The following is a 53,786-nucleotide window of genomic DNA, read 5'->3' as shown; positions in this document are numbered from 1 at the left end:
TTGAGGTAGACCACGGGACGACCGGGCCCACCGGTGTCGGTAACGGCCAGCGCGGTGTCGTCGACCGGCACCATGCCGGTCCAGGTGGAGTTCACGTTGGTCACCCGTTCAGCGTGCGCCCTGACCTAAGGTCAAGGTCAACCCTCGGGGTGACACCCACGTTCGGTGATGCCGCGTTCATGGGGCTACGGCGCCGGCCACTGGTGTCGTACGGGGTGACTCGTTCGCCTACCTGGCGATACGCCCGGCCCTGAAGGGTGCCAGAGCCGAGTTCGGGGCACGTGCCTACGGAGCCGTATGGCAAGGAGGCCGCGCCCCCGATGCAAGCCGCCACACGGCTTGCCGCACAGCCCCAGGGGAAGATACGTGATCAGCATTGGTGTCGAGGAGGCCATAAGCCGCCGGTTGCGCACGCTGACGGAGCAAGGGCGGAGGCTCCGTTCAGCCAGGCGGCGAGTTGCTCGCGGTCGATCAGAAGCAGGTTCGTTCCCGCCGCGCACTGTTTGGCCGGGGCGGTGAAGCGCGTCGTGGTGACGAGAACACCCCGGTGCTCGGGATAGGCGTGCAGGGCACCGAGGAGGTTTCGGACCTCGGGCGAGCCGACGGATTTGGCCCAGCGCTTGCACTGGATGACGAAGAGGTCTCCGGCGGGCGCGGTTCCGATGACGTCGACACCGCCGTCACCACTGCCACCGATTCTGCGGACCTTGTGAAACCCGTCCCGCCTGAGCAGTGCCTCGACGAGTGACTCGAACTCAACGCCGGTCATCCGGTCGACGCGTTCGAGGCGGGCGTTGTCTCTCAGCCACTCCCGCTGCCGGGCGTCGATCGTTCGACGTCGGAGCACGAGCAGGCCGACCAACCCCGCCACCAGCAGGACCGTGAGACCGATGATCAGTGGCCGATTGGCGACGACCACATCGATGAGCCACCTGGCGACCACCAGGAAGACTGCGATGGCCACCGGCCAGAGCAACCAGTCCACGTTGCCCTGACCACGGCGTGATCTTCGTCGTGCCATCGGCGGCCTCCGGGGGTGAGGTTGGGGAGTTTCCGCCGATGATGACGGCGAGGACCGACAGTTTTCGAGGATGTCCCGAGGTCAGGCCCTTTTGGAGGAATTCGTGCCGGCCGCTGATGCCCGCGTCCAGGCGGGCGATCTGCAGCAGGTCGATGATCAGGTTCTGCGGGCGTTTCACACCGTCCAGGAGCACCTTGCCCGTCGCCGGCCAGTCGGTCTCCTCCGGGTACAGGAGCGCTTCGCGGGACTCGCTGTCGTCGGCGGTTCCTTCACCCAACGGGAGACCACCCAGGTAGGGGATCAGAGCCTGGGGGGTCTTCCCCTGACCAGTGGGGACGCAGGTCCATGGCCGGTTCGGAGCCGACCGGCACTTTACCGGCCTCGCTGAGGGTCAGACGGCGTAGGGGCGGGCGGTCCTGCCCGCGTCCAGTGTCCGGGCCCACCAAACGAGCCGGTCGAGCAGGATGTCGGCCGCTCTCGTGCAGCCCTCCGGGTTGGTGGGGTCACCCTTGTCGTCGAACTGGCCGGCGCCGTGAAAGCTGACGGTGTCCCGGATTCCCACCGCGTGCAGTTCGGCGAAGACCAGACGCAGGTGCTCCACCGCCCGCAGTCCACCGGACAGGCCACCGTAGGAGACGAAGCCCACCGGTTTGGCCCGCCACTGCTTGTAGTGGCGATCAATGACGTTCTTCAGCGACGCGGGGAAGCTGTGGTTGTACTCCGGCGTCACGATGACGAACGCGTCGGCGGTGTCCAACCGCGATGTCAGGCTCGCAAGAGCCTGTGCCGTCTCAGGGGACGGCGCCGGCCCGGGTTCCGGCAGCGTCAGGGGGAGCGGGACCTCAGCCAGGTCGACGACATCGACGTCGAACTCTCCATGCCGGCGGGCCTGACGAGCGAACCAGTTCGCGACGGTCGGGCCGAACCGGCCCGACCTGACGCTGCCGACGATGACGACGAGCCTGATCGGCTTCTCGGACATGAGTAGGACTCCTGGAAGGTCAATGGGGATCGCGGCGCTGTGATGGTCCCGGCGTCACGGGTGACGGCCGATCCGCCCAGCCGCCATGTGGAGAGCACCGCTACAGGACCGACGGCCCCGGCGAACGTGCGGGTGATGCCCCTCCGCGCCTTAGGTTGCGCGACAGCCAGAACTGAGGCTGGGTGTACCCGTGCTTGGCCTGCTCCGCCCTGGTGAACGCGATGAGGGCCTCGTAGGCCACTCCCGTCCAGTACGCGGCCGGCTGTGCGGCCAACTGGGCGTCGGAAATGTGCTGCGTCGTCATCGCTGCTCCTGCGAGTGATCACCGGTGAAGGACAGTGCGGACCCGGTCGCTGTGATGACCGGAGGCGTCACGGTGTTCTTCCGGGTGGCCCCATCCGTCGTGACCGTCCACGCTGATCAGCCGAGTTGAAGCTTGGGCGGCGGTCGACGGGCCGGTGGCGTCAGATGGTTCAGAGGTTCTCGAAGACCTGGGTGTTCTGGGCGGCCGCGATCTTCCAGAGGCCTTCTTCCTTGGCGAGGATGTAGAAGGGGCGTCCTTCGGGGCCGTCGGCGGGGGTGCCGTCAGGGGTGAGGGGGACCTGATGGACGTTGACGGCGGCCACGTCCGGGCGGATGAAGAGGATCCGAACCGGGGTGTAGGCGGCGGTTCCGTACTGGGTCGAGCCCGGAAGGACCTGGGCGGTGAAGTCGTGGATGGTCTCCCAGCCGGAAAGGCGTTTGCCGTGCCCGGTCGTCCAGACCGGGTCCGCTTTACGGAACAGACTGAGAAAAGCCTCGACCTGCTCGTTCTGCTGGGCTTCCTGAACCGCGGCCACCAGGCCGACGATCGCGTCCACATCGCTCTGCGGGTCGTCCGCAACGCCGAAGATCTCAAGATTCATCATCGCTCCTCCGAATATCGGTCGGGCAAGCCCGTTGCGATGAATGTAGAACCTCGACTTAACTTGAGGGCAAGCCCGAGATCGAACCGCGCTACCGTCCAGGACCCCGGCAAGGTGGATCCGCGAGCCCCTGGCCGATCGAGGCGGCGTCAGGCGATGTGCGCGCCGTCGGGGACGCGAACAGGTGACAGGACCGGTCAGGAATCAAGAAGCGCTGGTCACCGAGCCGCGACTAGCGTCATGGCCATGACATCCATCGAATCCGTCACCCTCGACGTGGCCGACCCCGCAGCCGCCGGCCACTTCTACACCGCCGCCTTCGGTCTGGACACACAGATACGCCTGCGCGCTTCGAAGGCCCCCACCACCGGCTTCCGCGGGTTCACACTGGCCCTCACCGTGTCCCAGCCGTCCACCGTCGACAGCCTCATCGGCACCGCCCTCGACGCCGGCGCCACGACACTGAAGCCCGCCACCAAGTCGCTCTGGGGCTACGGCGGCGTCGTACAGGCCCCGGACGGGACGATCTGGAAGATCGCCACCTCGGCCAAGAAGGACACCGGCCCCGCCACCCGGCAGATCGACGAGATCGTGCTCCTGCTGGGAGTCACGGACGTGGCCGCGAGCAAGAGGTTCTACCTCGACCAGGGCCTTACCGTGGCGAAGAGCTTCGGCCGCATGTACGTCGAGTTCGCCACCGGGTCGAGCCCCGTCAAACTGGCGCTGTACCGGCGCCGCGCCCTCGCCAAGGACGTCGGCGTCGCCCCCGACGGCACCGGATCGCACCGGCTCATGATCGGCGGCGACGCCGGATCCTTCACCGACCCGGACGGGTTCGCCTGGGAGACCACCTCGCCGGCACTCACGCCCTGATGTGCCACCGCCGTCCGCCCTGCCCGGTCGCCGATCACGGAAGGGCGGTGTCCGACGGAGCGAGCCCCCACGAAGTGACTGGAGGAAACATGACAGGCGCGCCGCCGCGTGGACTCAAGGAGAGGCTGCGGGACACTCGCACGAGACTGGAGAGCGACGTCGATCTCTGGGTCGCGACGTCGGGCTCCCCGGGTGGCGCCCACCTCATCCCGCTCTCGTACCTCTGGGACGGGACCGCGTTCCTCATCTCGACGCCGCGCGCCTCGGTCACCGGCCGCAACCTGCTGGCGGACGACCGGGTACGACTCAGCCTCGGGCCGACCCGCGACGTCGTCCTCGTCGACGGCACCGCCGAGCCGGTCGACCTCGCCGACCTCGCCCCGGAGACGGGCGACGCGTTCGCGACCAGGACCGGTTTCGACCCGCGCGAACTCGACGAGCCCTACCAGTACTTCCTGATCCGGCCGCGGCGCGTCCAGGCCTGGCGCGAGGCGAACGAACTGCGCGGGCGCGACCTCATGCGCGACGGCCACTGGCTCGGCTGACCACCCACCCGGCGAACGGCGCGGCCAAGGACGCGGACTTCCAGCGGGGACCCCTCACCCTGCTCCGCACAGATCCCCCGCACCGGTCGCGGAGTCGCCGGGGATCGCACCGGACCGGCTGGGCGGTCAGAGCGACGGCGAGTGCGAGCCCCCTGCCGCACGGTCGCCGAGGCCGGGTCGCTGACCTGCGACCCGGCAGCAAGATAGGCGACCAGGGCACCTGATCGCGGTCCGTTCCTTCCGGGGCGCTGCGCTGAGTCGACGACGGTCGCCGGTGAGATCCCGGTGCCGGCCCAGTTTCTCGACTTTCCGGACACCCCTACGCGCGGGCGCGAGCTCCCCGATCGATCTTTGGGGAGGATCGGAAAGGATTTCGGCGGTAGGGCCGAAGCGGTGATGATCTACTGGGTCAGCGGGTCGGCCACAACTTCACGCTGTTGTCGCTGCTGCTGGTGGCGAGGGTTGTGCCGTCCGGGCTGAAGGCCACCGAGGTGACCCAGTCGGTGTGGTCGGTGAGGGTGGCGATGGCGTGGCGGCCGGCCACGTCCCACAACTGCACCGTGCTGTAGAAGCTGCCGTTGGCGAGGGTTGTGCCGTCCGGACTGAACGCCACCGAGAAGAGCCCGGCGATGTAGCCGGTGAGGGTGGCAATGGTTTCGCGGCCGGCCACGTCCCACAACCGCACCGTGCCGTCGGCGCCGCTGGTGGCGAGGGTTTCGCCGTCCGGGCTGAAGGCCACCGACCAGACATCGCCGGTGTGGCCGGTGAGGGTGGCAATGGTTTCGCGGCCGGCTACGTCCCACAACTTCGCGCTCTTGTCGTGGCTGCTGGTGGCGAGGGTTGTGCCGTCCGGGCTGAAGGCCACCGACTCGATGACGCCGGTGTGGCCGGTGAGGGTGGCAATGATTTCGCGATCGGCCACGTCCCACAACTTCACGCTCCTGTCGCGGCTGCCGGTGGCGAGGGTTGTGCCGTCCGGGCTGAAGGCCACCGAGGTGACAGCGCTGGTGTGGCCGATGAGGGTGGCAACGCTCTGGCGGCCGGCCACGTCCCACAACCGCACCGCGTCGTCGCGACTGCCGGTGGCGAGGGTTTCGCCGTCCGGACTGAAGGCCACCGAGAAGACAAATTCGGTGTGGCCGGTGAGGGTGGCGACGCTCTGGCGGCCGGCCACGTCCCACAACCGCACCGTGTTGTCGTGGCTGCCGGTGGCGAGGGTTGTGCCGTCCGGGCTGAAGGCCACCGAGTAGACCGGCTCGGTGTGGCCGGTGAGGGTGGCGCTCGGTGATCGGCGCTGCTGCGGAGGGATGGTATTCACAGCTGTAGGTGTAGAAGATCACGCTTGAGACTGACTTGAAGGCGTCTGCATCACCTGCCGCCCGCCCGGGCCGAGCAGCTCGCCGGCGGCGAACGGCTCCGGGGTGCGGCCGCATCCGGCGGGCCCGGCATTACCGGGGTGCGCGGAACATCGGAACCGGATCGTGCGCTTGTACGCTCCGTGACGAGCTGTCGCAGATAACTGCCGAGTATTGTCAATCGACAAGCGTCTGCGACCTCCGGCCTCGCACGCCCCGTGGAGCATGGTCTGACAACGCACCACTCCACCTGCCGTACCGAACAAAACCGGAACGAACGTAGCGGCAGTGATCATCAGCCCGCCACAGCAGGTCAGACGCTATTTCGTGGAAAATTTCTGCATTGCTACCGGGACCCCTCATAGTGCCGGGCCGCCACGAACAATGACCGGCATCAGGCGATCACCAAGGAATGCGGATGATTTCCCGGCAATGCCGCTCCCCCATAACGGGCGCGGACCGGATATGGCGTCACGAACAAACAATCTTGTATATCTGATGTCCATGGTGGCGCCGCTGTTACCCAGTGATCCCCGGCAACTCGGTTCCTACTGGCTGGCCCGACGGCTCGGCGCGGGCGGCCAGGGCGTGGTCTACGAGGCCTACGACAGCCTGGGCGACCGGGTGGCGGTCAAGGCGCTGCGCGAGGACTTCATCACCGACGCCTACCGCGACCAGCTGCGCAAGGAGGTCGCGGCGCTCAGCCGGGTGGCCCCCTTCTGCACCGCGCGGATCATCGAGGCCGACCTCGACCACGTTCCCCCGTACCTGGTCAGCGAGTACGTCCCCGGGCCCGATCTGCAGAACCGGGTGGACAAGGACGGGCCCTACCGCCCGGACGACCTGCACCGGCTCGCGGTCGGCATCGCCACCGCGCTGGCGTCCATCTACCAGGCTGGCGTGACGCACCGGGATGTCAGCTTCTCGGCCGTAAACGACCGAGCGTGCAGCTCCTCGCCGTCGATGGGTTCGACGGTTCAGGCCGCGTCGTCGGCAGCGTGACTCACTGCCCAGCCCGTGACACCGCGCAAGGCGATGTTGCGGGCCGCGTTGACGTCGGCGTGCTCAGCGAAGCCGCACGACGTGCAGGAGAAGGTCGCCTGGCCGGGCCGGTTCCTCTTGGCCACGTGCCCGCAGGACGAGCAGGCCTGCGAGGTGTAGGCCGGATCGACGTACACCACGGCGACGCCCTGGCGGGCGGCCTTGTAGGCGATGAAGGAGCCGAGCTGGTGGAAGCTCCACGAATGCAACGTGACCCGCTGGGGCTTGCGGAGCCGTACCCGGTCACGGATGCCCTGGAGGTCTTCCAGGGCGATGCCTTGCCCGGTGCGTGCAGCCTCGGTCACGATGCGTTTGGCGATGATGTGGTTGGTGTTCGCGGCGAACCGGGCCTCGGCCCGGCGACGCCGCTTCAGCAGCCGTTTGGCGGATGTGGTCTGCTTGGCCTGCAGACGGCGGCGCAGCTCGCGGTGACGGTGGCGGACCGCGTTCAGGGTTTTGCCGCTGTGGCGAACCCCGCCACTGGTGGTCGCGATGTTCGCGATCCCCAGATCCACCCCCAGGAATCCATCCGGGGCAGCGACCGGCCGGTCGGGAATATCGCAGGTGGCGATGAGAAACCACCTACCGTCGCGATACAACAGGTCCGATTCGCCCCTGCGGTGGGCGGCCAACGTCGTGAGCTGATCGGCAGAGGCGGTGAACGCCACGCTCTTCATCCGCCCGGCGATCGTCCAGATGCTCACTGTGCGCGCCTCCAACTGCCAGGACAGGCAGCGGTCGTCGAACGGGTGGGCCGCGCCGGGGCGAAAGACGATCGGCGTGGCCAGGGCCCGCTCGCGCCGCGCGGAACCGGGCCTGCCCACGTTGCCGTTGCGGATATTGGCGTGCAGCGTGGCGTAGGCGTCGGCGACCTTCTTGACGACATGCTGCGCGGCTTGGGCCGCCAGCCGGTAGTCGTCCTTGATCTGCCCGTAGGCGTGCCGGCGCAGGTCGTAGTTGCGAAACACCCGCCGCTGGTGGGCGAGCGCTGAGACCCAGGTGGCCGCGGCGTTGACCGCGCGCAAGGTCGCCTCCAGCGCCGCCGCCTGCTCGGGCGTCGGCAGGAGTCTCACCTGCACCACCAGCTTCACAACGCCCAAACTATCCTTTGGCCCATGTCACCGTGATAGGAATCCGACCTGCGCCGGGGCCGGGGCCGAACCGTTGTCCGCACGCTGCGCGTATTCGGTCTTCACACCCGGGTATCGGTGCGGGGTCTTCACCGGCGCACCGCCGCGCCGCTGCGAAGAAATCATGATCGAGGTGTGCGGCTTGTTGAGTTCAACGGCGAGCGCGACCATGTCCGCCTGCTCGTCGGCTGCCCGCCCAAGGTCGTCCTTGCGGCCCTGGTCGATTCCCTCAAGGGCGTCTCGGCCCGCCTGCTGCGCAAGGAGTATCCCACTGTCCGCAGGTATCTGCGGGGCGGCCGCTTGCGGTCTCCGTCCTACGTCGCCGCCTCCCGCGGCGGCGCCCTTTTGCGCCTTGTCAAGAAATACATCGAAAACCAGGAGCGCCCGGACCAACGACCGGACGTTCACAACCCCAGGACCGGGAAGCGATTCCTCCCGGGCGTGAACACCCGGGGTTCCTCGCTAGATAACGCTGAAGCCGGCGAACATCCTGATCGGCCCGGACGGTCCCCGGGTCATCGACTTCGGCATCGCGCGTACCGAGGAGATGTCCCAGAGCGCGACCGGGCAGCTGAAAAGCACCCCGCGCTGGATGACTCCCGAGCTGTTCCGTGGCCACCGTGCCTCACCGGCCGTCGACGTCTGGGCGTGGGGTGCCGTCGTCCTGTTCGCCGCCACGGGCACGCCGCCCTTCGACGGTGACAGCATGTCCGCGCTGATCCACCGGGTCCTTCATCACCGGCCCGAGCTCGATGTGCTGCGGACGACAACATCGGGATCGCCTTCAGCGCCGACGGCAGGTTCGTCGCGGTCGGCGGCACCGTCTGGGGCACCGAGGGTGTCCACGACCAGTCATGGGACATCGTGGGCGAACGCGACGAGCCCGTCTTCAGGTACACCGGCGGCTGCGCCAACCCGGACTTCGGCCCGGGAGACCGCACCCTGCGCTGCGCGGATCACGGCACGGGGACCGTCACCGTCCTGTCTCTCAGCCCCGTCACGGACTCGGTCAAGCTCACCGACGCCTTCGTCGGCTCCACCGCGGTCCTCAGCGAGGACGGCTCGACTCTCGCCGTCGAGTCCCGCCGCGACCTGGAGATCTGGGATCCGGTCAGGCGGGTCAGACGGGGAGCGCTGCCGCTCAACGGTGTCGCGGGCACCAGCGAATCGCTGTTCGCGTTGTCGAGCGACGGAAAGCTCCTGGCGAGCAGCTTCCGCAGCAGCGGGAAGGTCGAGATCTGGGACGTCGCCTCGGCGACCAGGAAGATCACCCTGCGGACCGGGCACGCGATCAGCGACCGGGTGCCCCTCAGGTTCTCGCCTGACGGCAGGACGCTCGCGGTGCTCACCAGCCCCAGCATCAGCTCGACCTTGTTCGAACTGTGGGACGTGGCCTCGGGAGCCCTCCGGGTCAAGTCCGCCGGAATCCCGCTGGAGTTCGGCCAGGGCATCGACAGCGAACTGCGTGTCCTCTTCAGTCCCGACGGGCGGACCGTGCTCTCCGGACCGGACCAGGGTGTCCTCGACGTCGCCACCGGCAGGCGAGTCCTCGCCCCCAACCTCGAAATGAGCCCCGCCAAGGCCCGCAGCCGGGACGGGCTCGTCGTCGTGGTCGACAAGGACAAGATCGGGTTCTGGGACGCGCGGACCCTCCGACACAGGTACGACGTGCTCCCCGGCGCGGAGCCGGGCAACGCCGTCGCCTTCGCTCCCGACGGGAAAGTGCTCGCGCTGGCCGACACCACGGGCCGGATCCGCCTGTGGGATGTTCCGAACAGACGCGCCCTGGGCCTTCCGCTCGCCGGTTTCCTGACACCGAAGGACAAGGCCGGCCCAGACAAGATCACCACCATGGCCTTCTCGGCCGACGGCGCGGTTCTGGCGGCCGTTGACGACGCCGGCCGTTTCCGCACCCACCTCATCGCCCCCGACAAGGTCAAGAGCGCCCTCTGCGCCCTCTTCGGCCCGCTCTCCGAGGCGGACTGGAGGACCCACATTCCGGAGATTCCCTACCGCCGCACCTGCTGACCGACGTCGGGCGCTCCGAGAAACCCGCCGATACCGTCTCCGTCCGATCCAGGAGACAGCCCTTGGACCGCGGGTCAACGCGTTCACCGGGTGATGGCGGCCAGCATGAGACGCCGTGCGCGCGCCGCTGCGGTGGCGTCGGCGAGTAGCTGAATCTCCTGGTCGGCCGACATCGCGATCCCGGTCAGGGTCGTCACGAGGTCGTCCGCGTCCAGCGTCGCGGTGATGTCGCCCGCGGTCCGCGCGATCACGATCTGCTCGCGCAGGAAGGTCCGCCATCGGGTCACGGTGCTGAGCAGGAGGTTCCGCAACTCGCCCGGTCGGCCGTCCAGCTCACAGGACGCGGCGGTGATGAAGCACCCGTTGGGAAACGGGCTGCCGTCCAGGTAGCCGCACCACAGATCGATCAGCACGCGCAGGCGCGGCAGACCCGGCTCCGCCTTCATGCTCGGCGCGACGACGGCGGCGACGAACATGTCGGCCGCCTTGGTCAGCACGGCGGACTGCAGTCCGGCGCGGGAGCCGAAGGGGCCGACGACGCCCGCCTTGCTCATGCCGAGGGTTTCGGCCAGGGAGCCGATGGTCAGCGCGTGGAGGCCGTCACTGGAGGCCTTCGTCACGCCGGTGGCGACGATTCGGTCGCGGGTCAGCTGGGCCGCCTCGGCGGATCTTCTCATGGTTGACCAGTTTAGCAAACGATCGTACGCTATCCAGCTAACGAACGATCGTACGCTAAAGGGGGCCGGAAGATGCGTGTTCGGTGGCTGGGCTGGGCCGGGGTGGAACTGGAAGCGCAGGGTCACAGCGTGGTGATCGACCTGCTCGGCCGCCCGGAGGGGGTGCTGGAGGACACCCCGTTGTCTGCGCCCATGCCGAAGGTCGTCCGGCCGCGCACCGAGGGGGACGTGATCGCCGGGCTGTGCACGCACCTGCACCGAGACCACACCGATGCCGCCGCACTGGCCGAGGCGCTCCGCCCCGATGGCCGGGTGTTGCATCCCGTCTCCTTCGGTGGCGACGACCACGAGAACCTGTGGACGCTCAAGGCCGACCGCGAGCTCGACGAACGGAACCTGTCCCGGCGTCCGATGGGTCTGTGGGAGACCGTCACGATCGGCCCCTTCACGATCGCGGCCGTTCCAGCCGTCGACACCCTGGGTGATCCGCAGGTGTCCTGGGCCGTCGAAGCGGGCGGAAAGCGCGTGCTACACCTGGGCGACAGCATGTTCCACGGCTACTGGTGGCGCGCCGCCCACCGGTTCGGGCCGTTCGACGCGGTGCTCACTCCCATCAACGGGCCGACCGTGTGCTTCCCGCACTGTCAGCCCCCGAGCCCCTATCCGGCCTCGCTCGACGCCGGCCAGGCAGCCGTGGCCGCGCGCCTGCTGGGAGCGAGGGTCGCGGTGCCGATCCACTACGACGGATTCCACATCGACGGCTTCTACGACACGCGGCCCGATGAGCTTTCCCGATTCCTGGACGCGACCTCGGCCGAGACCTATGCGGTCGCCGCCCTCAAGCAGGGCGAGGACCTCGCCCTCTGAGAACTGTTTCCCGGATCGGGAGCCGTGGGGCCATATGATCAAGGTCGCGAGCGTGACGGCGTCCCCGCGCGCGCAAGATCCGTTCACAGAAGTCTGGTTCTGTGATCCCCCGGTGGATCAGCTGGTCCCCAGTCGGCCTCCGGGAAGGATCGGACCGGATTTCGGTGGTAGGGCTGAAGCGGTGATGATCTACTGGGTCAGCGGGTCGGCCACAACTTCACGCTGTTGTTGCTGCTGCCGCTGGCGAGGGTTTCACCGTCCGGGCTGAACGCCACCGAGGAGACCCAGCCGGTGTGGCCGGTGAGGGTGGCGACGGTGTTGCGCCCGGCCACGTCCCACAACCGCACCGTGTAGTCACTGCTGCCGGTGGCGAGGGTTTCGCCGTCCGGGCTGAAGGCCACCGAGAAGACAAAGCCGGTGTGGCCGGTGAGGGTGGCAACGATGTTGCGACCGGCCACGTCCCACAACCGCACCCTGTTGTCGTTGTTGCCGGTGGCGAGGGTTTTGCCGTCCGGGCTGAAGGCCACCGAGTTGACATCGCTGGTGTGGTCGGTGAGGGTGGCGACGGTTTTACGACCGGCCACGTCCCACAACCGCACCGTGTAGTCGCTGCCGCCGGTGGCGAGGGTTTCACCGTCCGAGCTGAAGGCCACCGAGTGGATAGCGGCGTCGTGGTCGGTGAGGGTGGCGACGGTTTTGCGACCGGCCACGTCCCACAACCGCACCGTGCCGTCGTTGCCGCCGGTGGCGAGGGTTTCGCCGTCCTGGCTGAACGCCACCGAGCGGACCCAGTTGGTATGGCCGGTGAGGTTGGCGACGGTTTTACGACCGGCCACGTCCCACAACCGCACCGTGCCGTCGACGTGGCCGGTGGTGAAGGTTTCACCATCCGGGCTGAACGCCACCGAGTTGACAGCGCCGGTGCGGTCGGTGAGGGTGGCGACGGTTTTACGACCGGCCACGTCCCACAACCGCACCGTGCCGTCGAGGCTGGCGGTGGCGAGGGTTTCGCCGTCCTGGCTGAACGCCACCGAGCGGACCCAGTTGGTATGGCCGGTGAGGTTGGCGCTCGGTGCGAGGTTGGTGGCGCTCGGTGTGGGGTCGGAGGCGCTCGGTGTGGGGTCGGGGATGACCGGTATCGGTATGACGGTGGTGCAGGCGGCCATGGTCGGCACACCGACCGCTGCCAGGGCGCCGAGCCCGCCCAGGAGCAGGGTGCGGCGAGATAGTGATCGGCGCTGCCGCGGAGAAGTCGTAGTCACACCCCTAGCTGTAGAAGATCGCGCTTGAGACCGACTTGGAGATGCCTGCATCACCTGCTGCCCGCCCGGGCCGAGCAGCTCGCCGGCGGCGAGCGGCACTACGCCGCCTACCTGGAGGATGCCGACGGATTCGAGGTCGAACTCGTCGCCCCCGGAACATCACGTCAGGACTGACGCCGCCCCACGGCTCCGTTGGTACTCATGCCACGTCCCAGGTGACCGGGAGGCTCTTCACCCCGTAGATGTCCGCGCTCTCCGGGCGCAGGGCGACCTCCTCGGCCGGTACGGCCAGGCGCAGCGTGGGGAAGCGGTTGAGCAGCGCGGGGAGCGCGACCCGCATCTCGACGCGGGCCAGTTGCTGGCCCAGGCACTGGTGGATGCCGTGGCCGAAGGCCAGATGTCCGCCGTCCTGCCTGTGCAGGTCGAGCACGTGGGGGTCGGCGAAGCGCTCGGGGTCGCGGTTGGCGGTGTTGTACGACAGGATGACCATCGAGCCGGCCCTGATGGTCTGGCCGCCCAGCTCGACGTCCTCCAGCGCGACCCGGTGGAACTGCTTGGCGACGCTCAGATACCGCAGCAGTTCCTCCACCGCGCGGTCGGTGAGCGTGGGGTCGGCGCGCAGCGCGGCCAGTTGCTCCGGGTTCCGCAGCAGCGCGAAGGTGCCCAGCGCGAGCATGTTGGCGGTGGTGTCGAACCCGGCTGAGAGCAGGATCAGGGCCATGCCCTTCAGCTCCTCGTCGGTCAGGTCGCTGTCGAGCAGGTCGCTGAGCACGTCGTCGGTGGGGTTGGCGCGCTTGGCGGCCACCAGTTCGGCGAGGTAGTCCTGGGTCGCGGTGTAGGCCGCGAACATTTCCTCGTCGCCGGCTTCTCCACCGAGGAACGTGTCGATGTTCTCCTGGAAGCGGCCCCGGTCCTCGTAGGGCACGCCCAGCAGCTCACAGATGATGACGGAGGGGATGGGCTTGGCGAACGCGGTCACCAGGTCGGCCGTCGGGCCGGCCTGCTCCATGGCGTCCAGGTGCTCGGCGGTGACCTGCTCGACGCGCTCGGTGAGCTGCCGCATCCGCCGTACGGTGAACCTGCCCACCAGGGGTTTGCGGTAGCGGCTGTGCTGTGGCTCGTCCATCAGCAGGAACTCGCCGGGCGGTGCCGGGGGCACCTCGATGTCGCCGTAGTCGACCAGCGGGTGGTGGCGCATGAGCTCCCTGCGCGAGCTGAATCGAGGGTCGGCCAGGATCGACCGCACCAGGTCGTAGCCGGTGACCAGCCGGCCCTGGTGACCGTCGGGGAAGGTGTAGCGGCTGATCGGGCCGTGCTCGCGGGCGTCGAGCAGTTCCTTGGGCGGGTCGAAGGGACAGCCGGGCGGGCGCGCGTTCGGCAGCGTGGTGACGATGTGTTCCATGGTCGTTCCTCTTCTCGGCTTGGGGGTCACTCGAAATTCCCGTCAACCGCGGGAAGTGCATGAGCTGAACCGGGTGTCCACGAGTTGAGGCGCGGCTTGGCGGGTGGACTCGCGGACACCCGGCTCAGCGGGTGGACTCGCGGTTGAACAGCTTCTTCGACCACAGGTAGCCGCCGAGCGCGATGGCGACGCACCAGCCGACCGCGATGGCGGCGTTGTCGCCGATCGGCGTGCCCATCAGCAGGCCGCGCAGGGTCTCGATGAGCGGCGTGAACGGCTGGTACTCGGCGAACCAGCGCAACACGGTGGGCATCGAGTCGGTCGGGACGAACCCGCTGCCCAGGAACGGGAGCAGCAGCAGCGGCAGACCGACGTTGCTGGAGGACTCGACGGTCTTGCTGGCCAGGCCGAACGCGACCGCCAGCCAGATGAAGGCGAAGGCCATCATCACCAGGACAGCGACGAGGGCGAGCCAGTCGCCGGGCCCCGCCGACGGCCGGAAGCCGATCAGCAGCGCGACGCCGATGACCGCCGCGATGCTGAGCATCGTCTGGATGAGGCTGCCGATGACGTGCCCGGTCAGGACGGACACCCGGGCGATGGCCATGGTGCGGAACCGGTCGACGATGCCCTCGGTCATGTCCATCGCGATCGAGATGGTGGTGCCCTGGATCGCGGCGGTGATCGTCATCAGGATGATCGCGGGGGTGACGTAGTTGACGTACTCCGCGCGTCCGCCGGAGACGCCACCGAGCCCGGCGCCGAGCGTGCCGCCGAAGACGTAGACGAACAGCAGCAGGAAGACGATCGGCATGCCGATGAGCTGCAGTGTCATGGACGGGTAGCGCACCATGCGCTTGAGGTTGCGGCGAAGCATCGTCGCCGAGTCGGTCAGGGCGTATGACACGGTGCTCATCGTGCGGTCACCTTCTCCTTGTTGCCGGTGAGAGCGAGGAAGACGTCGTCGAGGTCGGGGGTGTGCACGCTGAGCGAGTCGACCTCGACCGCGTTCTGGTCGAGCCGGTCGAGCAGCGCCTTCAGCGACCTGAGACTGCCGTCGTGCGGTACGCGCAGGGCGAGCGTGTCGCTGTCGCGGGACACCTGGCCCACGGCGCGCGCGGCGGATTCGAGGTCGCGCTCGTCGGCGAACCGCAGCAGGACGTGGCCGCCGGGAATGCGCCGCTTGAGCTCGTCCGCGGTGCCCTCGGCGACGATCCTCCCGTGGTCGAGCACCGCGATCCGGTCGGCGAGCTCGTCGGCCTCCTCCAGGTACTGGGTGGTGAGGAAGATGGTGACGCCACCCGCCACGAGCTCCCGCACGATCTGCCACATGGCGCGGCGGCTGCGCGGGTCCAGCCCGGTGGTCGGCTCGTCGAGGAAGATCACCTGCGGTGAGCCGACCAGCGTCATCGCGAGGTCGAGCCGCCGCCGCATCCCGCCGGAGTAGGTCGCCGCCGTCTTCTCGGCCGCATCGGCGAGGTCGAACTGTTCGAGCAGCCGGGCGGTCCTGCGCCTGCCCGCCTTCCGGCCGAGGCGGTGCAGATCCGCCATCAGGGTCAGGTTCTCCTGGCCGGTCAGCAGGTTGTCGACCGCCGAGAACTGGCCGGTGACGCCGATCGCGGCGCGCACCGCGTCCGGCTCGGCGGACAGGTCGTGACCCGCGATCCGCGCGCTGCCCCCGTCGGCGCGGATCAGGGTGGACAAGATCTTGACCGTGGTGGTCTTGCCGGCGCCGTTGGCGCCGAGCAGCGAGAAGACGGTGCCGCGCGGGACGTTCAGGTCGACGCCGTCGAGCACGACGTGGTCGCCGTACGAGCGGCGCAGTCCGGTGGCCGTGATCGCGGATTGGGATGGCATGGTCATGTGAACCCCTTCGGGATCTGGTCAGGAACGGCGGACGGTGATGTCGCCGAACGACGTGCGTGCACGGACTTCGACGCTCTGCTCGGACTGCTCCGGCGCTTGGCTGAGACCCTCCAGCCCGTTCTCCACCCGCCCGTGCGAGGTGTTCAGGTCGAGCCAGGCGGCGGTGCCGGCGGCGACACCGATTTCGAGGTGGCCGGTCGAGGTCTGCAGCGTGACGGTGCCGCGCGTGACCTGGCCGACGCGAATGGTCCCGTTGGAGGTCTTGGCGTCCACCATGGCGTCGGACCGGTCGACGAAGATGTCGCCGTTGGCCGAGCGCACCCGCAACTCGCCGGTGACGGTGCCGAGGTCGGTGGTGCCGTTGGAGTTCTTGACGACGGCGGTGCCGCCGATCTCGCCGAGGTGCACGCGCCCGGTGCCGGTGGAGACCTCGGCGTCGCCTGCGACCGTTTCGACGGTGATGTCGCCACCGGAGGTGTCCAGTCGAAGCGGTCCGGTTCGGTCGAGGCGGAAATGCCCGGCCGATGTCTTGAGCCGGCACTCCCCCAGCGTGCCGACGCCGCGCAGGTCCGCCACCGATAGGTCCGCGTGCACGTGCGAGCCGGTGGGAAGTTCGATCAGCACGTCGACCGATCTGGTCTTCTTGGAGAAGTCGAGGATGCGGGCCTTCGGCCCACGGACCGTCAACGTGCCGTTGGCGTACTCGACGCGTGTCTTCTGCGCGGCGTCCACATCGGACTCGTCGGACTCGTCGCTCGGTCGTATCTCGACGACGGTGTCGGTCCGGTCGCTCGCGATGATCCGCACGTCACCGACGGAGAGTTCGATCGTGGCGGAGATCGGTTCCGGCGTGGCGAAAACAGGCATGGCTGTCCCCTCGGAATGGGTCGGAAGAACATCTCCGCTGGTCGGAGACGTAGGAAGAAAGTGGTTCTGGGTGTCGGCGTGGGCTAGCGGGCCCAGCCGGTGTAACGCTGCGCGCCACGCTTGCCGCGCCGGTCGGAGCTTTGGTCGCGCTCCGGGGCACGCAGCGCGGTCGAGGCGGCCCGCACCAGCCAGGCGTTGAGCGAGCGCCCCTCCTTGCCCGCCGCCTCCTCGATAGCGGCCTTGAGCTGTTCCGGGAGGCGGACGTTGATCCGTGTCACCGGGCCGTCCTCGAAGCTCGCCGCGGCGTCGTCGGCCGACAGCGCGCCCGGATCCGGGGTGTCGGCAAGTGGCTGCTCCGCCTGGCGGACCGTCACGACGAAGTTCGGGTCACGTCCACGCAGGTGCACCTGGACCGAACCGGGAGCCAGGTCTCGGGTGATCTCGTCGGCGGCCGCCGACAACGCCTCCAGCAGGGTGAGCCGGATCGCCGACTCCATCGACACGGTCAACCGCTCGATCAGCCTGCCGGCGTCGTCATCACCGGTCTCGACGGCGGTCAGCAGCTCGCGACCGAGGGAGGCCACATACGGGGTCAAGTCCATGGCATCACTATGGCACACCACGGTGCCACCAACAAGCCATATTGGCTCAGATTGGCATCACTTTGGCTCAAGCTGGATGTTCAGCCGATATCGACGTGGCGGTCGCGATCATCCTGCTCATCGCAGTCGACCAGATCGGCGACCTCCGCCGAGGAGGCACGGAAGCAGCGGGCGGGTGTGGCGAAACAGGTGGCCCGATCGGTCACCAGAGCAAAGGAGAAGTTCAGTGGTTAGAGTCTGTCGCGATGACAATTCCTGCTTTGCCGGGCGCGCGATGGCTGCTGCTGGACGAATACACCGGTGAGGTGGGTGAGGCGGACGTCGTTGTGGGCGTGTGCTACGAGATCGACGGGCTCTTCGTTGACCCCTTGCCCATCCCCCCGCCCGAGACGTTCACTTTGCTCGGCTGCGACCCGGCGGGGCCGCTGCGGGACGTGCTGGGGCATCTGGGGACCGAGCGGGCGTGGCTGCCCAGCATCGCCCTGTTTCCCGTCCACCGGCAGCGGCCTGCCAGATGCCTGTGGGACGAGCATGGATGCACCTGCGTGGAAGAGCTCATCGACGTCACCGTGGTCGGCCGGCGCCCGTCCGCGACGCAGGAGGGCCTGGTTGACCTCGACCTAAGCGGATATATTCGGCTGCTTCCGGAATGGGGGCTGCCTGAGGACAAGCCGGACGTGACAGGGTTCCGCCTGGCCGCGCTCGATGATGAGAAGCTCGGCGAGTGCCTGGACGTCGCCGACGTCTTCCGCAAGCGGCCCTCCCCGCCCGTCCGGCCAGTGACCCTGATCGGCTTCCGACCCGAAGCGCCGTGGACAGGGACCATCGAAGGACGGAAGATCACGGCGTCCATCATGACCCTTCAATGTGACGGCCGCACCGCCGGAGGGGCCGGACTGCTGTCAGCCACCGTCGTCACCGCCCGCCCGTCGAAGTTGGGCGACGGCCTGCTGGACATCACCCTCGACGGCGGGATCGAGGAGCCGACACCGAGCGGCGCCCGCGAAATCTTCCAGACGTGGTACGACGGCGGCCCGGCCGAATCCAACCTGTGGGCACGCTACGACCGGCTGCTGCAGCACGAATGGTCCGGCTTGGCGCTCTGTCACCGTCCTCAGGGCCTGCCTGACAAACCGACCGAAGCGACGTATCACCTCGACGGCCGTTTCGTCACCGACATCGATGCCTTCTACTGTGCAATCGGGGAGGCGATCAACGGTCCCGGCGGCTACTTCGGCTGGAACCTCGATGCTCTGGACGACTGTCTTAGGGGTGGATGGGGTGCCACCAGCCCGTTCCGGCTGGTCTGGCACCACTCCGACGTGGCCCGCCGCCACCTCGCCGCCGGGTATGACCGGCCGGCCCACCGCCTGCGCGACTGGGGGCCGAGCATCGGACTGGACGACCTCCTGAGGATCTTCTCCGAGCACGATATCGAGGTCGAGTTCCGCTAACCCATCACCGCTGCCCATCGGGAGCGGCGGGCGCTTTAGATGGCCTCGGTGTAATGGTCGAAAATCCAATGGATGTCGCTGACCAGGGTCGACACGGAGCACCTGGACGAGATCAGCGACACCCTCGCCCCCGCCCACCGCACCCACTGACGGTAGCGCAGCGCCGAAGCGGTGTTCAGTGGAATCTTCACCCGAGAGGCCGAGATGGTCGCCTCTCCCCTGGTCGAAGCCGAGATCCTGTGCAACGGCAACGCACGCCTACACCGGGAACGTTCCGAGAAGGTACGCGAGCTGCTCCGAACCTGGTTCATCGCACGTGGCACCCTATGGGTTGACATAAACCGATACCTCGTCCACGAAGCCATTCACCTCCGTGATGCTTACGGATCGCAGCACGAAAAAGGCTCGAAACCCTTCGGCGCGGCCAACGCACTGCATCTGGCAGCCGCACTACGCGCGAAGTGCGGCTATTTCATGACATGCGATGAGGGTTTCCCCCTCGGACAGACCATTGACGGGATGAAGATCATCCGCCCTGACATCGTGTGGCCGGAAAAACTACCGCTGGAGATGGCGTAGAGGCCCGAAGGCTCCGACAAAGTGGTCGGGCCCGAGTGCGGTTCGAGTACGCCATCCTGGTCGGACGTACGGAAGGGATCGCGGGATGAGCAAGGTGACCACCGGCATGCTGCACCATGTCGAGCTCTGGGTGCCCGACCTGCCACGGGCCGTCGCCGGCTGGGGGTGGCTGCTGGGCGAGCTGGGCTACACCATCTTCCAGGACTGGGCCGACGGGCGCAGCTGGCGGCTCGGCTGCACCTATCTGGTCCTTGAGCGGTCGCCCGCTCTCAGCGCGGACGAACACGACCGACGCCGCCCCGGCCTGAACCATCTCGCCTTCCACGTCGAGAGCCGGGCCATGGTCGACGCCCTGGCCGAGCGGGCACCGCGGCACGGCTGGACCCTGCTGTTCCCGGAACGTCACCCCCATGCCGGCGGCGAGCGACACTACGCCGCCTACCTGGAGGACACCGACGGATTCGAGGTCGAGCTCGTCGCCCCCGAGACATCAGGTCAGGACTGACGCCGCCCCACGGCTCCGGTCGCGTGACACGTACCGCGGCGTGGCCCTGGAACCGCCTGGACGGCATGCCTTCCTCGGCCGCCGCGCCTACGGGCGCTGGGGCCGGCGGCCTAGTTGCCAGACCTCCCAGCCGGCGGCGAGCCACGGCCCCGGCTCGACGGTGTTGCGCACGTCCACCAGCACCCGGTGGCGCACCAGGTCGGCGGTGGTCGCGGGGAGCTCGGGATCGGCGGTGAACTCCGGCCACTCGGTGGCGAGCACGACGAGATCGGCGTCCGTGATGGCCTGCTCGGCGGTGTCGGCGTAGCCGAACTCGGGGTGCAGCTCGCGGGTGGCGGCGATGGCCTCGGGGTCGTAGATGACCGGTGTCGCGCCGCGTTCGGCCAGTCTCTCGGCCAGGCGCAGGGCGGGCGAGTCGCGTACGTCGCTGGTCCCGGCCTTGAAGGCCGTGCCGAGGAACGCGATGGTCCGGCCGTCGATCGGACCGCCGTGCGCTCTCTCGATCAGCCTGATCGCCGCCGGGATCCGGTCGGCGTTGATCGAATCGACGGCCGTCAGGAATCCGTGCGCGTTCCGCGCGCCCAGCTCACCGACGCGGTGCGTGAAGTCCGTGACGTCCTTGGGCCCGGCGCCGATGCCCGGCCGCATCCCGCCGTCCCCGATCCGCCGGTCGACGCCGATCGCGTGGGCGACCATGTTCACGTCCGCTCCGACGTACTCGCACACCTCGGCTATCGCGTTGATGAACGAGATCTTCGTGGTCAGGAACGCGTTCGCGGCCGACTTGATCACCTCTGCCGTGGGCGGGTCCGTGAGGATCAACCCCACCCCGTGGTCGAGGATCGGCGCGTACACCTCCTCGACCGCCTCTCGGGCCTGCCGGGAGGTCAGACCGGCCACGATCCGGTCGGGGAGCAGGGAGTCCCGCACGGCGTGCCCCTCGCGTAGGAACTCCGGATTCCAGACCAGTTCCACGTTCGCGACCCGCGCGTCAGCGTCGATGATCTTCTGGAGCCGTTCGACGGTGCCGACCATCACCGTGCTCCTGCCGACGATCGTGGCCGGCCTGTTCAGCAGCGGGACCAGCGACCGCACCGCCTCGATCACCTGGGTCATGTCGTAGCCGTGGCCGTCCGCGCGCAGCGGGGTGCCGACCGCGATGAAGTGCAGGTCGGCGAAGTCCGCGGCCTCCCGCAGATCGGTGGTGAAACGGAGCCGGCCGGAGGCGGTGTGCCGGACCAGGAGGTCCTCGAAGCCCTCCTCGAAGAAGGGGGCGATGCCGTTGCCCAGGGCTTCGCACCTGCCGGGGTCCGACTCGACGCCGATCACCTCATGGCCGATCTCGGCCATCGCGACGGCGTGCGGAGCGCCGAGGTGACCGCATCCGATCACGGAAACGCGCATCGTGGCTCCTGTCCGTTGGCTTCCTCGGGCGCATCCAGGACGCGCCCCAAGAAGTTATCGCGTGCCGGGGTAGCGAAGTGTCGGCTCTGTGGCTTTTCACAGCTCGGAGTCCAGAAGTCGGCGCGGCTTTGGGGACGAACCTCATGCCGTCGGCCGTACGGTCCCGTCGGCGGCGGCGCACCGAGAAACACGAACCGGTAACAACTCGCACCCGTATGGTCACCGCGCTTGACAGGAGGGCCCGTTTGCCATTTTATGCACTTAACCGACTTATTAAGTAGGAATTAAGGAGTAACCAATGAGGGTTCGCAGGCTCCGGGGGACGGCAGTGGCGCTGGCCGCGGTCACGGTGACAGCCCTCGCGGCGGCCTGCGGAGGAGGCGGGGGGTCCTCCGGCGGCGACACGGCGAAGGCGACGACCGAGGTCCGCCTCGGTTTCTTCCCGAACATCACGCACTCCACGGCCCTGGTCGGGGTGCAGAAGGGTTTCTTCGCCAAGGCGCTCGGCAGCGACACGACGTTGAAGGTCTCGACCTTCAACGCCGGACCGGCCGCGACCGAGGCGATCTTCTCCGACGCCATCGACGCGACCTACATCGGGCCGAACCCGGCCATCAACGCCTGGGCGAAGTCCAAGGGCGAAGCCATCAAGATCGTCGCAGGCGCGGCGTCCGGCGGCGTTTTCCTCGTGGTCAAGCCCGAGATCAACGGCGTCGAGGACCTCAAGGGCAAGAAGATCGCCACGCCTCAGCTCGGCAACACCCAGGACGTCGCGCTGCGCTACTGGCTCCAGGAGAAGGGGATCAAGACCGACACCAAGGGCGGCGGCGAGGTCTCGATCCTCCCCCAGGAGAACGCCCAGACCCTGCAGACCTTCGCCACCGGCGACATCGACGGCGCCTGGGTGCCCGAGCCCTTCGCGAGCCGCCTGGTCCAGGAGAGCAAGGGCAAGATCCTCCTCGACGAGACCGAACTCTGGCCGAACAAGCAGTTCGTGATCACGCACCTGATCGTGCGGCAGCAGTTCCTCAAGGAGCACCCCGACCTGGTGAGGAAGCTGATCGAGGCGCACGTCGAGTCCAACGCCTTCATCCAGTCGGACCCGGCGGGCGCCAAGGAGGCGATCAACGCGGAGCTGAAGGAGCTGAGCGGCAAGCCCATCGCGGACGCGGTCCTGGACAGCGCGTTCGGCAACATCACCTTCACCAACGACCCGATCGCGTCCTCCCTGCACGGCAGCGCCGACCACGCCCAGAAGGTCGGCCTGCTCGACCCGGTGGACCTGAACGGCATCTACGACCTGACGATCCTCAACGAGGTCCTGGCGGCCAAGAGCCAGCCCGCGGTGAGCGACAAGTGATCGAGCACAGAACAGCAGAGTGGAAGCGGCGCCCCCGGTCAGGGGCCGGCGAGCCGCTGGTCAGGGAGGCGAAGTGACAGCTCCGATACAGGAGCTGCGCCCCGGCCGGACCGACGGGCACGAGCCCGCGGTCCGGCTGGACGCGGTTTCCAAGGTGTACGGCAGAGAGCTCCTGGCCCTGGACCAGGTCACGCTCTCGGTGGACCAGGGCGAGTTCGTCTGCCTGCTGGGCGCGTCCGGCTGCGGCAAGAGCACGCTGCTCAACCTCGTCGCCGGCCTGGACCGCCCCACGGCCGGAGAGATCGACACCAGGGACGCCCGCATCGCGATGATGTTCCAGGAGCCCGCCCTGTTCCCCTGGCTCACGGTCTCGGGGAACATCGAGCTGGCGCTCCGGGTGACGAGCTCGGGCAGGAACACCACGAAGAAGGAGCGCCGCGCGCGGGCGGCGGAGCTCCTGGAGATCGTGCACCTCGGCGGCTTCGGCGGCAAGCGCCCGCACGAGCTGTCCGGCGGCATGCGCCAGCGGGTCGCGCTCGCCAGGGCCCTCGCCCAGGAGGCCGACGTGCTCCTCATGGACGAGCCCTTCGGCGCCCTCGACGCCATGACCCGTGACCTGCTCCACGACGAGCTGGAGCGGATCTGGCGGGAGCGGGAGCTGTCCGTCCTGTTCGTCACCCACAACGTGCGCGAGGCCGTACGGCTCGGCGACCGGGTCGTCCTGCTGAGCAGCAGGCCCGGCAAGGTGATCGAGGAATTCCCGGTGGCGCTGCCGCGGCCACGCCGTACCGACTCCGCCGAAGTGGCCGAACTGGCCTCCACCATCACCGACAGACTGCGCCAGGAGGTGCTGCGCCACGCCAGGCCGGCGGCGCAGGGACCGGGAAGCGGCGAGTGACCGATGGCTACTGATCTTTCCCAGCACATCGCCGGTCTGGACGCGCTGGAGCTGTCCAACCGGGAGCGGCAGAGCCTGGCCTCAAGGGTCTGGGCCAGGAGCTGGCCGATGCTCTCGGCGATCCTCCTCGTCCTCGCCGTCTGGGAGCTGGTCGTACTCAGCGGGTGGCGCCCGGAGTACGTCCTTCCCGGCCCGGTGACCGTCCTTGAGGATCTGTGGAACCGCCTCGGTGAGGCCGAGTTCTACGAGGCCCTGGGCGTGACGATGCGCCGCGCGATCACCGGGTTCGCGATCGCGGTGCTGGTCGGTCTCGTGGTCGGCGCGGCCGTGTCACGGGTACGGCCGCTGCGGGCGGCGCTCGGCTCCCTGATCACCGGCCTGCAGACCATGCCCTCCATCGCGTGGTTCCCGCTGGCGATCCTGTTCTTCAAGCTCAGCGAGAGCGCGATCCTGTTCGTGGTCGTCCTCGGGGCGGCGCCGTCGATCGCCAACGGACTGATCGCCGGCGTGGACTACACCCCGCCGATCCTGCTCCGTGCCGGGCACATCCTCGGCCTGCGGCGCCTGGCGCTCTACCGGCACGTCATCCTGCCCGCGTCGCTGCCGTCGTTCCTGTCGGGCCTCAAGCAGGGCTGGGCTTTCGCCTGGCGGTCCCTGATGGCGGGCGAGCTTCTCGTGATCATCGCCCACCAGGCGTCGATCGGCGAACAGCTCGACAACGCCCGGGAGCTCTCCGACGCGCCCGGCCTGCTCGCGACGATGATCGTGATTCTGGTCATCGGCATCGTGGTGGACATGTGCTTCGGCGCGGCCGACAACGCCCTCCGGCGTCGCTGGGGACTCGACCAGCGCGTCGGCTGACCCGAACGTGGAACTCGCCGCCGCTCCCCGAGCCCAGGGCCCGTGGAGCGGCGGGCATCGTCTGGACGAGGCGCTAGCGGCGGTGTCTGTCGAGCAGCTCGCTCCCGACGTCGACATAGCCGGCGAACAGCCCGATCACATCCTGGAGCCGGTCCTGCGCGGGGCCCGGACCCAGCAGGGCCTCACCGTCGCGCAGGGCGGCGATCAGGGTTCTGGCCCGCGCGTGGCTGGCCTCCAACAGTGACTCGATCCCTCCGGTGGCCTCCACCAGGAGCCTGCGGCTGCCGGGCTGCGGGATCACCTTGGCCAGTCCCCAGGAGTTCAGCTGCCGCACCGCGGTGCTCACCGCGCCCTTGCTCAGGTCGAGCTCGGCGGCGATCGCGTCGAGAGAGGCCGGTTCCTCGGTCATCAGGAGCAGCCCGTAGACGCGACCGGTCGCGTGCGGGAGGTTCCATGAGGCCAGCAGGTCACCTACCGAGGTGATGAACGCGCCACGCCTGGTCGCGCTCATCGCCGTGCCCGGCCCGAATCCGGGCCGGAGTCCGGGATCGTACCCAGGAACGTCTCGATCGCCGCGTTCACCGCGTGCGGATCGTCCTGGTTGGCGATGTGTCCCGCGCCGGGGATGACCACCTCCTGGACGCCTTCCGCCGCGGCCCACCCGCGCATGGCCGAGGCGATGTTGCCGGTACGGTCCCGCTCGCCGCGGATCAGGCACAGTGGCACCGGCGTACGGTAGCCGGGGTCCGGGTCGAGGAGCTCGACGGTCGCCCGCCACACCTGGAGGAACTCCCGTTTCGACAGCAGGGAGAACGCCCGCCGCGCGTCCGCCCGCGCGCCCTCCGTCACCGCGGAGGCCCCCGCCATCACACCGGGAAGGCGGCCGGCCGGAATCATCGACAGGCCCGGCGCGGCCGTCCTCAACAGCAGGCGTTCCGTCCATGACAGCGGCCCGGTGTTCCACGCCGAGCCGATGACGACCAGCGCCCTGGCGAGGTCCGGATGCCGCCGGACGACCGCCTGGCCGAGGTTGCCGCCGAGGGACTGTCCCACGAGCACCGGCCGGTCGAGGGCGAGGTGCTCGACGAGCGCGCACAGGTCCGCGATCGCCCGCTCGGCGGTGAACGGAACGCCCGCCGGGCGAGAGCGGCCGTGGCCGCGCATGTCCCAGGTGACGACCCGGTATCCCCGGGCGCGCAGCCGCTCGCTCTGGGCGTCGAACATCACGTGATCGGCCCCGGCTCCGTGCGAGAACAGCAGCGGCACACCGTCGCCACCACTGTCGGCGTAGTGCAGGGCACACCCCTGCAGCGAGAGCGTCGACGACATATTCACCATTTACTAAATATAGCGAATATGCCTGATCGTGGAAAACGGCCGTCACCCCGTCCGGTTCCCGCTCGGCCGTCACCGGCGCGTCGCCCGGAGGACTCGCCGTACGCCCCGGAAGTACGGCGAGTCCTCCGGGAGGTCAGGAGGCGGGTCTCTCGTCGGTCCAGCCGGCCGCGAGGACGGTCTCGGAGTTCCACACGGTGCCCGGCGCGAATCCGGCCTGCAGGCCGCCCGGCCGCACCACGACGCTGTCCCTGGCCAGTGCCCGCCCGGTCGCCTCGTCGAAGATCAGGCGGTTCCGCAGGATCCCCTCGCCGCCCTTGGCGTCCGCCTTCGCCCTGGCCCGTTCCTCGATGGCGACGGCGCTGCCGGTACGGCCCTCCGCGTCGACGACGTCCCGGACGACCTCGATGGTCTCCAGGTCGGCGAGCATCCGGAAGGCGGCGCCGCGCACCTGCGGGGTGACCGGCATGTCGGTGATCAGCCCGACCGTGACGGCGAACAGCCAGGCGTCCGACGACATCGGGGTGTCCGACTCGGTGTCGTGCCCCTCGTACGAGCGCAGCAGCCACGCCTTGAGCCCCTCCGGGTCCTCCGGCAGGCCGCGCAGGTCCTTCATGCTGACGTTGCGGCCCAGCCAGAACACCTTGTCCCCGTCGACGAGGGGGGCGTGGCCGTCCTGCGCCGCTCCCGGCTCGGTCGACAGGGCGAAACCTTCGGATTTCGGGTTGTCACCCCCCTTGGGGGACCTGACCTGGATCTCGGTCGGGGAACCGGCCCGCTCCCAGGCCGCCCTGTCGTCCGGACTCGCGGGCTCCACGCCGAGGGACCTTGTCCGGCTCCACTGCTCCCCGCCGGTCGCCGACGGGGTCCACACCTCGTTCCGCTGCCGGTCCACGAGGGTGTAGTCCCCGTCGGCCGCCTCGAACAGGTTCCGGCTCACCGACACGGTGTGCCAGTAGGCACCGGTCACATCCGGCTGGCGGGCCGCCCCGTGGGCGGCGGCGAGCAGGATGGATCGCCCGGCGAGCTCGATTCGCGGGGTGGTGGTCGCCGGGCTCGAGATCACCTGGACGGAGGGCGCGCGCGGCGCCGTACCGCCGGTCGCGGAGATCACGACGGCGACCGCGGTCACGGCCGCGGCGGCTCCGGCGAGACCGAGGCCCCACACCGGGCGTACGATCCTGCGCCTGGCCGGGGCCGGCCGGGGCCGCGCCATGGCGCGGGAGAGCTCGGCGGCCCTGGTCCGCGGGTCGACCGGGGTGTCGTCCAGGTGCGCGGGACGTGCGGCCCGCAGCTGATCGATGGGATTCATGACCACTCCTCGCTGAGGTTCCTCATCCGGGGCTCGGGACTCACGGCGGTGTCCATCCGCTGTTTGAGCCGCCTGCGAGCGCGGTGCAGCCGCACCCGGAAGGTGGTCGGAGAGCAGCCGACGACCTGGGCCGCGTCGCGGGGGGAGAGTCCCTGCCAGGCGGTCAGGATCAGGATCTCCCGATCCTCCTCCGAAAGTCCGGTCAGCGCCCTGAGCACGCTGAGCCGTTCGGTGACCTGCTCCGCGACGTCGTCCTCGGTCCAGGCCCGCAACTCGGCGCTGAGCGCGTCCCGCCGGATCTCCGCCCGGATGTTGTCGCGCAGCACGTTGCGGGCCACCCCGAGGAGCCACGGCAGCGCCGGCTCCGGCACGTCCTCCAGCCGTCGCCAGGCGATCGCGAACGTCTCGCTCACCACCTCGTCCGCGACCTGCCGTCCCGCGCGGCTGACCACGTAGGCCCAGACGCGCTGCCGGCACTCGTCGTACATATCGGTGAATCTCTGCGAGTCGTCCGTCACCGCCCCGCCCCCTTTGTCCCGGATGTGTTCTTCTGACACCGGGAAGTGGCCGGGGACCCTCGGTTGTTACCCGCTTTCTCGAAAAAAGGGTACGGGCCTCCTGGGACCGCTGGTCAGGGGCGGCGAGCGGTGGCGACGAACAGCGGCATCCGCCGGCGCGATGTGGTCCCCTGACATTCGGCGCCGACAGGGACATCGTTCGGCATAGGCTGGTGTTCCGGGAACCTGGAAGGTTCTAGGGTGCCGATAGGAGGATGGATGCGGACGATCCTCTTGCAGGCCGAGGCCACCGGTGCCGGAGCGGCCGTCATCGAGCTTCCTCCGGGTCGCGAGGCCACCTTCGGCCGCGGAACGGAGAGCGCCCCGGTCGACTTCCCGCTGGACCATCCGGGGATATCCCGGCGGGCCGGGATCATCCGGGCGGTGGACGACTACTGGCTGCTCACCAACCTCAGCCGTGACGCCACCCTGGTCGTGGAGAACCCGGAGGGCGGCGGGGAGTTCCTCAAGGTGGCTCCGCGGCGGGCGGCGGCGCCCGTGCCGTTCGAGTTCGCCCGCGTGGTGCTCCCGGTGGCCGGTGGCGCCTGCTCCTTCCTGGTCTTCGCCTCGCAGCACAGCTTCATCGACCCCGACGCGCCCGAGAGCGCGACGCTCGGCGAGCCGACCGTCTCAGGCTTCCCGGTGGACGAGACGGCGAAGTACTTCCTCGTGCTGGTCGCGCTCTGCGAGCCGCGGCTGCGCGACGGCTCGTCCCCGGTCATCCCGACGGTGCCGGAGATCCTGGAGCGGCTGCGCGACGTTCCCGGCGGCGCGGGCCTGACCCGGGCCGCGGTCAACTTCCACATCGACTATCTGGCGCGGACGAAACTGCGCGTCAAGCCGCCGTCGGGCTCGCGCAAGGCCGACTGGCAGCGCGCCGCGCTGGTCTCCGTCGCGCTCCGCTTCGACCTGGTGCGGGAGGAGCACCTGAAGTGGCTGAACGGCTGATCGCGCCCCCGTACCCGATCGGAACGCCGACCCGGCGAGGGTGACCCACCGGGCCACCCTCGCGGCCCGTCATCGCGGCTGGTACTCGGCCCGGTGTCTCCGTACCAGGTCGGCGTGGGCCTGGAAGCGCTCGGGAATCCCGCCCTGCTGGCGGACCACGTCGTCGGAGGAGCGGAACGCCACCGCTCCCAGCAGCCCGGGGTCTCCGGGCACCCCGGCCAGCAGCGGCAACCGTACGCACAGGTAGCGGCCGACGGCGGGGATGCTGTCCTCGGGCGAGAGGGGCGGGTCGAGGATGGTGCCCTGGCGGCCGACCGGCAGGTAGTACTGAAGCACCGACGGCGTCCAGCGCGCGAGGCCGTACTCGTCCTTGGCCTCGTCGAACAGGTTCGCGTCGAAGCCGCTCTCCGCCTTCAGGATTCCGGCGACCAGTGCCGGGCTCAGCCCTGGAGCCGCGCACATCGTGCCGGCCTCGACGATCAGCGCGCGGTACTCCCGGGGGATGTCGGAGTCGGTGCGCAACCACCGCCCGAACGGATCGGCCAGCCGCGAGTCGACCGTCCCCGCCCCCGAGGCACCCGCCAGTACGAGAGCGGCCGAGGCCATGGCCTTCGCCATCCGGCGGCCCGTTCGCCGGGGCGCCCCCTTCAAGGTGCCGGCCAGCAGCCGCGCGCGGTAGAGCTGACGGGCCGCGCTGGGCCTGGACCTCGGGTCGGGGTTCAGGCAGTCGCCGACCCAGGAGCGCCAGGCCTCGGGCAGCGAGACCGGCAGCGACAGGGGTGACTCGCCCGCCGCGTACTCGACGGCGGCCACGTAGCGGGCGCGGGCGGTGGGGGCGCTGAAGGGAAGGTGGCCGGTGAACAGCTGGCACGCCGTCACGCCCAGCGCCCAGATGTCGGCCGAGGCCCGCACCGCGTGCCCCTTCTCGCTCAGCGGCTCCCCCCAGCGCTCGGGAGGCACGTGGTCCACCGAGCCCATCGGGGGAAGGTAGCCGTGCGTCCCGTCCATCTCGGTGGCCAGGCCGAAGTCGGCGAGCCGTACCGAGCCGTCGGCCATCACGAGCACGTTGTTGGGTTTGAGGTCTCCGTGCACCCACTTCTCGGCGTGCATGTGCGCCAGCCCCTCGCAGATCTCGGCGATCAGCCTCGGCGCGTCGGGAACCGGTGCCCCCTCCCCGATCAGGTCGGCCAGCGACCTTTCCGCCAGGTCCATCACCAGCACGCACGCGCCGTCGAGTTCGGAGTTTCCGGCGTCGTCGATGACGAGCGTCTCCCGCAGCCGGATCAGCCGGGGGTGCCGGAGCCTGTCGTGCAGGCGTATCTCCCGCTCCGTCATGTCCCGCAGGTGCCGCAACTGCCGCCGGGTGAGCGTGCCGGTGGGCAGGAATTTCAGCGCCGCCTCCTGCCCGTCCCGCGTTCCCAGGTAGACGCTCGCCCAGCTCCCCGTGGCGACGGGCCTGCCGACCCGCCAGTCACCGACGCGATACCCCGAGGAGACGCTGACCGCCCATCCCTTGGTGTCCATCGTCCTGCCGCCCTCTCACACCATCGAGCCGGCGCGATGACCGCGGTCGTCGCCCGGAACGCCGTGAACAGGTGGATGCGCCTCGGACGGATCACCGTACGGGGGCCGTGCCGTCATGCTAGATCAAATACAAGCGCGTCGAGCGTCGTCACCGCGGCCGATCATCCGTCGTACCCGCCGGTGGCGGCCTGCCCGCTGATCTTTTCGGTCGGTCCGGCAGGAGGATCGGTGCCGCCCTCATAGGGCCGAGGTTCCGAGGCTCGCGCAGGTCAGCGCGGTGGGCGATATCGCGCCCGCCGGGAACCCTTGCGGGAGGGCGACGGCTGGTTATCGTTTTTCCGGAACAGTCAGGACAGCCGGTCAGCAAGGGAGCTACATGAGCGAGACTCCGACGCCTCCGCTGTACATGCGGCGAGCAGGGTTCGGCCCGGATCCGGAACTGGAAACACTGCGGGACGGGCAGGGGATCGGGCGCGTCAGCACACCGTTCGGCATCGACGCCTGGCTGGTGACCCGCTACGCGGACGTGCGGACGGTGTTGAGCGACCCCGAACGGTTCAGCAACGCCGTGGGGATCGACTTCGTGCCGTCCGACACGAAGATGAGCAAGGAGGAGATCGCGGCGCTGCGCGCGGGCAACATGCTCGCCCTCGATCCTCCCGAGCACACCCGGCTGCGCCGGACGCTGACGCCGGAGTTCACGATCCGCCGGATGCACCGGCTGGAGCCGCGGATCACCCGCATCGTCGAGGAGCACCTGGACGCGATGGAACGCGCCGGGTCCCCGGCCGATCTGGTGTCGTCGTTCGCGCTGCCGATCCCCTCACTGGTGATCTGCGAGTTGCTGGGGGTGCCGTACGCCGACCGGGAGGACTTCCAGCGCAGGAGCAGCAAGATGCTCGATGTGGCCTCGCCTTTCGAGGAGCGTCTGGCGGCCCAGATGGAGTCGCGCGCCTACATCGGCGAGCTGGTCGCCCGCGCCCGGGTCGATCCCGGGGAGGAACTGCTCGGCACGCTGGTGCGCGAGCACGGCGACGACCTGACGACGCACGAGCTCGTCGGCATCGGCACCCTGCTGCTGCTGGCCGGACACGAGACCACCTCCAACATGCTCGGACTGGGCACGCTGGCCCTGCTCCGCCATCCCGACCAGCTGGAGCTGCTGCGGAAGGAGCCCGAGCGCATCGACGCGGCGGTGGAGGAGCTGCTGCGCTGGCTCAGCATCGTCCACTCCGGCACCGCCAAGATGACCACCGCGGAGGTCGAGATCGCCGGCCAGGTCATCGGGCCCGGCGAGCTGGTGGTCTGCGCGCTGCCCGCCGCCAACCGCGACGCCGGGTTCCTGCCCGACCCCGAGACGCTGGACATCACCCGGGGCGCGCCCGGCCACCTGGCCTTCGGCCACGGCGTGCACCACTGCCTGGGCGCCCCGCTGGCCCGGCTGGAGATGCGCATCGCCTTCCCCGCGCTGCTCGAACGCTTCCCCGGGCTGCGCGCGGTCGAGCCCGAGGCGCACTTCCGCTCTTTCAGCGTGGTGTACGGCCTGACGTCCCTGCCGGTCGCCTGGTAGCCGGCAGGACCGCCCGGAGCCGCGATCTCGACTCCGGGCGGGTACGGTTCAGGCGGCCGGGTCGGCGCCCGGGCTCAGGTCGCCGTGGAAGACCTTGTCCAGGAAGCTCTCCAGGTTGACGACGACCCGCATGATCCGCTCCTCGTTGCCGAGCGTCTCGAACCGCACGCCGAGCTCCGTCTTCTTCACGTCCCGCACGTAGAGGGAGCAGGCCAGGTCGGCGCACATGTAGGTGCCGACCGTGTTGCCCTGGCGGCCCGCGGCGCCGACCCTGGGCGCGACGAACAGGGAGATCCCGGTGCCTGCGTGCGGTGTCACGCAGATCGAGCAGACCGTGCTCTTGGCATAGCTCCTGCGCACCTCCCGGCTGAGGCGCAGGGTAACGCCGACGAGCTCGCCGCGCCGCTCGACGACCAGATAACCGCGGTCGGGCGCGCCGGGGTCGAGCCAGCCCAGGAAGTCAAGATCGGCCCAGGGGGTCTCCAGCAGGTTCCTGGGCAGGTTGATCCTGCGCGCCTCCCCCTTGGAGCAGTTGACGAAGGATCCGCGTATCTCCTTCTCACCGACCGGAATCATGACTCACCCACTGTTGATCGACACGTCTGCTGGAGCCCTGCCCGCGCGACCGGCGCCTCCGCGGGGGGGCAGGCACGGGCGCGACGCCGGCGAGCGAACTGCCGGCTCACTGCCTTTTCCGACATTCAGCGCCGACCACTATGTCAGCGCGACATCGGGGACGTCGAATGCTTTTTCCTCTGATGTAAGGACGCCCTGCCACCTGCCCGCGACGAAGCCGAGCTGGAAACGCACGGTGGAAGCCGGCGGTACGAGGCGCTCGCCGATGAGTCACAGGTCCCCGTGGACGGCACGCACCGCCACACGGGTCCGGTCCTCGATCTCACGGTCGTTCTGCCGGAGGGTCGCTCGCCCCGCACCCGGGAAGCTCCGGGGACGGGAGCGTCCGCGGACTCCGAAACCGCGGGTCAGTCGCGTCGGCGCAGTTCGGCGTTGATCCGCAGGGCTTCCTGGAGCTGGTCCTCCAGGATGATGATGCGGCAGGCGGCTTCCAGCGCGGTGCCCTGGTCGACCAGTTCTCTGGCGCGGGCGGCCAGGCGTAGCTGATAGCGGGAGTAGCGGCGGTGTCCACCGGACGAGCGCTGCGGCTCGATCAGTCTCGCCTCGCCCAGGCTACGCAGGAAAGCCGGCGTGGTGCCGAGGATCTCGGCGGCACGGCCCATGGTGTAGGCCGGGTAATCGTCGTCGTCGAGCTTGATCTCTGGGTTCTGTGGGGCTGGATCCATTGCACCTTTTTCACGTCACAGGGGCCCCGGTGCTGCAGCACCGGGGCCCAGAGTTATGGGTTCAACACCTTTCATCGACACGAGTGTCGATTTTTCGTATCCGCACTGGCTGCCCGAAAGGCAGGGAGTGCGGGGATCGCATACGCGTGACCGGAGACCACCTTCCAATCTGATGGGACTACGGCACCCGCCCGGCGAGACGACAACCGGTGGCGGGCGATCCAACGGCGTGTGACCCTCCCCCTTTTCCTCTGATTTCCCTATGTACCTCTGCCATCGGCACCGGTTGGAACCCCTTGCAGGATCTCGGCCCCAGCACGCCTGCCGACGGCACCGCACGGGCTGTCCTCATGCCCGCGGGTCACCGCGTCGGAACCCGTGCACCAGCTGGCCCCGACACGCCTGACCGTCTTGCCACTTCTCTGCGGCAGTTCGTCATCTGCCGCGACTTCTTGATGTTCCCTACTCTTCTGACACCTGAAATGCTAACTCGCCCAACAGCTAATGTCTACTGCGGCCACAATAGATTTTCTCTGCCGCTCAAGGTCGGCGCGGGGACCTCAGATCTCCTTGAGGAACCCCGAGTCGACGGCGAAGTCCGCGCCGGTGGTGCTCGCCGAGCGCGGCGAGGCGAGCAGGGCGATCACGTCGGCGACCTCCTGCGGTTCGACGAGGCGGCCGGTGGTCAGCCTCATCATCTCCGGTGCGACGCTGTTGATCACGGTGTCCCGGTCGGTGCCCGCCTGGGCGGCGATGATGTCGGCCGCGCCGCCCTCCTCCGTCCACCACGCGGTCCGCACGGGCCCCGGAGAGACGGTGTTCACCCGGATGCCCTGCGGTCCGAACTCCTCCGACAGCGCCTTGGTGAGATTGTTCAGGCCCGCCTTGGCGGCGTTGTAGTCGACGTTCATGGAGGCGGCCTGCCGGGCGCCGCCCGAGGAGACGTTGACGATCGAGCCGCCGCCCCGCTGGAGCATCCGCGGGATGGCCGCGCGAACGGTCCGTACGACCGAGAACAGGTTGAACTCGAACATCGCCCGCCAGTCCTCGTCGGTGGGGGCCAGGAACGAGAAGCGCGGCAGGGCCACGCCGGGCGGCGGGCCGCCGGCGTTGTTCACCAGGACGTCCAGGCCGCCGAACGCCTCCACGGCCCGCGCCACGATCTGACCGGGCGCCTCCGGGTCCATCAGGTCGGCCGACACCTGGAGGAGGCCAGGACCGCCGAGCGCCTCCAGTTCCGGAGTGCTCCTGCGGGAGACGGCCACGACGCGGGCCCCCTCGTCGAGCAGGGTACGCGTGACGGCCAGGCCGATGCCCTTGGAGGCACCGGTGACGACCGCGACGCGGCCGGAAAGCTGCAGGTCCATGAGTGTCCTCTCATCGCCGAGCCCCGTCCCGCCGGGAAGCGAGAGGGCTCTTCACGTCGGCAAAGCTACGGCGGGCATCCGATTTCGGGCTGGCGACATTCAGACCGGCAATTCACGCCGGATCCGGACCTCGTATCCGGCGTGAACGCTCCGGCGGCCGACGCACCGGCGAGGAGTCCCCATCGGCCTCCCGGATGAACCGAGCCGGAATCGACTCTGTGGCCACCGCCGTCGAACCCGGCGAGCCCCTCGCCCGCCCCGCCGCGTGCCCGGCCGGTCCGGACCCATTCGGCGGCATGCGGGAAGGCCGGGCGGCGCTGGGTGACTTGTCAGCTTGTATCCGTACAGAGCACTACGCTCAACATATGTCTGACCAGCCGGTATGCCACTGCCTGCTCTGCGTCGAGCGGGAGGTGGAGCTCGACCAGGCCGACCTCAGGACACTGCGGAGCGTCCGGGACCGGGGATGGGCGATTGTCATGATCCCGGAGGACGAGGACGGCCCCGGCTGGGCGTTCACCGTCGGGCTGTGGCACACGCTCCGCTCCCCCGAGGTGGTGATGCTCGGCCTCCGGGTGGACGTGATGGGCAACTGCCTCGGCACCCTGGCCGACCGGATCGCCGCCGGGCACCACCTGGTCGAGGGCCGGGAGCGGGACGACGTGATCAGGAACTACCCGGTCGTCGCGAAGGCGGTGGACACCAGCTGGTACCGGTCGCTGTTCGGCACCGCGCTGCACTTCTACCAGGGGCCCCCGCTGCCCTTCATGGAGATCGTCTGGCCCGACGCCGCGGGCCGCTTCCCCTGGAACGACGGCTGCGCCCCGCGACTGCGGGAGCTGCAGCCCGCGCTCTGGATCCCCAAGGACGAACACGCCCCGGGCCCCTGGACCAAACTCCCCTGACCGGACCGTGCCGGGCGGGCCCCGGCCCGCGTTCCCGATCGAACCGCCGGAGACGCCTCCCGGCGGAGGCCGCGGGCATGGTGAGGCCACCGTGGGACAAAGGCCGGCACCGCCGTACCACGGACGCCCTGGTCTGCGCCGACAGCGCCGGGAAGGCGCGCGGACCCGCCGGGTGTGCCACGTTTCCCCTGGATGCCAGGTCGTAGTTTTACAAAGTTTCTCACCAATTCCAAGGCGATGCGTTTCCGGCCGCCCCGTGCTTCTTCCCAAGTCATCCGCAAGTCCATTCCAAGAGGGAACCCGGAACCTGGGCCCCGGTCATCAAAGGCTCCGTGAAACACGTCCAGAGCGCGTTCCCGGCATCAATTCTCTTCGCACGTTCCTACTATCGGCAGAAATGTGAGGATGAGTGAGGCCCGAAAAGGCTGCCGAGCCGGCCCGAGATCGACCACCTGACGAGGCGCGGCTCGTACCCCCGTGACCGCCGGGCGGCACACGCACTCTCACACGTTCTGATGTCACAAATGAATTGTCGGAGAAAGCCGGTCGCTCAGCCCCGTGAGTCCGGCGGGGGCCCGAGCCGCGGCGTACGGTGCACCGCCACGACCGCCCGACAATGCCCATGAGGAGAATCATGCACGTCGAACTCAACAAACCCGTCGTAGAGGAACTGCACAGGGCGGTTTCGGAGCCGATCTTCAACCCGATCCTCAAAACCTTCGTCGGGGAGGGGAAACTGGACTACGAGGTGTATGTGCGGACCTCGGAGTTGTTCTCCCTGCAACCCGCCACCGACGAACTCGTCTCCTCCGACGAGCTGATGTTCCAGATGGTCCACCAGGCCCAGGAGGTGTGGCTGAAGCTGCTGGCGCACGAGATGACGGAACTGGTGGGCGACCTGGACCGGGACGCGCTCTGGGACGCCTCGGCGCGACTGGACCGGATCGCGCGCATCGTCCGCTGCCTCCGCGACGAGCTGGGGGTCCTGGAGACGCTGACACCCGACTCGTACCAGACGATCCGGCAGCATCTCGGGAACGGCAGCGGGCAGGAGTCACCGGGGTACAACCGGCTGCACGTGGCGGCCCAGTACGTATCGGACGCGCTCGACCGGCTGACCGCCCGCCGCGAGGTTTCGGCCGCGGATGTCTACCAGGCCCGGGACGCCCGGCACAGCGATCTGAAGCGCACGTTCGAGCTGCTCCTCGACGTGGACGAGGCCTACCAGATGTGGCTCGTCACCCACTTCATGCTCGTCCGCAGGACGATCGGCATCAGCCGGAGCACCGCGGCGCTCGACGGCGTGCCGACGCAGGTGCTGACCGGCCGCATGACACAGCCCCTCTTCCGGCGGCTGTGGAAGGTGCGCGAGGAGATGACCGCCAGCTGGGAACGCGGCGGCGGGTACGTGCCCGGAGAGTCCAGGCACGCGGAGAAGGGCTCCTGATGATCCTCACCGACCGGACTGCGAGGTCACTGCGCGCCGAGTTCCCGCTGCTCGACACCTGCGTCTACCTCAACAGCAACTCCACCGGCGCCGTCCCCCGGGGCGTGGAGGAGGTGCTGCGCGGCTACTGGCGGACGCTGACCAGGTGGCGGGACGAGGTGTGGGGCGACTGGCTGGCGCAGACGTCGGCCTACGCCGACGCCCTCGCCGCCTTCCTCGGCGCACCCCCCGGTTCCGTCGTGACCGACGTGAACCTCAGCACGCTGCTCGCCAGGGTCGGCACCTGCCTCGACTTCGGCGGCCCGCGCAGCAAGGTGGTCACCACCGGCCTGGAATTCCCCACGGTGCCGCTCATCTGGCAGGGGTTCGCCCGGTACGGAGCGGAGCTGGAGATCGTGGGCTCGGGTCCCGGGTTCGACGAGGCCGCGCTGGAGGCCGCCATCGACGAGCGGACCCGGTGCGTGTGCGTCTCACACGGCAGCTATTCCACCGGAGCGCTGCTGGACCTGCGGCGGATCGTCACCAGAGCCCACAGCGTGGGCGCGTACGTCATCGTGGACGCCTACCAGACCGTCGGCGCGGTTCCCCTGGACGTCACCGAACTGGGCGTCGACTTCGTGCTGGGCGGTGCCCACAAGTGGATGTGCGGGGCCGGCACCGCGTTCCTGTACGTGCGCCCCGACCTCATCCCCGACCTGCGCCCCGCGGCGACCGGCTGGCTGGCCGGCGCCGACCCGACCTCCTTCCGCTCACCGGTCGTACCGGCCGGGGACGCCCGCCGCCTGGCCTCCGGCACACCGGTGCCGCTGGGGCCGATGATGTCCAGGATCGGCCTCGACCTGCTGTCCGGCATCGGCGTCGAGACGATCCGCAGGCACTCGCTGGCGTGCACCGGCCGGGTACTGGAACGCGCGGACGCGGCCGGAATCGAGGTGGTGACCCCGAGGGAGCCGCACCGGCGCGGCGGCGTCGTCTGCCTGCGGTTCGACGGGGACGAGCGGGTGAGCAGGTCGCTGGTCGACCGGGGCATGGTGTGCAGCTGGCGCGGCTCCCTGCGCGTGGCGCCCCACATCTACAACACGATCGCCGAGGTCGACGCCTTCATGGACGCCGTCGAGACGGAACGGGAGCGGATCACCGCATGAACGTCACCACCCTGTCGCCACGGGCTCTGCTGAGCCTTCTGGCCAACGGTACGAAGGCGATGGACGTCGTGGAGACCGCGCTGCGCCTCGGCCTGCTCGACGCCCTCGACCCCGAGCCCCCGTCCGGCGCCGAGGCCGGCGCCCAGAGCGGCACTCGGACGGACGGCGTCTCCCTGTCCGAGCTCAGCGCGCGGCTCGGCGTCGTACCAGGCCGGCTGTACAAGATGCTCGACTGCCTGGAAAGCCTCGGTTTCGTCCACCGGGAGCAGAGCGGCGACGAGCTGGACCTGGTCCGCTACCGGGCGGTCCCCGGGCTGAGGCAGGCGGCGGAGGCCGTCGCCGGTCCCGACTCGCTGGAACGCGACCGCGACCGGTATCCGTGGCGCCTGCTGCACGGCAGGCTCGTCGACGTCCTGCGCGGCGAGATGTCGATCCCCGCGGCCACCTTCGGCTGGCCACCGCGCGACGAGGAGCAACTGGCCGACTTCGAGCAGAGCATGGCCGCGGGCCTCGGCCCGGTCATCGAGACGTTCCGCGCACACGCCGGGTGGCTGTGGGGCGAGCGGGCGCTCCGGCTGCTCGACGTCGGCGGCGGCGACGGCACCCTCGCCGCGCACCTGCTGGAACGCTCGCCCGCCCTCCGGGTGGACGTGTTCAACCTCCCCGCGGCGGAGGCGCTGGTGAGCCGTACGAGGAAGGAGAGCGGTCTCGGCGGGCGACTCGGATTCGTCGCCGGAGACTTCCTCGACGGCCCCCTGCCCGGCGGGTACGACGCGCTGTCGTTCGTCCGCGTCCTGCACGACTGGCCGGTCTCCACGGCACGGGCGCTGCTGCGGAAGGCGCACGCGGCCCTCGTCCCCGACGGGCGGATTCTGATCTGCGAGGAGTTCAGGACCCCCGACCGGCTCGCCGGGCAGTTCTTCTGGTCGTACTTCCTCATGGGCGTCGACACCTGTGTCAGCCGCCTCTACGAGATCGAGCACTACGTGCGGCTGCTCGAAGAGAGCGGCTTCAGGGACGTCACCGTCCTGCCGGGCCCCTTCGAGCTGATCACCGCGACCCGATGACCCCGCGGGTCCGCCCGACGGCCCCCGCCGCCCTTTGAGGCCGAACCCACCCGGAAACCCGGGCGAGTGCACTGGAAGTCGTACGGCCACGGCCGGAGATCACGACTTCTGGAGTACGGCGGGTGCCTCCCGGGGAGGGACGCGCGGGCGGTGAGCGCGCCGGAAGCATGAGGGCATGGAGACGCTCGATCTCGCCCGCCTGCAGTTCGCCGTGACCTCGGGGGCACACTTCCTGTTCGTGGCCCTCACCCTGGGCCTGGCCACGGTGCTGGCGGTCATGCAGACCCGGGCGACGCTGACGCGTTCCGACACGCACCTGCGGATGACCCGGTTCTGGGGACGGCTGTATGTGATCAACTACGCGATGGGCATCCTCACCGGGCTGGTGATGGAGTTCCAGCTCGGGATGGCCTGGAGCGGGCTGACGCACTTCGCGGGGAACGTGTTCGGCGCCTCACTCGCGATGGAGACCCTCGTCGCCTTCTTCATCGAGTCCACGTTCCTGGGTCTGTGGATCTTCGGCTGGGACCGGTTGAACCGCTGGGCGCACCTGGGCGTGATCTGGGTGGTCACGATCACCGCCTACGCCTCGGCGTACTGGGTCCTCGTCGCCAACGGCTTCCTGCAGAACCCGGTCGGTGCCGAGGTCGTGGACGGGACGCTGCGGCTCACCGACGCGGCGGCGGTGCTCACCAACCCCGACGCGCTCCTCCCGTTCGCCCACATCCTCTCCGGCGCCCTGGTGACCGCCGGGTTCTTCCTCGCCGGGGTGAGCGCCTACCACCTGCGCCGTGGGACGGCCGAGCAGGAGTTCTTCCGCAGGTCCCTGCGGATCGGCGTGTTCACCACGCTGCCCGCGCTGCTGGCCAACGCCGCGTTCGGCGGCGTGCAGTTCCCGACCCTCCAGCCGATGAAGACCGCCGTCTTCGCCGGGCGGGAGGAGGAGATCGCCCGGTTGCAGGCCGAGATGGTCGCCGTCCACGGTCCGGGGGACTACATCCCGCCCACCGCACCGACACAGCTGGGCGCCATGATCATGCTGGGTGTCTTCACGGTGCTGCTGCTCGTGTCGGCGCTCAGCGTCCTGCTCGCCTCGTTCCGCCGGATGGTCCTGGGGGCGCGGGCCTGGCACGTGCTGCTGATCGCGATGATCCCGCTGCCGTTCGTCTCCATGATCGCCGGCTGGGTGTTCCGGGAGGTGGGCCGCCAGCCCTGGATGGTGGAGGGCCTGCTCAAGACCGAGGACGCGCTGAGCGACCTGTCGCCGGGCACGATGGTCCTCTCGCTGATCGCCTTCATCACGCTCTCCGTCCTGCTGGTGGCCGTCAACACCTGGATCCTGGCGCGCGGCGCCCGCCAGGGCCCCGAGGCACCCGCCACCGGCCCGGCCCCGGCAGAGCCGACTCCGGTCCTGGCCTTCTGACAGCCTCGCGGTCCATCGGCCTTCGCAAAGGGAAATCGCTATGGAAATCGCCCTGCTCGCGTTCTTCGCGGTCGGCTACTTCGTCCTCGCGGGCGCGGATCTCGGGGTCGGCATGCTGCTGCCGTATCTCGGCCGCACCCCCGAGGAACGCGGCCGGGTGCTCGCCTCCATCACCCCGTTCTTCCTGACGAACGAGGTCTGGCTGGTCACCGCGGTGGGCGTACTGATCGGCGCGTTCCCCGTGCTGGAGGGGGAGATGCTCAGCGGTCTGTACCTGCCGTTCGTCGCGCTGCTGCTCGGCTGGATCGCCCGCGACGCGGGGATCTGGCTGCGCGGGCGGGTGGACCGGGCCGCCTGGCGGGCCTGGTGCGAGGGCGCCGTGGTCGCGGGAAGCTGGCTGGCGGTGCTGAGCTGGGGACTCATCCTCGTCGGGATGGGCGAGGGGTTCACCGTCGGTCCCGGCGCGCTGGTCGCCGCTCCGCTGGGGGCCGTCCTGTTCGCCGCCCACGGACTGTCACTGGCCGGGCTCCGGCTCGACGGCGCCCCTCGGGAGCGGGCCCGGCGGTTCGCCGGGCCCTCGGCCGGGCGTACGGTCTACGCCCTGACGTCGGGCGGGATGGCTCTGGTCTGCCTGCTGGCCGGTGCCCGCCTGCCACTGGCGGAGCACCTGGCGGACCCGGCGACGCTCGCCCTGCTCACTCCCTCGATGCTGCTGCTCACTCCCCTGCTGGTGGCGTCACAGGTGTGGCTGTGGTGGCTCTTCGGCCGCGTCCAGGTCAGGCAGTGATCATGAAAGCAAGCCCGAGCAGCACTGCCACGGGGATGACCCAGACCACGGCCTCGATTGCGAACTCCTTGTACACGGCGAGCTTCTCCCTTTTATCCACGAAAGCGGTGAAGCGCAGCATATGCGCACTTGGCGGCATCCTCACACTTGGGTCGTAGACCCCCCTGGGGACAGGTAGTGAAAGCTCGGCTTCCGGTGCATCAGGAAATCGTGGTGGGAGATGTTCCAGGCGTAGGCACCCGCCATGGTGAACTCCACCCGGTCACCGGGCTTCAGCGCGACGGGCACCCGGCGGGCCAGGACGTCCTTGGGAGTGCAGAGCTGGCCGACGATCGTGATCGGCTCGCCGGGCTCCGTGATGACCAGCGGCTGGTCGTGGCCCTTGGTGGCGGGGGTACGGATGTGGTGGGTCCCGCCCGCCACGACCGCGAACAGCTCGCCGTGGACGCGCTTGACATCGATGACGCGCGTCACGTAGCGCCCGCAGTAGACGGTCAGCGAGCGCCCTGGTTCGATCCTGAGCGTCTCCCCGGGACGGCGCAGCCGCCCGAGGCCCTCCCCGTAGGCCCGCCAGTCGAACCGGGCCCCGGGGTCGGCGTACGAGACGGCCATGCCGCCGCCGAGATTGATCTCACCCACCCCCAGCGTCCGCGCGTAGTCCAGGACCGCCGCCGCCAGCTCCAGCATCCGGGGCGCGTCGAGCCCGCTGGCCAGGTGGGCGTGGATCCCGCGCAACCGTACGGCGTCCTGGCCCTCAAGCAGCGCGACGCACTCGGCGATCCCCGCGGGATCCATCCCGAACGGGGTGGCGCCGCCCCCCATCGCCAGCGAGGCCCCCTCGATCGGGATGTCCAGATTGACCCTGAGCAGCACGTCGGCGGAGCGCCCGGAGGCGAGCAGGCGGCGCAGCTCGCCGGGACTCTCCACATGCAGGCGGGTGACCTCGCTGAACAGCTCGTCGTCGGTCTTGCCGGGGCCGCCCAGCGCGACCGGCGCGTCCGGGAAGTGCTCCCGCACGTGCGCGAGCTCCCCGCCGGAGGCGACCTCGAAGCCGTCGAGGTGCGGAGCGAGCGTCCGCAGCAGCTCCGGGTCGGGGTTGGCCTTGACCGCGTAGTACAGCTCGACGTCTCCCAGCGCGGCCCGGACGGCCCCGGCATGGGCGTCGAGCTCGGCCAGGTCGTAGACGTAGGCGGGCAACCGCCCGGTGGGAACGGCCCCGGGGGTCCGCGTCACGGCCGTGACTGTCACAGCGTTTCTCCGATCTCGACGGTACGGGGAGCCGGATCTCGACGATCAGGCGGTGGACGGGCCTGACGGTCAGAACTCGTCGTACCCGGTGACCTGGCCGATCGAGAAGATGTGCCTGTTCGCGGCGCAGATCGTCTCCAGGACGTGGACGGGCGTGTCCTCGCTGGAGTAACCGGCCCGAAGGACCTGCACGACCCACTCCCCCGGTTCGAGTTCCAGGGTGTCGTACTCGAAGGATGTCGGCGGGCGAGCCGTCAGGTTCTCCTCGGCATGGCCGAAGACGTGCCCGAGGGCGACCAGCGCCGACTGGAGCGACGGCTTGACGAACTCGGGCTCGGCGATGCGCGTTCCCCCGAACAGGTCCGCCCGGAAGTAGCTGGTGGCGATCCGTACCGGAACCTCGTTGGCCGTCATCATCTTCCGGCGGGCGATCACCTCGCTGCCGGGCTCGACGCGCAGGCAGGCCGCCACGTGATCACTCGCCGGCTCCGGGCCGACATAGAGCATTCTGCGGTCCGGCCTGATCCCCTGCCGCTCCGCCTCGACGAGAAAGAGGGACGCGGAGGCGCGCACGGCGGGGTCGGTCGGCAGTGCCCGCCGGACCAGCACCTTCGGAGCGCGGGCCGCCGCCCCTTCGGGGGCGCGGGCCGTCGGCCCCTTACGCATCTGGGATATCCGGCCGGGGGAGACGCCCAGGCGGGCTCCTATCTCCTCCAGGCCCATGCCGGAGTCCCGAGCCTCGGCGATCGCCTGGCGGCGCATCTTCGCCGCCTCCTCCAGGCGCTCCTGCTCCTCGGTCATGAGACGGCCCAGAACCCGTGCGCGCTCGATGGGGTCACTCAGCTCGGAAACATCACGCAGCGTATCCAGATCCATCCGGGACCGTTCTCCTCGCGCTCGACACCGACTGGGATTTTAGCCCCCCTACAGCGAGAGAAATCGCAGCCGGGACACCGATCCGACGACACGGAGAGGAAAGTCACCCCGACACCACCCGGGTTGACGACGATGACTGACTGTAATGTTGTGAACACACCCAGAGGAGGCTGTCGACGATGACAGATGCGAGTGCCGAGGAACAGGACGTCGTCGCCGAGCGGCTCAGGTTCGGGACGGGCTTCGCCGAGAGCGAGCGTCAGAGGATCATCGAGCGGTTGGCCGGGCTGGGAAGGCGGCTGCTCTCCTACCCTGGTGACGCGGTGGAGCTGCGGCTGAGCGTCAAGGACCGCGATACGCCCCAGCAGCGGGTGACGCTCGAATGCGTGCTCCCGGGCACGGAGCCGCTGGTGGCCCACTCCTACGAGCAGGATCTGCCCGCCGCGCTCGCGGAGGTCCGCGACGAGCTGATCCACCACCTGGACAGGCTCAAGACCAGGCGGGACCCGCGCCGCGACCACCCGCACCGGCCCTGAGCCACGACACCTCGGCGATCACCCATACCCGCCGGCGAGCTCCCGTCCCGCGGTGAGCCGGGCGAGGAATACCGGATGTGCCGATCACGCTGTCCCTCACGCAATGGCCGTTTTGACCATGTGGGGAGCCGTTATGACCGCCCGGGAGATGCGCCTGGTCGTCACCGCCGCCGACTACGAGGAGGCGCTGCGTTTCTATCGCGACGTGCTCGGCCTGCCCGAGCGGGCCGCCTACTCCTCGCCCGACGGCAGGGTGACGATCCTGGAGGCGGGCCGGGCCACGCTGGAGATCGCCGATCCCTCGCAGGCGGAGTTCATCGACCGGGTCGAGGTGGGGCGGCGGGTGGCCGGGCACATCCGGGTGGCGTTCGAGGTCGACGACTCCCCCGCCGTCACCGCGAAGCTGGCCGGAGCCGGGGCCACGGTGATCGCCGAGCCCGTCCGGACCCCGTGGAACTCGCTCAACTCCCGTCTTGACGGCCCGGCCGGGCTCCAGCTCACCCTCTTCACCGAGCTGGGAGAGCCCGGCGGCACCGGATCGGAGACCGCTCAGGGCTGATCCCCTCACCGGTCGGTCAGTTCTTGGCCGAGCCGCCCTTCGGGGGCGCCTCGGGGGCGGAGGCAGTGAGCCAGCGGGTGCCGTACGGCTCCAGGGGGAACTTCACCCGGCCGCCGGCGGGCAGCTTGACGGTGCCGTCCACCAGCAGGTCGACCAGGACCTCGCAGTGGTCGAGTCCGTCGAGCGTGAGCTCCACCTGGGCCTCGCGGTCGGCGAAGTTGTGGACGGCGACCACGGTGCGCCCGTCGGCGTCGGCCCGGTGGGCCAGCACCGCCTCGTCCCCGGCGTCCAGGATCTCGTAGGTCCCCCAGGCCAGCTCGGGTGACTCCCGGTAGCGCTCGATCAGCAGCATGATCCAGCGCAGCAGCGAGTCGGGGTCGCGGCGCTGGTCGGCGACGTTGACGTTGCGCGGGCCGTACCTGCCGGTGGGCGAGGCCACCGGGGTCTTCGGATCGGCCGAGAAGCCCCCGCCCGCCGACCACTGCATCGGGACCCGGACGGCCATCCGCCCCTCGGCCTCCAGGTTCTCGCCGAGGCCGATCTCCTCACCGTAGAAGAGCACCGGCGTGCCCGGCATGGAGAACAGCACGCTGTAGGCCAGTTTGAGTCTCCGCACATCCCCGTCGAGCATCGGCGGGAGGCGGCGGCGCAGGCCCCGGTCGTAGACCTGCATGTTCTTCTGGGGCCCGAAGGCGTCGAAGACCTCCTGCTTCTGCGACTCGGTGAGCTTGTCCAGGGTCAGCTCGTCGTGGTTGCGGAGGAACATGGCCCACTGGGAGTCGTCGGGCGGCTCGGGCCGCTCGCGCAGGGCGTCGGCGAGGAGTTCGGGGTTCTGGCGGGCCATCGACAGGTGGAACCGCTGCATGGCGATGAAGTCGAAGCACATGGTGACCTCGTCGCCGTTTCCGCTGTCGCCGAAGAACCTCATCAGGTCCGGGTAGGGCAGGTTGACCTCGCCCAGCAGGATCGAGGTGCCGTCACGGCGGTTCATGAAGGCGCGCAGGTCGGCGAGGAACTCGTGCGGATCGCCGCCGATGTCCTCGATCAGGAACGGCACCGCGTCCACCCGGAAGCCGGACAGGCCGAGTTCCATCCAGAAGCCGAGGATGCGTGCGATCTCGTCGCGGACCTCCGGGTTGCCGGTGTTCAGGTCGGGCTGGAACCGGTAGAAGCTGTGGTAGTAGTACTGGCCGGTCTTCTCGTCCAGCTCCCAGAGACTGTCCTCCTTGTCGGGGAAGACGATCGCGCCGGGGTCCACCGGCCCTGGCTCGTCCCGCCAGATGTACCAGTCGCGCTTGGCGGAGTCCCGGCTGGAGCGGGCCTCGGTGAACCAGGGGTGCTCGTCGGAGGTGTGGTTGACCACCAGGTCGGCGATCACCCGCATGCCGCGGTCCCTGGCCGTCCTGACGAACTCCACGAAGTCCCCCAGGCTGCCCAGGCGGGGGTCGACCGAGTAGAAGTCGCTGATGTCGTAGCCGTCGTCGCGGCTCGGGCTGGGAAAGAACGGCATCAGCCAGATGCAGGTCACCCCGAGCCGCTCCAGGTGATCGACCTGCTGGGTGAGGCCGCGGAAATCACCGATGCCGTCACCGTTCCCGTCCTTGTAGGTCTCCACGTCCAGGCAGTAGACGACCGCGTTCTTCCACCAGAGGTCGGCTGTATGGGTGAGTCGCATGCGTCCGCACTACCCTCCCTTTACTCATTTATGGGGTAACGCGCCGCGGAGTTGACGTGAGGGGGGCCGCAGCGGCCCCGAAGGGCTACGGTGGACAGCGATGACGGCCAGGAGGAGATCATGCGACAGCTGAGGCGCGGCGCGCCCTTCGGCTGGCTGCTGAGCCTGCTGCTGCCGCTGCTGGTCTCCGGAGGGCTGGGCGGGAGCACCGCCGCCCTCACCCGGCACGCCGCGGTCGTGCAGGCCGTCGGCGAGCATCAGCCGCTGTCGCGCCCGCTCCTGGACGGCGTGCAGCGGCACTCCCTGGTCTCCGGCTTCGCCGGCATCGGGGCCGGTACGGGCGGCGGGGGCGGTCACCCGCTCGCGACCCCGCCCACCGACCTCAGGCACCTGTTCCTCGCCGTCGGCCCGCTCACCCGCCCGGCGGGTGACGAGGACAGCCGTCCGCTCGCGGCCCTGCTCGTCAGGCCGGGGCGCGCACCACCCGCCTCCACAACCGGTTGAAACACCCCGGAACCGCTCCGGGTCTCTTCGTCATACGCGAAAAACGCCTTCCCGTGACCGAACGCGGAAGGCGTCTTCTCAGGTATGCGGAGAACGCCTGCCCGTAGCCGAAAGGCGCTCCCTCCGTACGCGGAGCGTGCCGTCATACCTGAACGCTCTTCCGGCATGACCTCGGACAACTCCCCCAGCCTGTGGAGGCTTCCATGTCGCGTGCCCCGGTGGTACGCGCGATAGCGGCGCTCGCCGTCATCGCCACCTCGCTGTACATAGCCCTGACAATGTCGCCGCGCCTCGGTCTCGACCTGCGCGGCGGTACCCAACTCGTCCTGGAGACCCAGGACTCGCCGACGGTCAAGGCCGACGCCGCGGCCACCGACCGCACCCTTGAGGTGCTCCGCCGCCGGGCCGACGGCCTGGGCGTCGCGGACGCGCCGCTGGCCCGCTCCGGCGAGCGGCGCATCATCGTGGAACTGCCGGGTGTGCAGGACCCGACCAAGGCCGCCGAGGTCATCGGCAAGACCGCGCAGCTCACCTTCCACCCCGTCCTCGGCGCCCCCGACCCGGGAGCGGAGACCAAGCCGGGCAAGGGAGAGCAGATCCTGCCCGACGATCGCGGCGTCCCGCTGCACATCGGACCGGCCGCCCTCACCGGCGACGGCGTCGGCGGCGCCGAGGCCGGGATCGACGCCCAGCAGGGCGGTGGCTGGTTCGTCACCGTCGACTTCCGCGACCAGGGACGTGCGGCGTGGGCCAAGCTGACCGGTGAGGCGGCCTGCAACGAGCCGGGCGACCCCAGGCGCAGGATCGCCATCGTGCTCGACTCCAAGGTGATCGTCTCGCCCCAGGTGAACGAGGACGTCGGCTGCAAGGTCGGCCTGCCGGGTAACACCACCCAGATCACCGGTACCTTCACCGCCGAGGAGTCCTCGGAGCTGGCCCTGCTGATCAAGGGCGGCTCGCTGCCGGTGCCCGTCGAGATCGTCGAGCAGCGGACCGTCGGCCCGACGCTCGGCGCCGCCGCGATCCAGGCCAGTGCCTGGGCCGCGGTCATCGGCATCGCGCTCACCGCGCTGTTCATCATCGTGATCTACCGGCTGGTGGGCCTCCTCGCCGCCATCGCCCTGGCCTGCTACGCCCTCATCTCGTACGCGGCGCTGGTGGGGCTCGGTGCCACGCTCACCCTGCCGGGACTGGCGGGCTTCGTGCTGGCGATCGGCATGGCCGTCGACGCCAACGTGCTGGTCTTCGAGCGGGCACGTGAGGAGTACGCCGAGACGCCCAACCTCGGGGGCTCGCTGGAGAAGGGTTTCCGCAACGCGTGGAGCGCGGTGGCCGACTCCAACATCACCACCCTGCTCGCCGCCGGGCTGCTGTTCTTCCTGGCCTCCGGCCCGGTACGCGGCTTCGGCGTCACGCTGAGCATCGGTGTGATCGCCTCGCTGATCACCGCGATGGTCATCACCCGCGTCCTGGCCCAGTGGGCGGTGAGGTTCAAGGCGGTGTCCGCACGACCCCGGATGACCGGCCTGTCCGACATCGGGCGGGTCCGCGCCTGGCTGAACATCCGCAAGCCGAACCTGATGAACCGCCGCGCCGTGTACTTCGCGATCACCGGCCTGCTGGTGGCCGCGTCCGTGGCCGGGGTGGCGGTGCGGGGGCTCGACTTCGGCGTGGAGTTCACCGGGGGCAGGCTCGTGGAGTACTCCACGACCACCCCGATGAGCGCCGACGCCGCCCGCGAACTGGTCAGCAAGGCCGGGTTCCCCAACGCGGTGGTGCAGGCCTCCGGTGAGGACATCTCCGTACGGACAGGTCAGATCACCCCCGCCGAGGTGGTGCAGATCGAGAAGGCGCTGGAGAGCGAGGGCGGCCAGGTCACCAAGGAGCGCGACGAGCTCATCGGGCCGAGCCTGGGGGACGAGCTGCGCCGCAACGCGCTGATCGCGCTGGGCGTCGCGCTCGCCGCACAGCTCGCCTACCTCGCCTTCCGGTTCCGCTGGACGTTCGGCCTGGCCACGGTGGTGGCCCTGGTCGCCGACGCGACGATCGTGATCGGCGCGTTCGCGTGGCTGGGCAAGCCGGTGGACGGGGTGTTCCTGGCCTCGATGCTCACCGTGATCGGCTACTCGGTCAACGACAAGGTCGTGGTCTTCGACCGGGTTCGCGAGCTGTGGGGCGCACGGCCGAAGAGCTCGTTCGCCGAGGTGGTCAACACCTCGATCCTGCAGACCGTGCCCCGTACCGTCAACACCGGTCTGGGCGCGCTGTTCATCCTGGCCGCGCTGGCGGTGCTCGGTGGCGACTCGCTGACCGACTTCGCGGTGGCGCTGCTGATCGGAATCATCGTCGGCACGCTCTCCTCCGCGCTGGTCGCGGGGCCGGCGGCGATCGAGCTGGAGAAGCGCAGGCCCGGCACGGCGCCGCAGCCCAAGCGGAAGGGCCCGGCTCCGGCCCGCCAGGGTTCGGGCGCCGTGCTCTGAGTGGCGTGCTCTGAATGGCGGGACCCCGGGCCGGAACGCGTTCCGGCCCGGGGTCCGGTGGGCGGCTCCCCGCAGGATCCGGGAGGAGCCGTCCACCGCCATGACTTTCCCACTAACCCTACAGACCATAGGTGAATTTATGCACAAAACTATCGTGATGGGCTATTAAAGCCGCTTTTTTCAGGGAGGCCGAGGCGCGCGGCGGGGCACAACACTGGTGCGAGATCTTCGGCCGTCGAAGCAGAGCGGTCACGAACACGGGGAGCAAGCATGAGCCATGCGGTGAAGATGAACCCTCAGGTACAGAAGAACATTGACATGTGCCTGGAGAGCCACAGCCGTTGCGAGCAGACCATGACCTACTGCCTCATGCAGGGGGGACGGTACGCCGACATGTCGCTCATCGGCCCGCTCATGGACTGCGCCGACATGACCCGTCTCTGCGCGGACATGATGATGCGCCAGTCGCCGATGGCGAAGGAGATGTCCGCGATGTGCGCGAAGGCCGCGAACAAGTGCGCCGACGCCTGCATGTCCATGGAGAGCGACCAGATGATGAAGGAGTGCGCCGACGCGTGCCGGACATGGGCCGAGGCGTGCCGGACGATGGCGAACGCACGAGCCTGAGTCACGGAATCCAGCAGAACTCTCACGGGTCCTCCAGCCGTGGAGGCGCGGGCAGGGGCGCCGCCGATCGAATCGGCGGCGCCCCTGCCCGTGTGGTGCCCGGACGGGGACACCGCCGAGCTCGGCCGATGCCCGGAACGGACACGACCCGCCGAACGCGGCCCGCACCCGGGACGGGGTCAACCCTCGGGGGCTCGGCCCGCGCCCGGGACGACACCCGGAACGGGAGCGATCCTCCGGGTTCGGCCGGGAAGGGCACCCCGAATGCCGCTAGTGTGCTTGCCGTCTGATTTCCCTGCTGCCTAAGGCGGATGCGATCGTGGCGGACGACTACGCGACAACTTTCAAGATCGTCGATGTTGACGGTGACGGCCTCATCTCGGTCCCCGAGCTGACCAGGCTCATGGAGGTGCTCGGCCAGCCGATCACCCCCGAGGCGGCCGCGACGGCCGTCGCCAGGATCGACCAGGACGGTGACGGCCTCATCTCCCTGGATGAGTTCGCCGGCTATCTCGCCCAGACCAGGGGCTGACCGACCTGATCCGATCGGGGTGCCCGCCCGGGCCCGAACCGGGCACCCCGATCAGGTCCACTTCCCCGCCGCGGACACCCGGCCAACGCCGGGTCTCACCGCCGGCACGCCCGCCGCCTCCGCGCCCCGGCGACGACAGGTCCCACCGACCGGCCCCACCGACCCCGGCCCCACCGATCTCGGCCTCACCGTCGGCACGCCCGCCGCCTCCGCGCCCCGGCGACGACAGATCTCACCGATCGGCCCCACCGGCCCCGGTTTCGCCACCGGCACGCCCGGCCGCCTCCCGTACCCCTTGACCAGGCACGGAACCGCTCAGCCCCGATCAGTCCCTCCCGCCGAAGACGTCACATGTTGCATTTGAGACAAGAACAAGCGTTTGCTAATTGTCCAAAGTGTCAATTAGGTGAGAATCTGAGGCGCACTCCGACGGGAGGGTCTATGGCGACAAAGGAACACACCCGAATCGCTGTCCCAGGCTTGAACGGCCGAAGAACGAGATCTCACGACCTGCCCGACCATCGGCTGTGGCGTTCGGCTCCGGCCAATGTCGCCAAGCTCCTGAGGCCGGGCCTGGCCCAGGTCGCACACCAGGTGATCGAAGAGATCACGGCGCGGATCCCCGAGTACGCCCGGCCGGCCGACACGAACTACATCAAGGCCATCAGGCTGGCCGTGGACGAGGCCCTGCGCCAGTTCGTCGACCGGATCGAGAACCCCAACGCGCCGTGGGAACCCGACGTCTTCCGGACGATCGGGCGCGGCGAGGCCAACGAGGGCCGCAACCTCGACCCGCTGCAGACCGCGATGCGCCTGGGCGCCCGGGTCGCCTGGCGGCGGCTCACCGAGCAGTCCGAGCAACTCGGCCTCACCCCGCAGCACCTCTACGACCTGGGGGAGGCCATCTTCGTCTATCTCGACCAGCTGGCCGACGCCGCGGCCGAGGGGTTCGAGGAGGCCAGGGCCCGCGCGGCCGGGGAGATCGAACGCCGCCGCCACCGGCTGATGGACCTGCTGCTCAGCCAGCCGGCCGCGTCCCCCGACGCGATCGTCGAACTGGCCAAGACCGCCGGATGGCGGCTGCCCAAGACCGTGGCCGGGGTCGCGCTGGAGGAGCACCCCGGTGGCTACCGTCCCCCCTCGCTGCCGCCGGACGTGCTGGCCGGCCTCGACCGGCCGGGCCCCTGCCTGATCGTGCCCGACCCCGACGGCCCAGGGCAGGCCCAGACCCTGGAGAAGGGCCTGCGCGGCTGGAAGGCGGCCGTGGGTCCCGCAGTCCCGCTGGCCGCCGCCGCGACCTCGCTGCGCTGGGCCCGCGAGGCGCTCGACCTGCACAGGCGCGGCGTGCTCACCGAGCAGCGCGGCCTGCTCCGCTGCTCCGACCACATGGCCACGCTGATCGTGTTCAAGGACGAGGAGCTGGTCACCGCGCTCACCAAGGTGCGGCTGGCGCCCCTGGCCCATCTGCGGCCCAGTCAGCAGGACCGGCTGGCGGAGACGCTGCTGGCCTGGTTGCGGCACGGCCGGGGGGCCGGGGAGGTCGCCGCCAGACTTCACGTGCACCCGCAGACCGTGCGCTATCGCCTGCGGCAACTGGAGGAGCTGTACGGCGACCAGCTCAGCGACCCGGACGTCCGGTTCGAGCTGGAGATCGTCCTGCGGGCCCGCCAGTCCGCCGCCGCCGGAACGGCCTGATCACCGCGAACGACTCCCGGAAAGCCGGAAACGGCCTGGTCACCGCAGGCCGTCCGGCAGACCGGAGACGACCTGCCCCGGTGGCGGAACCGGCGACATCGAACTGTCGCCCACGAGCTTCGGCTCGTGTCCCCGTACCCCCGACCGCTGCCTGCCGTCGATCCTGCGCTCCGGCACCGTGAACGCGCCAGGATCCGGCATCCGCCGGGACGGACGCCCTCCGCCGCGTGATCATCCGATCCGGTGCACGTTTCCGGTCACGACCAGCCTCGGAACAGCCTGAGCCGGTCCTCGCCGACGCGCTCCCTGAGCGCGTGGTCCTCGACGCCGAGGTCCTCGGCGGGCGCCAGGGCGAGCACGCCGACCTTGCCGACGTGCTCGTTGAGCTGCACGGCGCGGGCGGCGGCGCCGGTCTCGGCGAGCGGGTAGACGGCCGACAGGGTGGGATGCAGCAGGCCAAGCGAGAGCAGCCGGTTGACCTCGTGGCACTCCTGGTAGTTCGCCCCGTGGGAGCCGACGATCCGCTTGAGCTTCATCCACAGGTGCCGGTTGTCGTACGCGTGGTCGTAGCCGCTGGACGACCCGCACGTGACGACCGAGCCACCGCGCCGCGCGACGTAGACGGAGGCGCCGAAGGTGTCCTGACCGGTGTGCTCGAAGACGATGTGCGGGTCCTCGCCGACCTGGCGGCGGACCTCGGCGCCGAACCTCCGCCAGGACTTCTCGTCGCCGAGGTGCTCGAACTGCGAGCGGTCCACGACGTGTTCGCAGCCCATCCTGCGGAGCAGCTCCGCCTTCTCCGCGGAGCTGACGACGCCCACCGGGATGCCGCCGCCGTTCCTCACCAGCTGCACGCCGTACGCGCCGAGCCCGCCGGTGGCCCCCCAGATGAGCACGACGTCGCCCTGCTTCATCCGGGATCCACGCTCGCTGACCAGCATGCGGTAGGCGGTGGAGGCGCACAGCATGTTGCAGGCGGCCTCCTCCCAGGTCAGGTGTCCGGGCTTGGCCAGCAGCTGGGTGGACTTGACCACCGCGAACTCGGCCAGCCCGCCGTAGTTGGTCTCGAACCCCCAGGCGCGCAGGTCGGAGCCGAGCATGGAGTCGGAGTGGCTGATCGGGTCCTGCTCGTCGACGTAGGCGGGCGAGACGACGACCCGGTCGCCGATCTTCCAGTGCCGTACCGCGGCGCCCATCCGGACGATCACTCCGGAGGCGTCCGAGCCGAGCACGTGGAAGTCCTTGTCGTGCCGGGGGTCCTCGCGCCCGAACCGCTCCAGGAAGGCGAAGGTGGGGATCGGCTCGAACATGGCCGTCCACACGGTGTTGAAGTTGATCGCGCTCGCCATGACGGCGACCAGCACCTCGTTGGGGCCGAGCTCGGGCATGGGCACCTCGCCCACGTGGACGGATCTGGTGATGTCCTTGTCGACGCCGTTCACGCCGTGCCTGCTCCGGCCGAACATGCCCACCTCGCCCTTGCGGGTGTGCGCGGCCCTGAAGGTCGTGGGGACGTCGAGCCGCGCGAGCTCTTCGGGATCGGCACCGTCGACGACGGCCTGTGCGAGGGTCATTCCTGGCCTCCAAGGTGAGCGGCGATGACTTCGACGTGCGGCGGATCGAGCAGGTTGAGGTGGTGCGAACCGGGGATCGTGACGATCTCCAGCGCCGGGCTGAAGGGGCCGAACCCCCGCGTCGGGTCGTCGGCATGGGTGTAGCGGACGTCCTCCACGGCCCACGGGGTCGGTTCCGTCGAGCGGTAGAGCAACACCCGCCCCGGATAGCTCCCCGCCCGGTACGCCTCCAGCGCCCGGGTGTCCTCGTGCGAGGTGATCTGGTGCCGCAGGATGGCCTCCCCCAGCAGGTCCAGCACCCCCGACTC

General features: G+C 69.5%; 57 protein-coding genes and 2 pseudogenes (2 of these 59 cut by a window edge). 29 read left to right on the top strand and 30 right to left on the bottom strand.

The annotated features are described in order from the left end of the window. From ACFQVD_RS36020 to ACFQVD_RS36000, 5 genes are all read right to left on the bottom strand, one after another. On the bottom strand, positions 1-104 hold the beginning of the coding sequence (locus tag ACFQVD_RS36020; protein WP_343969103.1) for an alpha/beta fold hydrolase. 688 nt of this gene lie to the left of the window's left edge; 104 of the gene's 792 nt are visible here — the first part of the coding sequence; its start codon is at positions 102-104; its stop codon lies off the left edge, out of view. Positions 105-370: 266 nt separating this feature from the next. Next, positions 371-1,021, bottom strand: coding sequence for a restriction endonuclease (locus ACFQVD_RS36015; RefSeq protein ID WP_343969105.1), 651 nt, complete (start codon positions 1,019-1,021; stop codon positions 371-373). Between the two features lie 391 nt (positions 1,022-1,412). Beyond that, positions 1,413-2,003: an NADPH-dependent FMN reductase gene (locus tag ACFQVD_RS36010; protein ID WP_343969107.1), complete on the bottom strand. Its 591-nt coding sequence runs from the start codon at positions 2,001-2,003 to the stop codon at positions 1,413-1,415. A gap of 100 nt (positions 2,004-2,103) precedes the next feature. After that, complete coding sequence (locus ACFQVD_RS36005; protein WP_343969109.1) at positions 2,104-2,307, bottom strand: hypothetical protein; 204 nt, start codon at positions 2,305-2,307, stop codon at positions 2,104-2,106. Positions 2,308-2,476: 169 nt separating this feature from the next. After that, complete coding sequence (locus tag ACFQVD_RS36000; protein ID WP_386368771.1) at positions 2,477-2,911, bottom strand: SgcJ/EcaC family oxidoreductase; 435 nt, start codon at positions 2,909-2,911, stop codon at positions 2,477-2,479. A gap of 243 nt (positions 2,912-3,154) precedes the next feature. Here ACFQVD_RS36000 and ACFQVD_RS35995 point away from each other — a divergent pair, with 243 nt between their 5' ends. Together ACFQVD_RS35995 and ACFQVD_RS35990 are read left to right on the top strand one after the other, a co-directional pair. Further along, on the top strand, positions 3,155-3,781 hold the full coding sequence (locus tag ACFQVD_RS35995) for a glyoxalase (protein ID WP_343969114.1): 627 nt from the start codon (positions 3,155-3,157) through the stop codon (positions 3,779-3,781). Between the two features lie 89 nt (positions 3,782-3,870). Then, positions 3,871-4,326 carry a pyridoxamine 5'-phosphate oxidase family protein gene (locus ACFQVD_RS35990; protein ID WP_343969116.1) on the top strand — a complete coding sequence of 152 codons (456 nt, stop codon included), beginning with the start codon at positions 3,871-3,873 and terminating at the stop codon, positions 4,324-4,326. A 409-nt stretch (positions 4,327-4,735) separates the two neighbouring features. Here the strand turns inward: ACFQVD_RS35990 and ACFQVD_RS35985 are convergent, their stop codons facing one another. Further along, a complete protein-coding gene (locus tag ACFQVD_RS35985) occupies positions 4,736-5,644 on the bottom strand; it encodes a WD40 repeat domain-containing protein (protein ID WP_343969118.1) in 909 nt (302 codons plus the stop codon). 535 nt (positions 5,645-6,179) lie between these two features. Between ACFQVD_RS35985 and ACFQVD_RS35980 the strand changes: the two genes are divergently transcribed. Continuing rightward, a complete protein-coding gene (locus ACFQVD_RS35980; RefSeq protein ID WP_343969120.1) occupies positions 6,180-6,683 on the top strand; it encodes a protein kinase domain-containing protein in 504 nt (167 codons plus the stop codon). On the opposite strand, the gene ACFQVD_RS35975 is transcribed toward ACFQVD_RS35980, so the two are convergent. Next, positions 6,659-7,822 (bottom strand): RNA-guided endonuclease InsQ/TnpB family protein, encoded by a 1,164-nt coding sequence (locus ACFQVD_RS35975; RefSeq protein WP_343969122.1) that lies wholly within the window; start codon positions 7,820-7,822, stop codon positions 6,659-6,661. The two genes, ACFQVD_RS35980 and ACFQVD_RS35975, sit on opposite strands and share 25 nt — an antisense overlap. Before the next feature lie 64 nt (positions 7,823-7,886). Here ACFQVD_RS35975 and tnpA point away from each other — a divergent pair. From tnpA to ACFQVD_RS35960, 3 genes and pseudogenes are all read left to right on the top strand, one after another. Next, positions 7,887-8,239: pseudogene (gene tnpA / locus ACFQVD_RS35970) on the top strand (IS200/IS605 family transposase); the annotation flags it as partial. A 79-nt stretch (positions 8,240-8,318) separates the two neighbouring features. Then, a pseudogene (locus ACFQVD_RS35965) lies at positions 8,319-8,531 on the top strand (protein kinase domain-containing protein); the annotation flags it as partial. Between the two features lie 185 nt (positions 8,532-8,716). After that, positions 8,717-9,880 carry a WD40 repeat domain-containing protein gene (locus ACFQVD_RS35960; RefSeq protein ID WP_343969124.1) on the top strand — a complete coding sequence of 388 codons (1,164 nt, stop codon included), beginning with the start codon at positions 8,717-8,719 and terminating at the stop codon, positions 9,878-9,880. An 83-nt stretch (positions 9,881-9,963) separates the two neighbouring features. Here the strand turns inward: ACFQVD_RS35960 and ACFQVD_RS35955 are convergent, their stop codons facing one another. Next, positions 9,964-10,557: a TetR/AcrR family transcriptional regulator gene (locus tag ACFQVD_RS35955; RefSeq protein WP_343969126.1), complete on the bottom strand. Its 594-nt coding sequence runs from the start codon at positions 10,555-10,557 to the stop codon at positions 9,964-9,966. Positions 10,558-10,629: 72 nt separating this feature from the next. Between ACFQVD_RS35955 and ACFQVD_RS35950 the strand changes: the two genes are divergently transcribed. Further along, entirely contained in the window at positions 10,630-11,424 is a 795-nt protein-coding gene (locus ACFQVD_RS35950; RefSeq protein ID WP_343969128.1) for an MBL fold metallo-hydrolase, read from the top strand. Positions 11,425-11,621: 197 nt separating this feature from the next. Here ACFQVD_RS35950 and ACFQVD_RS35945 read toward each other — a convergent pair whose 3' ends face one another. Next, a complete protein-coding gene (locus ACFQVD_RS35945) occupies positions 11,622-12,686 on the bottom strand; it encodes a WD40 repeat domain-containing protein (protein WP_343969130.1) in 1,065 nt (354 codons plus the stop codon). A 24-nt stretch (positions 12,687-12,710) separates the two neighbouring features. Between ACFQVD_RS35945 and ACFQVD_RS35940 the strand changes: the two genes are divergently transcribed. Then, positions 12,711-12,860, top strand: coding sequence for a hypothetical protein (locus ACFQVD_RS35940; RefSeq protein ID WP_343969132.1), 150 nt, complete (start codon positions 12,711-12,713; stop codon positions 12,858-12,860). 25 nt (positions 12,861-12,885) lie between these two features. Here the strand turns inward: ACFQVD_RS35940 and ACFQVD_RS35935 are convergent, their stop codons facing one another. The 5 genes from ACFQVD_RS35935 to ACFQVD_RS35915 form a co-directional block, all read right to left on the bottom strand. Further along, positions 12,886-14,088, bottom strand: a complete 1,203-nt coding sequence (locus tag ACFQVD_RS35935) for a cytochrome P450 (RefSeq protein WP_386273228.1) — start codon at positions 14,086-14,088, stop codon at positions 12,886-12,888. A gap of 124 nt (positions 14,089-14,212) precedes the next feature. Further along, the gene (locus ACFQVD_RS35930; protein WP_343974657.1) at positions 14,213-15,004 is read right to left on the bottom strand and encodes an ABC transporter permease; all 792 of its coding nucleotides are present in this window, start codon (positions 15,002-15,004) and stop codon (positions 14,213-14,215) included. Further along, positions 15,001-15,951, bottom strand: coding sequence for an ATP-binding cassette domain-containing protein (locus tag ACFQVD_RS35925; RefSeq protein WP_343974660.1), 951 nt, complete (start codon positions 15,949-15,951; stop codon positions 15,001-15,003). Before ACFQVD_RS35925 ends, ACFQVD_RS35930 begins: the two co-directional genes overlap by 4 nt. 21 nt (positions 15,952-15,972) lie before the next feature. Beyond that, positions 15,973-16,821: a DUF4097 family beta strand repeat-containing protein gene (locus ACFQVD_RS35920; RefSeq protein ID WP_343974663.1), complete on the bottom strand. Its 849-nt coding sequence runs from the start codon at positions 16,819-16,821 to the stop codon at positions 15,973-15,975. A gap of 83 nt (positions 16,822-16,904) precedes the next feature. Beyond that, positions 16,905-17,423 (bottom strand): YlcI/YnfO family protein, encoded by a 519-nt coding sequence (locus ACFQVD_RS35915; protein ID WP_343974666.1) that lies wholly within the window; start codon positions 17,421-17,423, stop codon positions 16,905-16,907. Positions 17,424-17,518: 95 nt separating this feature from the next. Here ACFQVD_RS35915 and ACFQVD_RS35910 point away from each other — a divergent pair, with 95 nt between their 5' ends. From ACFQVD_RS35910 to ACFQVD_RS35900, 3 genes are all read left to right on the top strand, one after another. Beyond that, positions 17,519-18,877, top strand: a complete 1,359-nt coding sequence (locus ACFQVD_RS35910; protein WP_343974669.1) for a barstar family protein — start codon at positions 17,519-17,521, stop codon at positions 18,875-18,877. 171 nt (positions 18,878-19,048) lie between these two features. Continuing rightward, entirely contained in the window at positions 19,049-19,456 is a 408-nt protein-coding gene (locus ACFQVD_RS35905) for a PIN domain-containing protein (RefSeq protein WP_343974672.1), read from the top strand. 85 nt (positions 19,457-19,541) lie between these two features. Then, complete coding sequence (locus ACFQVD_RS35900; RefSeq protein WP_343974675.1) at positions 19,542-19,961, top strand: VOC family protein; 420 nt, start codon at positions 19,542-19,544, stop codon at positions 19,959-19,961. 87 nt (positions 19,962-20,048) lie between these two features. On the opposite strand, the gene ACFQVD_RS35895 is transcribed toward ACFQVD_RS35900, so the two are convergent. Then, positions 20,049-21,365 carry a UDP-glucose dehydrogenase family protein gene (locus ACFQVD_RS35895; RefSeq protein ID WP_343974678.1) on the bottom strand — a complete coding sequence of 439 codons (1,317 nt, stop codon included), beginning with the start codon at positions 21,363-21,365 and terminating at the stop codon, positions 20,049-20,051. A gap of 298 nt (positions 21,366-21,663) precedes the next feature. Here ACFQVD_RS35895 and ACFQVD_RS35890 point away from each other — a divergent pair, with 298 nt between their 5' ends. The 3 genes from ACFQVD_RS35890 (at position 21,664) to ACFQVD_RS35880 (ending at position 24,484) form a co-directional block, all read left to right on the top strand. Next, the gene (locus ACFQVD_RS35890; RefSeq protein ID WP_343974681.1) at positions 21,664-22,725 is read left to right on the top strand and encodes an ABC transporter substrate-binding protein; all 1,062 of its coding nucleotides are present in this window, start codon (positions 21,664-21,666) and stop codon (positions 22,723-22,725) included. Positions 22,726-22,798: 73 nt separating this feature from the next. Then, positions 22,799-23,623, top strand: a complete 825-nt coding sequence (locus ACFQVD_RS35885; protein WP_343974684.1) for an ABC transporter ATP-binding protein — start codon at positions 22,799-22,801, stop codon at positions 23,621-23,623. A 3-nt stretch (positions 23,624-23,626) separates the two neighbouring features. Next, positions 23,627-24,484, top strand: a complete 858-nt coding sequence (locus tag ACFQVD_RS35880) for an ABC transporter permease (protein WP_343974687.1) — start codon at positions 23,627-23,629, stop codon at positions 24,482-24,484. Between the two features lie 73 nt (positions 24,485-24,557). Here the strand turns inward: ACFQVD_RS35880 and ACFQVD_RS35875 are convergent, their stop codons facing one another. The 4 genes from ACFQVD_RS35875 to ACFQVD_RS35860 all read right to left on the bottom strand — a co-directional run bounded on the left by ACFQVD_RS35875 (position 24,558) and on the right by ACFQVD_RS35860 (position 27,649). Further along, positions 24,558-24,995, bottom strand: a complete 438-nt coding sequence (locus tag ACFQVD_RS35875) for a GbsR/MarR family transcriptional regulator (protein WP_343974690.1) — start codon at positions 24,993-24,995, stop codon at positions 24,558-24,560. After that, positions 24,992-25,822 (bottom strand): alpha/beta fold hydrolase, encoded by an 831-nt coding sequence (locus ACFQVD_RS35870; RefSeq protein WP_343974693.1) that lies wholly within the window; start codon positions 25,820-25,822, stop codon positions 24,992-24,994. The genes ACFQVD_RS35875 and ACFQVD_RS35870 overlap by 4 nt, the downstream gene beginning before the upstream one ends. A gap of 133 nt (positions 25,823-25,955) precedes the next feature. Beyond that, positions 25,956-27,131 (bottom strand): CU044_5270 family protein, encoded by a 1,176-nt coding sequence (locus tag ACFQVD_RS35865; protein WP_343974696.1) that lies wholly within the window; start codon positions 27,129-27,131, stop codon positions 25,956-25,958. After that, entirely contained in the window at positions 27,128-27,649 is a 522-nt protein-coding gene (locus tag ACFQVD_RS35860) for an RNA polymerase sigma factor (protein WP_343974699.1), read from the bottom strand. The genes ACFQVD_RS35865 and ACFQVD_RS35860 overlap by 4 nt, the downstream gene beginning before the upstream one ends. Positions 27,650-27,907: 258 nt before the next feature. Here ACFQVD_RS35860 and ACFQVD_RS35855 point away from each other — a divergent pair, with 258 nt between their 5' ends. Beyond that, positions 27,908-28,636: a winged helix-turn-helix domain-containing protein gene (locus ACFQVD_RS35855; protein ID WP_343974702.1), complete on the top strand. Its 729-nt coding sequence runs from the start codon at positions 27,908-27,910 to the stop codon at positions 28,634-28,636. Positions 28,637-28,705: 69 nt separating this feature from the next. Here the strand turns inward: ACFQVD_RS35855 and ACFQVD_RS35850 are convergent, their stop codons facing one another. After that, the gene (locus ACFQVD_RS35850; protein WP_343974705.1) at positions 28,706-30,160 is read right to left on the bottom strand and encodes a serine/threonine-protein kinase; all 1,455 of its coding nucleotides are present in this window, start codon (positions 30,158-30,160) and stop codon (positions 28,706-28,708) included. Positions 30,161-30,536: 376 nt separating this feature from the next. On the opposite strand from ACFQVD_RS35850, the gene ACFQVD_RS35845 reads away from it, so the two are divergent. Beyond that, entirely contained in the window at positions 30,537-31,730 is a 1,194-nt protein-coding gene (locus ACFQVD_RS35845) for a cytochrome P450 (RefSeq protein WP_343974708.1), read from the top strand. Between the two features lie 48 nt (positions 31,731-31,778). On the opposite strand, the gene ACFQVD_RS35840 is transcribed toward ACFQVD_RS35845, so the two are convergent. From ACFQVD_RS35840 to ACFQVD_RS35830, 3 genes are all read right to left on the bottom strand, one after another. Next, positions 31,779-32,306, bottom strand: a complete 528-nt coding sequence (locus ACFQVD_RS35840) for an FBP domain-containing protein (protein ID WP_343974711.1) — start codon at positions 32,304-32,306, stop codon at positions 31,779-31,781. A gap of 407 nt (positions 32,307-32,713) precedes the next feature. Next, positions 32,714-33,031, bottom strand: a complete 318-nt coding sequence (locus ACFQVD_RS35835; protein ID WP_343974714.1) for a MerR family transcriptional regulator — start codon at positions 33,029-33,031, stop codon at positions 32,714-32,716. 560 nt (positions 33,032-33,591) lie between these two features. Continuing rightward, a complete protein-coding gene (locus ACFQVD_RS35830) occupies positions 33,592-34,398 on the bottom strand; it encodes an SDR family NAD(P)-dependent oxidoreductase (RefSeq protein WP_343974717.1) in 807 nt (268 codons plus the stop codon). Positions 34,399-34,763: 365 nt separating this feature from the next. Here ACFQVD_RS35830 and ACFQVD_RS35825 point away from each other — a divergent pair, with 365 nt between their 5' ends. The 6 genes from ACFQVD_RS35825 to ACFQVD_RS35800 all read left to right on the top strand — a co-directional run bounded on the left by ACFQVD_RS35825 (position 34,764) and on the right by ACFQVD_RS35800 (position 41,172). Next, positions 34,764-35,303, top strand: coding sequence for a DUF4262 domain-containing protein (locus ACFQVD_RS35825; protein ID WP_343974720.1), 540 nt, complete (start codon positions 34,764-34,766; stop codon positions 35,301-35,303). A 634-nt stretch (positions 35,304-35,937) separates the two neighbouring features. Next, entirely contained in the window at positions 35,938-36,750 is an 813-nt protein-coding gene (locus ACFQVD_RS35820) for a tryptophan 2,3-dioxygenase family protein (protein WP_343974723.1), read from the top strand. Beyond that, entirely contained in the window at positions 36,750-37,895 is a 1,146-nt protein-coding gene (locus tag ACFQVD_RS35815; RefSeq protein ID WP_343974726.1) for an aminotransferase class V-fold PLP-dependent enzyme, read from the top strand. Before ACFQVD_RS35820 ends, ACFQVD_RS35815 begins: the two co-directional genes overlap by 1 nt. After that, positions 37,892-38,962: a methyltransferase gene (locus ACFQVD_RS35810; RefSeq protein ID WP_343974729.1), complete on the top strand. Its 1,071-nt coding sequence runs from the start codon at positions 37,892-37,894 to the stop codon at positions 38,960-38,962. The genes ACFQVD_RS35815 and ACFQVD_RS35810 overlap by 4 nt, the downstream gene beginning before the upstream one ends. 175 nt (positions 38,963-39,137) lie before the next feature. Next, positions 39,138-40,385, top strand: a complete 1,248-nt coding sequence (locus tag ACFQVD_RS35805; protein ID WP_343974732.1) for a cytochrome ubiquinol oxidase subunit I — start codon at positions 39,138-39,140, stop codon at positions 40,383-40,385. A gap of 40 nt (positions 40,386-40,425) precedes the next feature. Further along, positions 40,426-41,172 (top strand): cytochrome d ubiquinol oxidase subunit II, encoded by a 747-nt coding sequence (locus ACFQVD_RS35800; RefSeq protein WP_343974735.1) that lies wholly within the window; start codon positions 40,426-40,428, stop codon positions 41,170-41,172. Here ACFQVD_RS35800 and ACFQVD_RS35795 read toward each other — a convergent pair. The 3 genes from ACFQVD_RS35795 to ACFQVD_RS35785 all read right to left on the bottom strand — a co-directional run bounded on the left by ACFQVD_RS35795 (position 41,162) and on the right by ACFQVD_RS35785 (position 43,296). Beyond that, positions 41,162-41,293, bottom strand: a complete 132-nt coding sequence (locus ACFQVD_RS35795; protein WP_343974738.1) for a hypothetical protein — start codon at positions 41,291-41,293, stop codon at positions 41,162-41,164. The genes ACFQVD_RS35800 and ACFQVD_RS35795 overlap by 11 nt on opposite strands. A gap of 20 nt (positions 41,294-41,313) precedes the next feature. Further along, positions 41,314-42,405 carry an alanine racemase gene (locus ACFQVD_RS35790; RefSeq protein WP_343974741.1) on the bottom strand — a complete coding sequence of 364 codons (1,092 nt, stop codon included), beginning with the start codon at positions 42,403-42,405 and terminating at the stop codon, positions 41,314-41,316. An 84-nt stretch (positions 42,406-42,489) separates the two neighbouring features. After that, on the bottom strand, positions 42,490-43,296 hold the full coding sequence (locus tag ACFQVD_RS35785; RefSeq protein ID WP_343974744.1) for a UTRA domain-containing protein: 807 nt from the start codon (positions 43,294-43,296) through the stop codon (positions 42,490-42,492). Positions 43,297-43,475: 179 nt separating this feature from the next. Here ACFQVD_RS35785 and ACFQVD_RS35780 point away from each other — a divergent pair, with 179 nt between their 5' ends. Next, entirely contained in the window at positions 43,476-43,832 is a 357-nt protein-coding gene (locus tag ACFQVD_RS35780; protein WP_343974748.1) for a hypothetical protein, read from the top strand. A gap of 133 nt (positions 43,833-43,965) precedes the next feature. Continuing rightward, a complete protein-coding gene (locus ACFQVD_RS35775; protein WP_343974752.1) occupies positions 43,966-44,391 on the top strand; it encodes a VOC family protein in 426 nt (141 codons plus the stop codon). Between the two features lie 16 nt (positions 44,392-44,407). Here the strand turns inward: ACFQVD_RS35775 and ACFQVD_RS35770 are convergent, their stop codons facing one another. Then, entirely contained in the window at positions 44,408-46,066 is a 1,659-nt protein-coding gene (locus ACFQVD_RS35770; protein ID WP_343974755.1) for an alpha-amylase family protein, read from the bottom strand. 120 nt (positions 46,067-46,186) lie between these two features. Between ACFQVD_RS35770 and ACFQVD_RS35765 the strand changes: the two genes are divergently transcribed. The 5 genes from ACFQVD_RS35765 (at position 46,187) to ACFQVD_RS35745 (ending at position 51,904) form a co-directional block, all read left to right on the top strand. Continuing rightward, positions 46,187-46,570, top strand: coding sequence for a hypothetical protein (locus ACFQVD_RS35765; RefSeq protein WP_343974758.1), 384 nt, complete (start codon positions 46,187-46,189; stop codon positions 46,568-46,570). Positions 46,571-46,773: 203 nt separating this feature from the next. Beyond that, the gene (gene secD / locus ACFQVD_RS35760) at positions 46,774-49,050 is read left to right on the top strand and encodes a protein translocase subunit SecD (RefSeq protein ID WP_343974761.1); all 2,277 of its coding nucleotides are present in this window, start codon (positions 46,774-46,776) and stop codon (positions 49,048-49,050) included. Positions 49,051-49,320: 270 nt separating this feature from the next. Further along, on the top strand, positions 49,321-49,677 hold the full coding sequence (locus ACFQVD_RS35755) for a four-helix bundle copper-binding protein (RefSeq protein WP_343974764.1): 357 nt from the start codon (positions 49,321-49,323) through the stop codon (positions 49,675-49,677). Between the two features lie 319 nt (positions 49,678-49,996). Further along, the gene (locus ACFQVD_RS35750) at positions 49,997-50,209 is read left to right on the top strand and encodes an EF-hand domain-containing protein (RefSeq protein ID WP_343974767.1); all 213 of its coding nucleotides are present in this window, start codon (positions 49,997-49,999) and stop codon (positions 50,207-50,209) included. Between the two features lie 480 nt (positions 50,210-50,689). Next, complete coding sequence (locus ACFQVD_RS35745; protein WP_343974770.1) at positions 50,690-51,904, top strand: PucR family transcriptional regulator; 1,215 nt, start codon at positions 50,690-50,692, stop codon at positions 51,902-51,904. A 39-nt stretch (positions 51,905-51,943) separates the two neighbouring features. Here the strand turns inward: ACFQVD_RS35745 and ACFQVD_RS35740 are convergent, their stop codons facing one another. The 3 genes in view from ACFQVD_RS35740 to ACFQVD_RS35730 are tightly spaced (at most 56 nt apart) and all read right to left on the bottom strand, a layout consistent with a single transcriptional unit that may run on beyond the window. Next, positions 51,944-52,105: a hypothetical protein gene (locus ACFQVD_RS35740; RefSeq protein ID WP_343974773.1), complete on the bottom strand. Its 162-nt coding sequence runs from the start codon at positions 52,103-52,105 to the stop codon at positions 51,944-51,946. A 56-nt stretch (positions 52,106-52,161) separates the two neighbouring features. After that, positions 52,162-53,478: a crotonyl-CoA carboxylase/reductase gene (ccrA, locus tag ACFQVD_RS35735; protein WP_343974776.1), complete on the bottom strand. Its 1,317-nt coding sequence runs from the start codon at positions 53,476-53,478 to the stop codon at positions 52,162-52,164. Next, on the bottom strand, positions 53,475-53,786 hold the 3' portion of the coding sequence (locus tag ACFQVD_RS35730; RefSeq protein WP_343974780.1) for an SDR family NAD(P)-dependent oxidoreductase. Its footprint extends 6,018 nt past the window's final position; 312 of the gene's 6,330 nt are visible here — the last part of the coding sequence; its start codon lies off the right edge, out of view; its stop codon occupies positions 53,475-53,477. The genes ccrA and ACFQVD_RS35730 overlap by 4 nt, the downstream gene beginning before the upstream one ends.

The sequence above is a fragment of the Streptosporangium amethystogenes subsp. fukuiense genome (genome assembly GCF_042665875.1).
GTDB classification, from domain to species: Bacteria; Actinomycetota; Actinomycetes; order Streptosporangiales; family Streptosporangiaceae; genus Streptosporangium; species Streptosporangium fukuiense.
Note: the sequence above shows the minus strand (reverse complement) of the source record. Positions and strands in the feature narration are given on the sequence as shown.

Bases quoted from the DNA above. Each gene is read 5' to 3' on its own strand.
- ACFQVD_RS36015 (WP_343969105.1), bottom strand. From the start codon at position 1,021: ATGGCACGACGAAGATCACGCCGTGGTCAGGGCAACGTGGACTGGTTG.
- ACFQVD_RS36010 (WP_343969107.1), bottom strand. From the start codon at position 2,003: ATGTCCGAGAAGCCGATCAGGCTCGTCGTCATCGTCGGCAGCGTCAGG.
- ACFQVD_RS36005 (WP_343969109.1), bottom strand. From the start codon at position 2,307: ATGACGACGCAGCACATTTCCGACGCCCAGTTGGCCGCACAGCCGGCC.
- ACFQVD_RS36000 (WP_386368771.1), bottom strand. From the start codon at position 2,911: ATGATGAATCTTGAGATCTTCGGCGTTGCGGACGACCCGCAGAGCGAT.
- ACFQVD_RS35995 (WP_343969114.1), top strand. From the start codon at position 3,155: ATGACATCCATCGAATCCGTCACCCTCGACGTGGCCGACCCCGCAGCC.
- ACFQVD_RS35990 (WP_343969116.1), top strand. From the start codon at position 3,871: ATGACAGGCGCGCCGCCGCGTGGACTCAAGGAGAGGCTGCGGGACACT.
- ACFQVD_RS35980 (WP_343969120.1), top strand. From the start codon at position 6,180: ATGTCCATGGTGGCGCCGCTGTTACCCAGTGATCCCCGGCAACTCGGT.
- ACFQVD_RS35955 (WP_343969126.1), bottom strand. From the start codon at position 10,557: ATGAGAAGATCCGCCGAGGCGGCCCAGCTGACCCGCGACCGAATCGTC.
- ACFQVD_RS35950 (WP_343969128.1), top strand. From the start codon at position 10,630: ATGCGTGTTCGGTGGCTGGGCTGGGCCGGGGTGGAACTGGAAGCGCAG.
- ACFQVD_RS35935 (WP_386273228.1), bottom strand. From the start codon at position 14,088: ATGGAACACATCGTCACCACGCTGCCGAACGCGCGCCCGCCCGGCTGT.
- ACFQVD_RS35930 (WP_343974657.1), bottom strand. From the start codon at position 15,004: ATGAGCACCGTGTCATACGCCCTGACCGACTCGGCGACGATGCTTCGC.
- ACFQVD_RS35925 (WP_343974660.1), bottom strand. From the start codon at position 15,951: ATGACCATGCCATCCCAATCCGCGATCACGGCCACCGGACTGCGCCGC.
- ACFQVD_RS35920 (WP_343974663.1), bottom strand. From the start codon at position 16,821: ATGCCTGTTTTCGCCACGCCGGAACCGATCTCCGCCACGATCGAACTC.
- ACFQVD_RS35915 (WP_343974666.1), bottom strand. From the start codon at position 17,423: ATGGACTTGACCCCGTATGTGGCCTCCCTCGGTCGCGAGCTGCTGACC.
- ACFQVD_RS35900 (WP_343974675.1), top strand. From the start codon at position 19,542: ATGAGCAAGGTGACCACCGGCATGCTGCACCATGTCGAGCTCTGGGTG.
- ACFQVD_RS35895 (WP_343974678.1), bottom strand. From the start codon at position 21,365: ATGCGCGTTTCCGTGATCGGATGCGGTCACCTCGGCGCTCCGCACGCC.
- ACFQVD_RS35890 (WP_343974681.1), top strand. From the start codon at position 21,664: ATGAGGGTTCGCAGGCTCCGGGGGACGGCAGTGGCGCTGGCCGCGGTC.
- ACFQVD_RS35880 (WP_343974687.1), top strand. From the start codon at position 23,627: ATGGCTACTGATCTTTCCCAGCACATCGCCGGTCTGGACGCGCTGGAG.
- ACFQVD_RS35875 (WP_343974690.1), bottom strand. From the start codon at position 24,995: ATGAGCGCGACCAGGCGTGGCGCGTTCATCACCTCGGTAGGTGACCTG.
- ACFQVD_RS35870 (WP_343974693.1), bottom strand. From the start codon at position 25,822: ATGGTGAATATGTCGTCGACGCTCTCGCTGCAGGGGTGTGCCCTGCAC.
- ACFQVD_RS35865 (WP_343974696.1), bottom strand. From the start codon at position 27,131: ATGAATCCCATCGATCAGCTGCGGGCCGCACGTCCCGCGCACCTGGAC.
- ACFQVD_RS35855 (WP_343974702.1), top strand. From the start codon at position 27,908: ATGCGGACGATCCTCTTGCAGGCCGAGGCCACCGGTGCCGGAGCGGCC.
- ACFQVD_RS35850 (WP_343974705.1), bottom strand. From the start codon at position 30,160: ATGGACACCAAGGGATGGGCGGTCAGCGTCTCCTCGGGGTATCGCGTC.
- ACFQVD_RS35845 (WP_343974708.1), top strand. From the start codon at position 30,537: ATGAGCGAGACTCCGACGCCTCCGCTGTACATGCGGCGAGCAGGGTTC.
- ACFQVD_RS35840 (WP_343974711.1), bottom strand. From the start codon at position 32,306: ATGATTCCGGTCGGTGAGAAGGAGATACGCGGATCCTTCGTCAACTGC.
- ACFQVD_RS35835 (WP_343974714.1), bottom strand. From the start codon at position 33,031: ATGGATCCAGCCCCACAGAACCCAGAGATCAAGCTCGACGACGACGAT.
- ACFQVD_RS35830 (WP_343974717.1), bottom strand. From the start codon at position 34,398: ATGGACCTGCAGCTTTCCGGCCGCGTCGCGGTCGTCACCGGTGCCTCC.
- ACFQVD_RS35825 (WP_343974720.1), top strand. From the start codon at position 34,764: ATGTCTGACCAGCCGGTATGCCACTGCCTGCTCTGCGTCGAGCGGGAG.
- ACFQVD_RS35820 (WP_343974723.1), top strand. From the start codon at position 35,938: ATGCACGTCGAACTCAACAAACCCGTCGTAGAGGAACTGCACAGGGCG.
- ACFQVD_RS35815 (WP_343974726.1), top strand. From the start codon at position 36,750: ATGATCCTCACCGACCGGACTGCGAGGTCACTGCGCGCCGAGTTCCCG.
- ACFQVD_RS35810 (WP_343974729.1), top strand. From the start codon at position 37,892: ATGAACGTCACCACCCTGTCGCCACGGGCTCTGCTGAGCCTTCTGGCC.
- ACFQVD_RS35805 (WP_343974732.1), top strand. From the start codon at position 39,138: ATGGAGACGCTCGATCTCGCCCGCCTGCAGTTCGCCGTGACCTCGGGG.
- ACFQVD_RS35800 (WP_343974735.1), top strand. From the start codon at position 40,426: ATGGAAATCGCCCTGCTCGCGTTCTTCGCGGTCGGCTACTTCGTCCTC.
- ACFQVD_RS35795 (WP_343974738.1), bottom strand. From the start codon at position 41,293: ATGCTGCGCTTCACCGCTTTCGTGGATAAAAGGGAGAAGCTCGCCGTG.
- ACFQVD_RS35785 (WP_343974744.1), bottom strand. From the start codon at position 43,296: ATGGATCTGGATACGCTGCGTGATGTTTCCGAGCTGAGTGACCCCATC.
- ACFQVD_RS35780 (WP_343974748.1), top strand. From the start codon at position 43,476: ATGACAGATGCGAGTGCCGAGGAACAGGACGTCGTCGCCGAGCGGCTC.
- ACFQVD_RS35775 (WP_343974752.1), top strand. From the start codon at position 43,966: ATGACCGCCCGGGAGATGCGCCTGGTCGTCACCGCCGCCGACTACGAG.
- ACFQVD_RS35770 (WP_343974755.1), bottom strand. From the start codon at position 46,066: ATGCGACTCACCCATACAGCCGACCTCTGGTGGAAGAACGCGGTCGTC.
- ACFQVD_RS35765 (WP_343974758.1), top strand. From the start codon at position 46,187: ATGCGACAGCTGAGGCGCGGCGCGCCCTTCGGCTGGCTGCTGAGCCTG.
- secD (WP_343974761.1), top strand. From the start codon at position 46,774: ATGTCGCGTGCCCCGGTGGTACGCGCGATAGCGGCGCTCGCCGTCATC.
- ACFQVD_RS35755 (WP_343974764.1), top strand. From the start codon at position 49,321: ATGAGCCATGCGGTGAAGATGAACCCTCAGGTACAGAAGAACATTGAC.
- ACFQVD_RS35740 (WP_343974773.1), bottom strand. From the start codon at position 52,105: ATGCCGGATCCTGGCGCGTTCACGGTGCCGGAGCGCAGGATCGACGGC.
- ccrA (WP_343974776.1), bottom strand. From the start codon at position 53,478: ATGACCCTCGCACAGGCCGTCGTCGACGGTGCCGATCCCGAAGAGCTC.